The 42,658-nt window shown below is 71.9% G+C and carries 36 protein-coding genes and 1 tRNA gene; 27 read left to right on the top strand and 10 right to left on the bottom strand.

Annotated elements, in window-relative coordinates:
• Positions 1-80 precede the first annotated feature (80 nt).
• From ACFQO7_RS13430 to ACFQO7_RS13410, 5 genes are all read left to right on the top strand, one after another.
• Positions 81-779: a type II secretion system F family protein gene (locus ACFQO7_RS13430; RefSeq protein WP_417281898.1), complete on the top strand. Its 699-nt coding sequence runs from the start codon at positions 81-83 to the stop codon at positions 777-779.
• Positions 780-978: 199 nt separating this feature from the next.
• Positions 979-1,107: a DUF4244 domain-containing protein gene (locus tag ACFQO7_RS13425; protein ID WP_376806736.1), complete on the top strand. Its 129-nt coding sequence runs from the start codon at positions 979-981 to the stop codon at positions 1,105-1,107.
• Positions 1,104-1,394, top strand: a complete 291-nt coding sequence (locus ACFQO7_RS13420; protein WP_376806664.1) for a hypothetical protein — start codon at positions 1,104-1,106, stop codon at positions 1,392-1,394. Before ACFQO7_RS13425 ends, ACFQO7_RS13420 begins: the two co-directional genes overlap by 4 nt.
• A complete protein-coding gene (locus tag ACFQO7_RS13415; protein WP_376806663.1) occupies positions 1,391-1,711 on the top strand; it encodes an Rv3654c family TadE-like protein in 321 nt (106 codons plus the stop codon). The genes ACFQO7_RS13420 and ACFQO7_RS13415 overlap by 4 nt, the downstream gene beginning before the upstream one ends.
• A 200-nt stretch (positions 1,712-1,911) precedes the next feature.
• The gene (locus ACFQO7_RS13410; RefSeq protein WP_376806662.1) at positions 1,912-2,847 is read left to right on the top strand and encodes a DUF559 domain-containing protein; all 936 of its coding nucleotides are present in this window, start codon (positions 1,912-1,914) and stop codon (positions 2,845-2,847) included.
• Positions 2,848-2,947: 100 nt separating this feature from the next.
• On the opposite strand, the gene ACFQO7_RS13405 is transcribed toward ACFQO7_RS13410, so the two are convergent.
• Positions 2,948-5,215: a DEAD/DEAH box helicase gene (locus ACFQO7_RS13405; RefSeq protein WP_376806661.1), complete on the bottom strand. Its 2,268-nt coding sequence runs from the start codon at positions 5,213-5,215 to the stop codon at positions 2,948-2,950.
• Between the two features lie 269 nt (positions 5,216-5,484).
• Between ACFQO7_RS13405 and ACFQO7_RS13400 the strand changes: the two genes are divergently transcribed.
• The 5 genes from ACFQO7_RS13400 (at position 5,485) to ACFQO7_RS13380 (ending at position 10,323) form a co-directional block, all read left to right on the top strand.
• On the top strand, positions 5,485-5,820 hold the full coding sequence (locus ACFQO7_RS13400; protein WP_376806660.1) for an STAS domain-containing protein: 336 nt from the start codon (positions 5,485-5,487) through the stop codon (positions 5,818-5,820).
• Between the two features lie 11 nt (positions 5,821-5,831).
• Complete coding sequence (locus tag ACFQO7_RS13395) at positions 5,832-6,242, top strand: ATP-binding protein (RefSeq protein ID WP_203697672.1); 411 nt, start codon at positions 5,832-5,834, stop codon at positions 6,240-6,242.
• Between the two features lie 215 nt (positions 6,243-6,457).
• The gene (locus tag ACFQO7_RS13390; RefSeq protein WP_376806659.1) at positions 6,458-8,803 is read left to right on the top strand and encodes a sodium-translocating pyrophosphatase; all 2,346 of its coding nucleotides are present in this window, start codon (positions 6,458-6,460) and stop codon (positions 8,801-8,803) included.
• Between the two features lie 183 nt (positions 8,804-8,986).
• Positions 8,987-9,520 carry a hypothetical protein gene (locus ACFQO7_RS13385; protein ID WP_376806658.1) on the top strand — a complete coding sequence of 178 codons (534 nt, stop codon included), beginning with the start codon at positions 8,987-8,989 and terminating at the stop codon, positions 9,518-9,520.
• A complete protein-coding gene (locus ACFQO7_RS13380) occupies positions 9,511-10,323 on the top strand; it encodes a hypothetical protein (protein WP_376806657.1) in 813 nt (270 codons plus the stop codon). Before ACFQO7_RS13385 ends, ACFQO7_RS13380 begins: the two co-directional genes overlap by 10 nt.
• On the opposite strand, the gene ACFQO7_RS13375 is transcribed toward ACFQO7_RS13380, so the two are convergent.
• Complete coding sequence (locus ACFQO7_RS13375; RefSeq protein ID WP_376806656.1) at positions 10,269-10,943, bottom strand: M15 family metallopeptidase; 675 nt, start codon at positions 10,941-10,943, stop codon at positions 10,269-10,271. The two genes, ACFQO7_RS13380 and ACFQO7_RS13375, sit on opposite strands and share 55 nt — an antisense overlap.
• Positions 10,944-11,133: 190 nt before the next feature.
• Entirely contained in the window at positions 11,134-14,160 is a 3,027-nt protein-coding gene (locus ACFQO7_RS13370) for an AfsR/SARP family transcriptional regulator (RefSeq protein ID WP_376806655.1), read from the bottom strand.
• A gap of 246 nt (positions 14,161-14,406) precedes the next feature.
• On the opposite strand from ACFQO7_RS13370, the gene ACFQO7_RS13365 reads away from it, so the two are divergent.
• The 10 genes from ACFQO7_RS13365 (at position 14,407) to ACFQO7_RS13320 (ending at position 28,810) form a co-directional block, all read left to right on the top strand.
• Complete coding sequence (locus ACFQO7_RS13365; protein WP_376806654.1) at positions 14,407-18,165, top strand: S8 family serine peptidase; 3,759 nt, start codon at positions 14,407-14,409, stop codon at positions 18,163-18,165.
• Positions 18,166-18,302: 137 nt separating this feature from the next.
• On the top strand, positions 18,303-19,298 hold the full coding sequence (locus ACFQO7_RS13360; protein WP_376806653.1) for a helix-turn-helix domain-containing protein: 996 nt from the start codon (positions 18,303-18,305) through the stop codon (positions 19,296-19,298).
• Between the two features lies 1 nt (position 19,299).
• Positions 19,300-19,791: a hypothetical protein gene (locus ACFQO7_RS13355; RefSeq protein WP_376806652.1), complete on the top strand. Its 492-nt coding sequence runs from the start codon at positions 19,300-19,302 to the stop codon at positions 19,789-19,791.
• A gap of 276 nt (positions 19,792-20,067) precedes the next feature.
• Positions 20,068-22,914 (top strand): type I DNA topoisomerase, encoded by a 2,847-nt coding sequence (gene topA / locus ACFQO7_RS13350; RefSeq protein ID WP_376806651.1) that lies wholly within the window; start codon positions 20,068-20,070, stop codon positions 22,912-22,914.
• A gap of 106 nt (positions 22,915-23,020) precedes the next feature.
• Positions 23,021-23,650, top strand: coding sequence for a TetR/AcrR family transcriptional regulator (locus ACFQO7_RS13345; RefSeq protein WP_360538024.1), 630 nt, complete (start codon positions 23,021-23,023; stop codon positions 23,648-23,650).
• A gap of 302 nt (positions 23,651-23,952) precedes the next feature.
• The gene (tmk, locus tag ACFQO7_RS13340) at positions 23,953-26,040 is read left to right on the top strand and encodes a dTMP kinase (protein ID WP_376806650.1); all 2,088 of its coding nucleotides are present in this window, start codon (positions 23,953-23,955) and stop codon (positions 26,038-26,040) included.
• Positions 26,041-26,126: 86 nt separating this feature from the next.
• Positions 26,127-27,326: a DNA polymerase III subunit delta' gene (locus tag ACFQO7_RS13335; protein ID WP_376806649.1), complete on the top strand. Its 1,200-nt coding sequence runs from the start codon at positions 26,127-26,129 to the stop codon at positions 27,324-27,326.
• A gap of 202 nt (positions 27,327-27,528) precedes the next feature.
• Positions 27,529-27,858: a YbaB/EbfC family nucleoid-associated protein gene (locus ACFQO7_RS13330; RefSeq protein ID WP_376806648.1), complete on the top strand. Its 330-nt coding sequence runs from the start codon at positions 27,529-27,531 to the stop codon at positions 27,856-27,858.
• The gene (locus ACFQO7_RS13325; RefSeq protein WP_376806647.1) at positions 27,855-28,136 is read left to right on the top strand and encodes a hypothetical protein; all 282 of its coding nucleotides are present in this window, start codon (positions 27,855-27,857) and stop codon (positions 28,134-28,136) included. Before ACFQO7_RS13330 ends, ACFQO7_RS13325 begins: the two co-directional genes overlap by 4 nt.
• A complete protein-coding gene (locus tag ACFQO7_RS13320) occupies positions 28,136-28,810 on the top strand; it encodes a hypothetical protein (RefSeq protein ID WP_376806646.1) in 675 nt (224 codons plus the stop codon). The genes ACFQO7_RS13325 and ACFQO7_RS13320 overlap by 1 nt, the downstream gene beginning before the upstream one ends.
• Positions 28,811-28,818: 8 nt before the next feature.
• Here the strand turns inward: ACFQO7_RS13320 and ACFQO7_RS13315 are convergent, their stop codons facing one another.
• Complete coding sequence (locus ACFQO7_RS13315) at positions 28,819-30,369, bottom strand: hypothetical protein (RefSeq protein ID WP_376806645.1); 1,551 nt, start codon at positions 30,367-30,369, stop codon at positions 28,819-28,821.
• Positions 30,370-30,592: 223 nt separating this feature from the next.
• Between ACFQO7_RS13315 and ACFQO7_RS13310 the strand changes: the two genes are divergently transcribed.
• Positions 30,593-31,447, top strand: coding sequence for a PSP1 domain-containing protein (locus ACFQO7_RS13310; protein ID WP_376806644.1), 855 nt, complete (start codon positions 30,593-30,595; stop codon positions 31,445-31,447).
• Positions 31,448-31,533: 86 nt separating this feature from the next.
• Positions 31,534-31,887: a hypothetical protein gene (locus ACFQO7_RS13305; protein WP_376806643.1), complete on the top strand. Its 354-nt coding sequence runs from the start codon at positions 31,534-31,536 to the stop codon at positions 31,885-31,887.
• Positions 31,888-31,957: 70 nt separating this feature from the next.
• Here ACFQO7_RS13305 and ACFQO7_RS13300 read toward each other — a convergent pair whose 3' ends face one another.
• Together ACFQO7_RS13300 and ACFQO7_RS13295 are read right to left on the bottom strand one after the other, a co-directional pair.
• Positions 31,958-32,770 carry a CPBP family intramembrane glutamic endopeptidase gene (locus ACFQO7_RS13300; protein WP_376806642.1) on the bottom strand — a complete coding sequence of 271 codons (813 nt, stop codon included), beginning with the start codon at positions 32,768-32,770 and terminating at the stop codon, positions 31,958-31,960.
• 133 nt (positions 32,771-32,903) lie between these two features.
• A complete protein-coding gene (locus ACFQO7_RS13295; protein ID WP_376806641.1) occupies positions 32,904-34,670 on the bottom strand; it encodes a metallophosphoesterase in 1,767 nt (588 codons plus the stop codon).
• Between the two features lie 133 nt (positions 34,671-34,803).
• Between ACFQO7_RS13295 and ACFQO7_RS13290 the strand changes: the two genes are divergently transcribed.
• A complete protein-coding gene (locus ACFQO7_RS13290) occupies positions 34,804-35,097 on the top strand; it encodes a DUF2218 domain-containing protein (RefSeq protein ID WP_376806640.1) in 294 nt (97 codons plus the stop codon).
• A gap of 66 nt (positions 35,098-35,163) precedes the next feature.
• Positions 35,164-35,236 (top strand) — tRNA-Thr (locus ACFQO7_RS13285).
• Positions 35,237-35,324: 88 nt separating this feature from the next.
• Here the strand turns inward: ACFQO7_RS13285 and ACFQO7_RS13280 are convergent.
• The 4 genes from ACFQO7_RS13280 to ACFQO7_RS13265 form a co-directional block, all read right to left on the bottom strand.
• Positions 35,325-36,572: a serine hydrolase domain-containing protein gene (locus tag ACFQO7_RS13280; protein WP_376806639.1), complete on the bottom strand. Its 1,248-nt coding sequence runs from the start codon at positions 36,570-36,572 to the stop codon at positions 35,325-35,327.
• 175 nt (positions 36,573-36,747) lie between these two features.
• Positions 36,748-37,710, bottom strand: a complete 963-nt coding sequence (locus ACFQO7_RS13275; protein ID WP_376806638.1) for a class I SAM-dependent methyltransferase — start codon at positions 37,708-37,710, stop codon at positions 36,748-36,750.
• Between the two features lie 104 nt (positions 37,711-37,814).
• A complete protein-coding gene (locus ACFQO7_RS13270) occupies positions 37,815-39,122 on the bottom strand; it encodes an MFS transporter (RefSeq protein WP_376806637.1) in 1,308 nt (435 codons plus the stop codon).
• Between the two features lie 51 nt (positions 39,123-39,173).
• Positions 39,174-39,671 carry an NUDIX domain-containing protein gene (locus ACFQO7_RS13265; RefSeq protein WP_376806636.1) on the bottom strand — a complete coding sequence of 166 codons (498 nt, stop codon included), beginning with the start codon at positions 39,669-39,671 and terminating at the stop codon, positions 39,174-39,176.
• Between the two features lie 64 nt (positions 39,672-39,735).
• On the opposite strand from ACFQO7_RS13265, the gene ku reads away from it, so the two are divergent.
• From ku to ligD, 3 genes are read left to right on the top strand one after another with little or no spacing between them, the layout of a single operon-like run.
• Positions 39,736-40,761: a non-homologous end joining protein Ku gene (ku, locus tag ACFQO7_RS13260; RefSeq protein ID WP_376806635.1), complete on the top strand. Its 1,026-nt coding sequence runs from the start codon at positions 39,736-39,738 to the stop codon at positions 40,759-40,761.
• Entirely contained in the window at positions 40,758-41,615 is an 858-nt protein-coding gene (locus ACFQO7_RS13255) for an ATP dependent DNA ligase (protein ID WP_417281897.1), read from the top strand. Before ku ends, ACFQO7_RS13255 begins: the two co-directional genes overlap by 4 nt.
• Positions 41,612-42,442, top strand: coding sequence for a non-homologous end-joining DNA ligase (ligD, locus tag ACFQO7_RS13250; RefSeq protein WP_376806634.1), 831 nt, complete (start codon positions 41,612-41,614; stop codon positions 42,440-42,442). Before ACFQO7_RS13255 ends, ligD begins: the two co-directional genes overlap by 4 nt.
• Positions 42,443-42,658: the final 216 nt, after the last annotated feature.

Here is a 42,658-nt window from a genome sequence, read left to right as displayed (position 1 = left end):
TGCTGCACACGCCGACCGGCGTCGCCTGCGCCTGCGGAGCCGCCGTGCTGCAGGCGGCCGGGCTCGCCTGGACCCGCCGGTTGCTGCGGCCCGGGGCACGTTCGGCCGTGGACCGGGCCGTCGGACGGTTCACGGCCCGCAGGCGGCTGAGCCGCCTGCCACTGCGGCGGCCCGTGGAGCAGCCGAGCGGGCGTACCCCCTGGTTGTTGGGGACGGCGGCGGGCGGTGCGGTGATCGCGCTGCTGCCGTCCCTCGCCGGTGGCGTGCTGGGTGTCGTCGTCGCGGGCGGGACCGTGGCCGTGCTGCGGCGGATGGAACCCGCGACCGTGCGTGCCGAGCGGGAGCGGGCGCTGGCCGACCTGCCGTGGGCCGTGGACCTGATCGGCGCCGCGCTGCGCGCCGGAGCCCCGCTCGACCACGCCGTGCTGAGCGTCGGCGCGGCACTGGACGGGCCGCTCGGCATCCGGCTGCAGCGGATCGGCCGGTCCCTGCGCCTGGGTGCGACCGCGGCCGAAGCCTGGTCGCACCTGGCTGACCTGCCACCGGCCGGCCGCCTCGTCGCGGCGGTGGAACGCAGCTCCGCCAACGGATCAGCGCTGGCCGGCGCACTGCACCGGTGCGCCGACGACCTGCGCGCCGACACCGCCGTACGCCGCCAGGCCGGGGCGCAGCGCGCCGGTGTCCTGATCGTCCTCCCGCTCGGGCTGTGCTTCCTGCCCGCCTTCGTACTCGCCGGCCTGGTGCCGGTGGTCCTCGCCGTGCTCGGCGAGGTGCTCTGACCCGCCACGAAAGGAGATCGTCATGCCCCGACAGAGGCCACTGCGAACGGAGGTCCCGCCCGTGGACACCACGGTCCTGACGCCGATCCGCCCGCCCGTGCCCGCGCCCGCCCGGCTGCGCGACGTCGACGCCGACGCTGCCGCGATCCTTGCCGAGTCGGTGGGCTCGGCGGCAGCCCGGCCGGTGCCCGACGCCGGTATGAACACCGCTGAGTACGCCGTCGGCACACTGGCCGCCGTCGCTTTCGCCGGACTGCTGCTCAAGGTGCTGACCAGCGACGGCGTGCAGGCGGCGCTGTCCGGCGTGATCCAACGGGCCCTCGGGTGAGCCGAACGGACCGGGGTAGCGCCACCGCCGAGCTGGCGGTGGCGCTACCCGCCGTGGTGCTCCTGCTGGTCACCGGCATCGGCGCGGTCGCCGCGGTGACCGTGAAGCTCGGCTGCGTGGCCGCCGCCCGTGACGCGGCGCTCGCCGCCGCACGCGGGGACGGCGTGTCCGGCGGGGCGAGCGTCGACGTCGCCGGGGACACGGTCACGGCAACGGTGCGGCGCTCCCTCCGGGTGACCGTGCTGACCTGCACCGCGACCGCCGCCCGCGAACCGGGTGCGCCGTGAGCTCGCTGTATGCGCTCGGCGTGGGCCTGGTCTTCGTGGCCGCGGGCACCGTGGTCGCGGTGGACGGCGCGCACCTGGTCGCCCGGGAGCAGGCGCGCACGGCCGCGGACCTGGGCGCCCTGGCGGGCGCGGCGGCGGCGATCGAAGGCGCCGCGGCGGCATGCGAGCGGGCCGGGCGGATCGCGGCCGCCAACGCGGCGACGGTCACGGCCTGCCACCTGGACGGCCTCGACCTGACCCTCTCCGTGCAGGTCGTCACCGGGGCGGGCGCGGCCGAGGCCACCGCCGTGGCGGGCCCGGTCCGCGAGGTGACCTGACCAGGTGCGCCCCGGCGGCACCGGTGGGCCGGGCCCGATCCGCGAGTCAAGGGTGACCTGACGGCGGGCCTGATCCGCGAGTCAACGGTGACCCGGGCGCGGACCTGGCACGGCCGCCGCTGGCCGGTTGCGGGGTCCGCGACGGAACTGCGGGTGGAGATCACTGTTTGAGGACAGAACGTGAGGTGTGACCGCAGATCATGACCGGAAGCGGCGATCATGCTCGACTCGACGCGCTGGCCGCGCGCCAGGCCGGGCTATTCACCAGGGGTGACGCGAAGGCGTGCGGGTTCTCCGACGACCAGGTTCGGCGGCGGCTGCGGCGGCGGGACTGGCAGGCGGTGCTCGGTCAGGTGATGACTCGGGCCGGGCGGACGGGCACGCCGTTGCTGCGGGACCGGGCCGCGCTGCTGGCCGTGCCTGATGCAGTGCTGGCCGGACCGTCTGCGGCCCGGCGCTATGGCCTGGACGTGCCTGGTCTGCGGACCAGCCTCATCGTTGCGCCGGAACGGCGGGTGCGGCTGCCGGGCGTTTTGGTCCGTCGGGAACTGCTGGACCCGGCGGACCTGGTGCTGATCGAGGGAGTTCTGCTGACCTCCCCGGAGCGCACCGTTGTCGACTGTGTCCGCGAGTTGAGCCCGGACCAGGCCGACCTGGTGATCGACCGGGCGTTGCAACGTCGGCTGATCACCTTCGACGGTTTCGTCGCCAGGGTGCAGGCGATGGTGGGGCAGCATGGGATACGCCGTCTGGTCAGCGCGGTGTCGCGGCACGCGCATGGGGCGCGTTCGGTGGCGGAACGGCTGCTGGTGCAGGGACTGCGGCGGGCGCGTATCGAGGGCTGGCGGGCCGACGTGCCGGTTCATGACGCCGAAGGGCTGATCGGCGTGGTCGACTTCGGATTCCTGGAGATCCGGCTGGCTGTGGAGGTCGACGGCCGCGCGTGGCACAGCGCCGGGGACCGGTTCCAGCACGACCGGGAACGACAGAACCGGCTGGTCCGCGCCGGGTGGACGGTCCTGCGGTTCACCTGGCGCGACCTGACCGAGGACATGGGCGGCGTCATCCGCCAGATCACCGCCGTCCGCCGCCGACTCGCCCGCACCACCTCACCGCCGCGGACCGGACCACGGTGAGAGATCGCTGTTTCCGGGCAGAACCTGGCGTTCAACCGCAGATCTTGTCCGGAAACAGTGATCTTCCCCGAGAGCGGCGCAGCGACCCGGACGGCAACGATTACGCCGAGGTGGGCGCGGGGAGGTGGGTGAGGATGGTGTCGAGGACGGTGACGGCGCCGGGCTTGTCGAGCGGGTTGTTGCCGTTGCCGCACTTGGGGGACTGGACGCAGCTCGGGCAGCCGCGTTCGCAGGCGCACTCGGCGACCGCGGTCCGGGTCGCGCCGAGCCATTCGGCCGCCATGCCGTACGCCCGTTCGGCGAAACCCGCCCCGCCGGGGTGGCCGTCGTACACGAAGATGGTCGGCGCGTCGGTGTCGGCGTGCCGGGCCGTCGACAGGCCGCCGATGTCCCACCGGTCGCAGCTCGCGACCAGCGGCAGCAGGCCGATCGCGGCGTGCTCGGCGGCGTGCAGCGAGCCGGGCAGGTCCTCCAGCCCGGCGACCGCCGACTCCGCGATGGTGGCCCAGACCGCGACGGTGCGCAGGGTACGGGTGGGCAGGTCGAGGGGCCAGGTGCCGAGCACCTCGCCGCTGTCCATCCGCCGCCGCTGGAACGACACGACCTGGCTGGTCACCTCGACCTCGCCGAGGAACAGCCGGACCGGCCCGGCGTCCACGTGCGAGCGGACCTCCAGCACGGTGAGGTCGATGGTGTCGCGGGCGTGTGTGGAGTACGGCGGGTTGTCGGCTTCGACCAGGGCCACCCCGTCGGCGAGGTCGAGTTCCCGTACCACGTAGGTGCGGCCCTGATGGGTGTAGACGGCACCGGCGTGCAGGTGGTGGTGGGCGGCACCGGCGTCGGCGGTGCCGATGAGGCGGCCGGTGGCGGCCTCGATGACGGCGATCGGCGGCCCGCCGGTGCCGCGCAGGTCGATCTCGGGGCGCTGCGGGTGGGTCCAGTACCAGCCGGTGGGGCGGCGGCGCAGTGCGCCCGCGGCGACGAGTTCGTCGAGCAGGGCGGCGTCCGCGCCGAACAGCGGCAGGTCGGCCTCGGTGAGGGGCTGCTCGGCGGCGGCCGTGCACAGGTGCGGGGCGAGCACGTACGGGTTGGCGGGGTCGAACACGGTCGCCTCGACGCTCTTGCCGAACAGTGCCTGCGGGTGGTGCACCAGGTAGGTGTCCAGCGGGTCGTCCCGGGCGACGAGCACGCACAGCCCGTCGCGCCCGGCCCGGCCCGCGCGGCCCGCGCGTTGCCAGACGGCGGCGCGGGTGCCGGGGTAGCCGGCCAGCAGCACCGCGTCCAGGCCGGTGACGTCGATGCCCAGTTCGAGGGCGTTGGTGGTGGCCAGGCCGGTGAGAGTGCCGTCGGTGAGCTGCTGCTCCAGGGTGCGCCGCTCCTCGCGCAGGTAGCCGCCCCGGTAGGCGGCGACCTGGCGGCCGAGTCCGGGCTGCGCCTCCTCCAGCGCGGCGCGCGCGTTGACGGCGACGACCTCGGCGCCGCGGCGGGACGGCACGAAGGCGAGGGTGCGTACGCCCTGGACGACCGCGTCGGCGAGCAGGTCGGCGGTCTCCCGCAGCGCGGAGCGGCGCACCGGGGCGGCGTCGCCGTTGCTGTCCGCACCCGGTAGCTCCGGGGGCTCCCACAGGGCGAAGGTCATCGACCCGCGCGGCGCGGCGTCCTCGGTGACCGCCCGCACCGGCCGCCCGATCAGCTTGCTCGCACTACCCGCCGGATCGCCGGACGTGGCCGAGGCCAATAGGAACACGGGACCACCGCTGGTCCTTTCGGTGAGGCGGCGGAGGCGGCGGAGGATGTGGGCGACGTGGGCGCCGAAGACGCCGCGGTAGCTGTGGGACTCGTCGACGATGACGTAGTGGAGGTTGCGCAGCACGCCGGACCAGCGCTGGTGGCCGGGGAGCAGGCTGTGGTGCAGCAGGTCGGGGTTGGTGAGGATGACGTTGGCGTGCTGGCGGATCCAGTCGCGCTCCTCGCGCGGGGTGTCGCCGTCGCAGACCGCGGCCCGCAGGCCGGGCAGGTTCAGGCCGGTCAGCGCGCGGTGCTGGTCGGCGGCGAGGGCCTTGGTCGGCGCGAGATAGAGGACGCGGGCCCGGGGCCGGGTGAGCACGGCGGACAGGGCGGGCAGCTGGTAGGCCAGCGACTTGCCGGAGCCGGTGCCGGTCGAGATGACGACATCGGCGCCGCCCCAGGCCAGCTCGGCGGCCTCGACCTGGTGCTCCCAGGGCGCGGTGATGCCGCCGTCACGTAGGGCGTCGAGCAGTGGCGCGGGGACCCAGGACGGCCACGCGGCGGCGCGCCCGGCCCGCGCGGGCAGCAGCTCGACGTGCGTGACCTGGTCACGTTTGAGCCAGTACGGCAGCAGGTCCACTCCAGCACTCTGCCACCGCGGGGCGGGCGTCGGCCAGCGGCCGTCGTCACGCTGTCATGCGGAGCCCGCTCCGCGGCCTTAATCGGTTGTCCGGCCTGCGCTGCGCTACGGCCGTACACCGAGCGGCCGCTCCGGCGGGCTCCTGGTCCCGAGTGCGCGTTAAGGGCAAAGGGCGCGTAGCCCGGAAACCCGACCAGTGGTTAGATGCATGAGGATCGGATGCACGGAGTGATTCCGGGCAGTGACCGGACGTCGTAGAGGAGGTGCCGATGGAGCTGTCGCTGGCCACGCGTGTCGTCGCCGGGCATACCGTGCTCGAGGTCGGCGGCGAGGTGGACGTCTACACCGCTCCGAAACTCCGCGAACGCATCGCCGAGCTGCTCGACAGCGGGGTGACCGCGGTGGTGGTCGACCTCGCCCGGGTCGACTTCATGGATTCGACCGGCCTCGGTGTGCTGGTCGGTCAGCTGCGCAAGGCGCGGACGATGGGAGCCACCTTCGGCGTGGTGTGCTCGCGGGAGTCACTTCTCAAGATCTTCCGGATCACCGCGCTGGACCAGGTGCTGCCGCTGTACCCGTCCGTCGACGCGGCCACCGCGAGTTGACCCGCGCGGACATGGCGACCGTCCGGCTCGAATTCACCCCTGAACCCGCGCACGTGCGTACGGCGCGGCTCGTCGGCGTGGCCGTCGCCCGGCGCGCTGGGGTGCCCGACGACCAGCTCGACGAGGTGCGCCTGGCGATCGGCGAGGCGTGCGCACGGGCGGTGGCCCGGCACCAGCGGGTCGGCCTGCGCGACGTGGTCGCGGTCGCTTTCAGCGACGGAGACCGTTATCTCGTGCAGGTGTGGGATCACGCCGGCGACGAGGAGCAGATCACCGACGAGGAGCAGCTCACCGTCGACGTGAGCGCCAGCCTGCTGCAGGCGATCGTGAAGGATCTGCAGGTCCGTCCGCTGGAGAGCGGGCCCGGCACCGAGGTGCAGATGGCGTGGCCGGTCCGGCGCGCCTCGCGTCTTGGGCGCTGATTCACTCATCTGCGGGCATAGAGTCGCTGAGCGTACCGCACAACCCGGGACGGGCGCAGCAACGAAGATCACCGCGACACAGCAGGTGGCGGGTGTGACCCGGACCACGTGTCCGGTTTACAGTTCACGGGTTGTTTCCAGGCCGTAACCGACGTCACTCGTGACCCTCGGCGCGGCTGCCTCACAAGTAGATCGTGATCTTTGGGAGGACAAAGATGTCCGGGTCCATCCTCGCTGCCCCCGGCAGCGAGCTGACCCTTACCGGCGCAAACGTTTCGTACGTGGTCGTCGCGGCTGTGATCGCACTGGTGGCGCTGGGTTTCGCCGCCATGCTGGTCAGGTCCGTGCTGGCAACCGGTAAGGGCACCGAAAAGATGCAGGAGATCGCCGGCGCCGTCCAGGAGGGCGCGTCGGCATACCTGTTCCGCCAGTTCAAGACGCTCGGCATCTTCGTGGTGCTCGCGGTCATCCTGCTCTTCCTGCTGCCGGTCCACGGCGACGGTGACAACGACACCGCGCTGAAGATCGGCCGTTCCGCGTTCTTCGTGGTGGGCGCGCTGTTCAGCGCCTTCATCGGCGGCGCCGGCATGGCGCTGGCGACCCGCGCCAACCTGCGGGTGGCCGCGGCGGCCCGCGAGGCCGACGGCGGCCGCGAGGCCGCCATGGCGATCGCCTTCCGCACCGGTGGTGTGGTGGGCTTCCTGACCGTCGGCCTCGGCCTGTTCGGCGCGGCGCTGGTGGTGTGGATCTACGGGATCGACGCCGCGACCGTGCTCGAGGGCTTCGGCTTCGGCGCGGCGCTGCTCGCGATGTTCATGCGGGTCGGCGGCGGCATCTTCACCAAGGCCGCCGACGTCGGCGCGGACCTGGTCGGCAAGGTCGAGCAGGGCATCCCCGAGGACGACCCGCGCAACGCGGCGACCATCGCCGACAACGTGGGCGACAACGTCGGCGACTGCGCCGGCATGGCGGCCGACCTGTTCGAGTCGTACGCGGTGACCCTGGTCGCGGCGCTGATCCTGGGCCGGGCCGCGTTCGGCGTGGAGGGCCTCGTCTTCCCGCTGATCGTGTCCACCATCGGTGTGCTGATCGCGATCGTCGGCGTGTTCCTGACCCGCCTGCGCAAGTCCGACAAGAACGGCCTGCAGGCGATCAACCGCGCCTTCTACATCTCGGCCGCGCTGTCCGCGGTCGCGGTGGCCGGCGCCTCGCTGTACTACCTGCCGAAGACCTTCGGTGAGCTCGGCAAGCCGGAGATCAGCGGCAACCCGCAGACCGTCGCCATCGGCGCGGTCGTCATCGGTATCGTGCTGGCCGCCGCCATCCAGGCGCTGACCGGCTACTTCACCGAGACCGGCCGTCGCCCGGTGCAGGACATCGGCAAGTCCTCGGAGACCGGCCCGGCCACCGTGGTGCTCGCGGGCATCAGCGTCGGCCTGGAGTCGGCCGTCTACTCGGCGCTGCTCATCGGCGGCGCGGTGTACGGCGCGTTCCTGCTGGGCGGCGGCACGCTGGTCGTGTCGCTGTTCGCCATCGCGCTGGCCGGCTGCGGCCTGCTGACCACCGTCGGCGTGATCGTGGCCATGGACACCTTCGGCCCGATCTCCGACAACGCGCAGGGCATCGCGGAGATGTCCGGCGACATCGACGAGCAGGGCGCCCGCACCCTGACCGAGCTCGACGCGGTCGGCAACACCACCAAGGCGATCACCAAGGGCATCGCGATCGCGACGGCCGTGCTGGCCGCGACCGCGCTGTTCGGGTCGTACACCGACACCCTGGGCGTCTCCCTGGCCGAGGCCGGTGAGACCGCGGAGGGCTTCGTCAACGAGATGCTCAACGTGGCGAACCCGGCCAACCTGGTCGGACTGCTGATCGGTGTGTCGGTCGTCTTCCTGTTCTCGGGTCTGGCCATCAACGCGGTGTCGCGTTCGGCCGGCGCGGTGGTGCACGAGGTGCGCCGCCAGTTCCGCGAGCTGCCGGGCATCATGGACGGCACGCAGCGGCCCGAGTACGGCAAGGTCGTCGACATCTGCACCCGCGACGCCCAGCGTGAGCTGATGACCCCGGGCCTGCTCGCGGTCCTCGCCCCGATCGCCGTCGGCTTCGGCCTCGGCGCGGGCGCGCTGGCGGCGTACCTGGCCGGCGCCATCGGCGCGGGCACCCTGATGGCGGTGTTCCTCGCCAACTCCGGTGGCGCGTGGGACAACGCGAAGAAGATGGTCGAGGACGGCGCGCACGGCGGCAAGGGCTCGTCGTCGCACGAGGCGACCATCATCGGCGACACGGTCGGCGACCCGTTCAAGGACACCGCCGGCCCGGCCATCAACCCGCTGCTCAAGGTCATGAACCTGGTGTCGCTGCTGATCGCCCCCGCCGTGGTGGCGCTCTGGTACGGCTCCACCGAGAATGCGACCGCGCGCAACCTGATCGCCCTCGGCGCGACCGCGGTGATCGTGGTGGCCGTGGTCATCAGCAAGCGGAAGCCGATCACCGTCGGCGGCGACGACCAGGGAAAAGCTGACGCTGCGCCGACGCAGCGCGAGAAGGTCAACGCCTGACGCACCGCAACACCGCGGCGCCCTCCCCACCGGGGAGGGCGCCGCTCCTATTTGCCCCGCCCCGCCACCTTCTCCGCGGGGGATCTTGCGCGAACGCCCCGGCGGTGCCCCGTTTGCCCGTGTCGCGGGGTACATCCGCGCAAGATCGCCGCGGGCGTCGGGGTCGGCGCTAGGCTGCACATCATGCGTAGGCCCCGCGCTGGATTCCTGCCGCTGCTGGTTGTGGTGGCGGCGGTTACGGGTGGGTGTGTGGCGGACGGGCCGCCGCCGAGGGTGTGGGCGGCATCGGTTTGTTCTGCGCTCAATCCGTGGCGCGAGGAGATCGCGACGCTGACCACCCGGGCACAGCAGCAGACGCCCACCTCGACGACGCCCCAGCAGGCCAAGGAGAACCTGGTCCGCATGCTGGAGGGGGCACGTGACGCCAGTGAGAAGGCGCGCGGCCGCATCGCGGACGCGGGAGTGCCCGAGGTCGAGGGCGGCGACGCGATCGCCGACGGGGTGAGCGGGTCGCTGGCGCAGGTGCGCGACGCCTACGGCCGGGCCGGCGAGGCGCTGCGCGCCCTGTCCACGGACGACGCATCCGCTTTCTACCAGGGCGTCAGCGCGGTGATGACGAAACTGCAGCAGGAGTACGACGACAGCGCCCTGGACACCAGCGAGCTGCGCTCCACCGAGCTGCAACAGGCGTTCGGCGAGGTGCCGGAGTGTCTCTGAACCGCCAGCTCGCCATGTTCTCCGCCGAGTCGGCCCGCCCGTCGGCGTACGACCTCGCGGGGCTGCTCGTCGGGCCGGGCCAGGTGACCCGGATGGGCGGCACGGCCCGGGTGTCGGTGGTCGTCGACGCGGCCTGGCGGGTGCACGCGCTGGCGGCCGAGTTCACCGCGCGAGGGCTGGAGACCAGCTGGGAGCCGGCCGCGATCGAGGGCCACTTCGGGGTGCGCACCGCGTACACCGGGATGCTCGCGCCGCTGGCGGAGGCGTGGTTGCGCGGGTCGGGCAAGCGCCCGCCGGCCGGGTTCGCCCTCGACGGGGCGCGGCTGCGGCTGTGGTTCGCGGCGGCGGGTTCGGTCGACCCGGAGGGCGACGGCGCGGTCCTGCGGCTCGGGGCCAGCGACGAGCACTGCGCGGCGCCGGCGCTGCGCGCGTTCACCGCGCTGGCCTGCATGGCCGAGCTGGGCCGGGGGCCGGTGCTGCGGATCAGCGGGCGGCGACGGGTGGCCCGGCTCCGTGAGCTGGTCGGCGAGCGTCCGACGACGGCCCCGCTGGGCGCGTGGCCCGGCGACCAGCCGGTCGCCGACGAGCCCGGTGATCAGGTGCTCCCTGCGGAGCAGGCAGAACCGCGTCCGGTGCGGGTCGCGCGGGCTCCGCGGCTACGCCCCGTGGCGCCAGGGCAGCTGGACACCGGTCAGATCGAGCCGCCCGCTGCGGAGCAGCCGCCGGACCCGACCTTGGCGCAGCCGGATCAGGCCGGGACGACCGGTCCGGTGCGGACCGGCAGCGACTTGACCGGGCCGTAGCGGGCCACCGGCGCGCCGGTGACGTGCGCCCAGTAGCGGTCGCCGTAGGACCAGTGCCACCATTCGGTCGGGTAGTTCACCATGCCGACCGAGGTCAGCGCGTCGCACAGGTAGCGCCGGTTGCGGGCGGCCTCGGCGGAGACGTTCTCGGAGTCGGTGTGGCAGGCCTCGCTGTCGGTGTCGTTGACCTGCGTGCCCATCCACAGCTCCACGCCGTCGGCGGTGCACAGCGTCAGGTCGACCGCGGCGCCGGCGACGTGCGGGGCGACCTCCGGCGGGGAGATGTACCGGCTGGCCCGGCGGTGATACCAGGCCTCGTCGTGGCCGGGCTGGATGACCCGCAGCCGCTGCTTGTGGGAGTCGAAGTACTCCTGCTGCAGGGTCAGCGGGCGGTAGCACTCGACGATCAGCAACCGCATCCCGGCAGGCAGCAGCGTCTGCGCGGTGACCAGCCGGTCCACCACGCTCAGGCGGACGTGGGCGAAGGCCCCCTCGCCGTCGGCGAGCCGTGGGTCGAGCCGCAGCGCGCCGACGGTACGCAGGTCGATCAGGCACTCGTCGCACTCGGCCACCGGCGTCTCCACGACCGCCGTGTCCGACAGCAGCACCATCTCCGCCATGACAACCCTCCCCGCCCCCGGCCCGCCCCGGTATGCGCCCGAGGGGTCCCCCCACCTGCCCGGTCGCGAAGTGAACGCCGGGACGGGTGGCTCGCCCCGTGCCGAGCCACCCGTATCTCCGACAGGAGAAAGACTCGCAGGCCGCGCTGGAACTTTTCTGTAATAGACGGGCGTCAGGCCGGTGGCCGCCTCAGTGGTCGCCGTCGAGCTCCCGGATCTCGCGCGCCCCGTGATCGTGGAAGGTGCGGCGGGCCCGTGCGCGGGCGGTCTGCGCGGCGGCCGTGTCGCCGCGGGCCGCCAGCAGCCGGGACCGGTCCAGTTCCAGGCGGGCCTGCCAGACCGGCACGTCCATGGCCTGCCAGATGTCGTGGGCCGCGTCGAAGCAGGCCTCGGCCAGGTCGAGCCGGTGTTCGGCGAGGTGGAGCTGGCCGAGCACGCGCAGCGTCGCGCCCTGGCCCCAGCGGTCGCCCATGGTGTGGCTGACCGACAGCGCCCACTCCAGCCGGGGCAGCGCCTCACCGTGGTGGCCCTGGCGCATCCGCGCCTTGGCCAGCGCGCGCACCGCGTACGCCTCCATCAGCTCGTCACCGAGGTCGTGGAAGATCGCGGCGGACTCGGCGCAGCGCCGCTCCGCCTGCGCCCACTCGTCCCGGGCCCGGTGGTAGAGCCCGAGCGTGCGCAGGGTGTGCCCCTCGCCGAGGCGGCTGCCGGCCCGCCGGTACGCGGCCAGCGACTCGGTGAGGTCGGCCAGCGCCCGGTCGTAGTCGCCCAGCTCCAGCCGCACCGAACCGGCGATGCGCCGGGAGTAGCCGATGCCGATGTCGTCGTGGGCGTCGTGCAGCAGCGTCGCGGCCTGGTCGAGGAAGTGCACGCCCTCGGCGAAGCGGCCCGGTTCGCGGCACGCGATGCCCAGCCCGGCCAGCGCGGCCGCCTGCCCGGGGAGGTCGTTCAGCTCGCGGAACAGGCTCAGCGCGGCCCGGAACTGCCGCCGCGCCTCGGTGTAGTGGTCCTGGTCGTAGCGCAGCTGGCCCAGCTCGGTGAGGATCACCGCCTCGTCGTGCGGCTTGCCCGCGCGCCGGGCCGCGGTCAGGGCCGCCTCGATCACCCGGGTGCGGGCCGCGAACCGGTTCGCGCCCATGAAGGCCGACGCGTTGCGGGCCGAGGCGAACTCGCAGACCAGGTCGTACAGGCCGAGCGCGAGCGCCCGCTCCACCCCCGAGGCCAGCGCGGATTGCTCCGCCTCGAACCAGTCCCAGGGGTCGGCGATGACCAGCGCGGTCAGCTCCTCCGACACGTCGTGCGGGCTGAACGGCCGCCGCCACCGGATCTCGGCGGGCGGCGAGTCGACCGCGGTGCGGTGGATCAGCGCCAGCCAGCCGCGCAGCGCCCGCGCCACCGCGTCGGCCAGGTCCTGCGCGGGCTCCTCCAGCGCGGCGCACTCGCGGGCGTACAGCCGGATCAGGTCGTGCAGGCGGTAGCGCAGCCCGCCCATGCGGTCCACCCCGACGAACTCGACCAGCTGCGCGTCGACCAGCTGCTCGACCAGCTCCTCGGCCTCGGCCAGGGAGGTCTCGACCAGCCAGGACACCACCCAGGGCGAGAAGTCGGGCACGCCGAACCAGCCCAGCCGGCGCAGCGTGGCGCGGCAGTCGGGGTCCAGCGCCCGGTAGCTGAGCTCGATGCTGCTGCGTACGCCGACGTCGCCGGCGGACAGGTGGTTGAGCCGGCGGCTCTCGTCGGCGAGCCGGTCGGCCAGCGGCTTGAGCGGCAGCGCCCGCCGCCCGGCCAGCCGGGCGCTGACGATGCGCAGCGCCAGCGGCAGGTTGCCGCAGTACTCGACGATCCGGCGGGCGGCGTCGAGGTCCTCGTCGACCCGCTCGTCCCCGGCGAGCCGCCGCAGCAGCAGCAGCGCCTCGTCGGGCTCCAGCACGCGCAGGTCGGTCAGCGTGGTGCCGGACAGCCCGGCCAGGCGGTCCCGGCTGGTGATGACGACGGCGTTGCCCGGGTGGCCCGGCAGCAGCGGCCGCACCTGCTGCTCCGCGGCGGCGTCGTCGAGCACCAGCAGCATGCGGCGCTGTGCCAGCAGCGTGCGGTACAGGTCGGCCCGCTCGCCGAGGCCCTCCGGCAGTTGGGCCTGCTCGACGCCGAGCGCACGCAGGAACCGGGACAGCACCTCGCCCGGCTCGGCCGGGACGTCGCTCATGCCGCGCAGCTCCGCGTAGAGCTGGCCGTCCGGGAAGTGCTCGACCAGCCGGTGGGCCACCGCGGTGGCCAGGGTCGACTTGCCGGTGCCGCCCGGACCGGCGATGACCTGCACGGCCGGGGCGCCGCCGGTCGGCAGCAGGGCATGCGCCAGCGCCTCCAGTTCGGCGGCCCGGCCGGTGAAGTCGGCCGGCACCGGCGGCAACTGCGCGGGCACGGGGTGCACCGTGCCCGGTCCGGCCAGCTCCGGTGACTGGGCCGCGACCGCGAGCTGCTCGGTGCCGCCCCGCAGGATCGCGTGGTGCAGCGCGGTGAGTTCCGGGCCGGGCTCCACACCCAGCTCGGCGATGAGCACGTCGCGGCCCTCGCGGTAGCAGGCCAGCGCCTCGGCCTGGCGGCCCAGCCGGTACAGCACGGTCATCAGCTGGCCACGCAGCCGCTCGTTGGTCGGCCGGTGCCCGATCAGCACGGTCAGCTCGGCGACCAGGTCGCCCCACAGCCCGGCGGCGATCTCGGCGGCGATGCGCTCCTCGACGGCCGCGGCCCGCAGCTCGTCCAGCCGGGACGCCTGCACGGTCAGCTCCGTGGCGTCCAGGCCGGACAGCGCGGGGCCCTGCCAGAGCGCGTCGGCGCGGCGCAGCAGCGCGGCGGCTCCGGCGTGGTCGCCGGCGGCCGCCGCGGCACGTCCCTGCGCCAGCAATCCGGTGAAGACCTCGACGTCGAGCGTGTCCGGCTCGATCCGGATCACGTAGCCCGGGGCGGCGGTGTTGATGAGGTCGCCGGCACCGTGCTTGGCGAAGGTGCGGCGCAGCGTGGAGACGTAGGTCTGGATCAGCGCGCGGGCGGTGTCGGGCGGATCGTCGGCCCACAGGATGTCGACCAGTCGGCTGGCCGACACCACCCGGCCGTGCTCCAGGAGCAGCGCGGCGAGCAGGGCTTTCGGTTTCGCGCCGCCGAGCGGCACCGCCTCGTCGCCGGCGTCCGCCGAGACGGGTCCGAGCAGCCGGAACTCCACCTCGCACTCCTCCGCCGCGTTACTAGATCGATCCAGCGTACGGCCGGACGGTGGCAGAGGACCACAGCCCGACACGACATCGCAGGTCAGAGGCTAGCGCATCGGCGAGATGGCCAATTTGTCCAGGTGCTTCCGGCGGGGTGCCGGGGCAGCGGCCCCACCTGCGGGTTGGCGGAGTTTCGCCATGGCGTAACCCCGCCAACGCCATCTATTCACTAGGAAACAACGGGCCGGTAGACCGTTGTCATGTTCTCCCCCTCACAGCCTTCCCGCCTCCGGCGCAGGCGCTGGCAGCTGATCTCGGCGGCCACCGCGGCACCGCTGCTGGCGGCGGGTCTCGCCGTCCTGCAGGCGCCCGCGGTCGCCGCGCCGAGCAAACCCACCACCCCAGCCAAGCCGACGGCGACCCACAAGGTCACGCTGGTCACCGGCGACGTCGTCACGGTCACCACGATGGCCGACGGCAAGCAGATCGCCGATGTGGACCGGCCCGCCAACGCGCTCGGCGGCGTGCGTCTGCAGCAGATCAAGGGTGACCTGTACGTCATCCCCGACGAGGCGGTGGCGCTGCTCGGCGCGAACAAGCTCGACCGGCGGCTGTTCAACGTCACCGACCTGATCGAGATGGGCTACGACGACGCGAAGTCGTCGGGCGTGCCGCTGATCGCCACGTACACCGCGGCGCAGACCCGCGCGGCCGGCGAGCCGAAGGCTCCCCGTGGCAGCAAATTGACCCGCAAGCTCAACGGCATCCGGGGCGCGGCGCTCACCGCGGACAAGAAGCAGGCCCGCTCCTTCTGGAAGACCGTCGTGCCACAGGGCAGCACGACGGCTGGAAAGGGCAACGCGGTCCTCGGCGAGGGTGTGGCCAAGCTGTGGCTCGACGGCCGGGTCGAGGTCAACCTGAAGGAGAGCGTGCCGCTGATCGGCGCGCCCGAGGCCTGGGCCGCCGGCTACACCGGCAAGGGCGTCAAGGTGGCGGTGCTGGACACCGGCATCGACGTCAACCACCCGGACCTCAAGGACCAGATCGACGGCACCGCCAGCTTCGTGCCCGGTGAGGCGATCACCGACGTCAACGGACACGGCACGCACGTGGCCGGCACCATCGTCGGCACCGGCGCGGCCTCCGGCGGCGAGCTGAAGGGTGTCGCGCCCGACGCCGACCTGATCGTCGGCAAGGTGCTCGGCGGCACCGAGGGCTACGGCCTCGACTCGTGGATCATCGCCGGTATGGAGTGGGCCGCTCAGCAGGGCGCCGACGTCGTCAACATGAGCCTCGGCGACACCTACCCGACCGACGGCAGCGACCCGATGTCGCTCACGGTCGACGCGCTGTCCGCGCAGTACGGCACGCTGTTCGTGATCGCCGCCGGCAACGCGGGTCCAGAGACCATCTCCACCCCGGGCGCGGCCGCCTCGGCGCTGACCGTCGCCGCGACCGACAAGCAGGACAACCTCGCGTACTTCTCCAGCACCGGCCCGCTGGCCTACTCCGGCGGCATGAAGCCGGACATCGCCGCGCCCGGCGTGGACATCACCGCGGCCCGCTCGCAGGAGATGACCGACGGCGGCGAGGGCCTCTACCGCACCATCAGCGGCACCTCGATGGCGACCCCGCACGTGGTCGGCGCGGCCGCGATCCTGGCCCAGCAGCACCCCGACTGGACCGGCGCGGCGCTCAAGGAACACCTGATGAGCAGCGCGAAGGGCCTGGCCGAGTGGTACTCGCCGTACGAGGTCGGCACCGGCCGACTCGACGTGGCCGCCGCGGTGAAGACCGGCGTCCGGGGCACCGGCTCGCTGTTCTTCGGCAACTACACCTGGCCGCACGAGGCGAGCGACGTCGCGGTGACCAAGGACCTGACCTTCACCAACACCGGCTCTACTGCCGTCACGCTGAACCTGGCGCTGACCAACACGGGCGGCCCGTTCACCCTGGGCGCGACCTCGGTGACGATCCCGGCCGGCGCGAAGGCGACCGTCCCGGTCACCGGCGACCCGCAGGCCGCCGCCGCGGGCCAGCGCCACGTCGGCTACGTGATCGGCACCGACGCGACCACCGGCCAGCCGGTGACCCGCACCTCGGTCGCGCTGATCAAGGAAGACGAGCGCTACGACCTCACCATCAAGCTGATCGGCCGGGACGGCAAGCCGACCGCCGGCTACGTCGGCATCAACATGGCCGGTGACCAGTGGCCGTACTCGGCGTACATCGAGGGTTCGGTCACCCTGCGCATGCCGAAGGGCGTCTACACCATCGCGTCGTATCTCGACGTCGCCGGTGAGCGGTCGGACCGCAGCGGTCTGGCAGTGCTGGTCGACCCGGAGACGGTGCTCGGCGACGGGCCCGCCGAGGTGGTGCTGGACGCGAGCAAGGCGCGCCTGCTGCAGACCGAGGCGCCGCAGCGCACCGAGGACCGCCAGCGCAAGGTGGACTACAACATCCACTTCACCGGCCTGGACTCGTGGTTCGACGTGCGCGGCGCATACCAGGTCCCGCCGATGTACGACGACCTCTACGTGGCGCCGACCGAGCCGATGACCAAGGGCGAGTTCATCTTCACCTCGCGCTGGCGCAAGGGCGAGCCGATGTTCCGCCTGACGGCGTTCGGCGGCCTGTTCGACATCCCGGCCACCACGCAGGCCGGTTCGCTGCTCGGCACCGCCACCGACCACCTGAAGGCCGTGTACGCGGGCAAGGGCTCCGCGGCCGACTTCACGAAGGTCAACGCCAAGGGCAAGATCGCCGTGGTGGAGCGCAGCGACGAGGTCACCGCGGACGAGCGCGTCGCCAACGCGATCGCCGACGGGGCCAAGGCCGTCGTTTTCGTCAGCGACCGCCCCGGCACCTCGATGGAGTACGCCGGCGAGTCCACCGTTCCGGTCGCCTCCGTGCACCGGGACGCGGGCCAGCTGCTGATCAAGATGGCGAAGCTGGGCTGGATCACCTTCACCGCCAAGCGTGTGGAGTACACCCCGTTCGTCTACGACCTGACCCGCGACTACCCCGGCCAGGTGCCGAACAAGCCGCTGGTCTACAAGCCGAGCCAGCGGGACCTCGCCAAGATCGACGCGCGCTGGTACAACGCCGCGACGCCGGGCGACGCCTCCGGCTACCGGTACGACCTGACGCTCAGCCCGTCGCTCGGCTTCCACGAGCGCGAGTGGCACCCGGGCACCCGCACCGAGTGGGTCACCCCCGGACAGGTCTGGGTCGAGTCGCACGCGCAGCAGATCGCCACGGAGCTGCCGTGGGAGATGGTGTCCGGCGTCAACACGTACGCCAAGGGCAGCACCACCCGCACCGACTGGTTCGCCCCGGCGGCCCGGCCCGGTTTCAGCGACTCGTTCGGCGTGTACAACTCCCGTGCGCAGAACTACCTGACCTGGAACGTGCAGCCGTGGAGCTCGGCCAGCGACACCATGCGGCTGGGCGGCTACCTGCCGTGGGGCGCGACGCCGACCCACCTGCAGATGTTCCAGGGCGACACGCTGATCCACGACAACGCGTTCAGCGCGGACATGCAGTGGAAGGAGGTGCCGGCGGAGAACCTGCCGTACCGGGCCGTGCTCGACGCGGAGCGGTCCGCCGAGCAGTTCCGGCTGTCCACCCGTACGCACAGCGAGTGGACCTTCATGTCGGGCTTCGTCGACTCGGACTACTTCCAGCCGTTCTCGGTGCTGAACCTGGACTACCTGCTGGACAGCGACCTGCACGGTGACGTGAAGGCCGGCGCCTGGCAGCAGATCCGCCTGCACCCGGTGTCGATGGACCTGGGCACCGTGCCCGGCAAGATCAAGACGGTGACCCTGGACGTCTCCTACGACGACGGCAAGACCTGGCAGAAGGTCAACGTGGTCAAGGGCAAGGACGGCTACTGGACGGGCTCGTTCAAGGCGAACGGCAAGGCCGGCGGCTTCCTGTCGATCCGCGGCTACGCGGCGACCGACGCCGGTTTCAGCGTCAAGCACGAGATCATCCGGGCCTACGGCCTGCGATGAGTCCCAGTGTCGGGCCCCGGGGAGGCGACTCCCCGGGGCCCTTCCCGTCACCAGGGTCGCCAGCAGGGTCTATTCAAGATCTGCCGGTATGGCGCATACTCTCCCCGCCGCCGCTGACGGAAAGGGGCAGGTCGCCGATGCTGGGTGTGCTCGGGCTCGACCCTGAGGAGGAGTTCGTCTACCGGGCCCTGCTCGGCCGACCCAGCGCCACCGCGATGCTGCTGGCCGACCTGCTGGACCGGCCCGAGCCCGTGGTCGACCAGGCGTTGTCCCGCCTGGTGGAGAACGGCCTGGCCCTGCGCTCAGGTGGAGAGGCGTTCGTCGCCGCGCCGCCCGCGATGGCGCTGGGCGCGCTGATCACCGAGCGCCGTGACGGGCTGCGCATCGCCGAGCAGGCGCTGGTCACCCTGGCCGAGGAACACCGGGCGGCGGTCGCCGGGCGCAGCATCAGCGAACTGATCGAGGTGGTCTCCGGCGTGGACGCCATCCGGCACCGCTTCCAGCAGGTGCAACAGGCGGCCCGCACGGAGATCCGCAACTTCGTCACCGCGCCGTACCTCGCCGTGCCGCCGGGTTCCAACGCGCAGGAGGATGCGGCCGCGGCGCGCGGGGTGCGCTTCCGAGTCGTGCTGGAACGCTCGGTGCTGGCCCAGCCCAACATCATCGACGAGGTCGTCGACTCGCTGGAGCGCGGCGTGGAGCTGCGGGTGGCCGACCAGCTGCCGATGAAGCTCATCCTCGCCGACAGCGAACTCGCCCTGGTGCCGGTCACCGCTCCGAGCGCGGCACAGCCCGGCAGCGAGCCCGGGGCGGTCTTGCTGCACCGCAGCGGTCTGCTGGCCGCGCTGGAAGCCCTGTTCGAGACGGTATGGCAGCGCGCCTACCCGCTGGAGCTGTCGAGCCTGGGGTCGGACGGGTTACCGTACGTCGAGCTGGACACCGACGGGCCCACCGAGCTGGACCGCCGGATCCTGTCGCTGCTGCTGTCGGGCCTGACGGACCAGGCGGTCGCGACGCAGCTCGACCTGTCGCTGCGCACCCTGCAGCGCCGGCTGCGCCACCTGATGGACCTGGCCGGCGTGGACACCCGCATGCAGCTGGGTTGGCACGCCGCCCGACACGAATGGGCCTGAGTTGAAGCGACCGCTGCTGATCCTGCTCACCACCGCCCTGCTGGCGACGTCGGCGGCCGGCTGTGGCGATGACGACGACGCGATGGCGCTGCGGCCGGGCGAGGCACTGACCGAGGACGCGAACCGGCTGGTCCGGCAGCTGATGGAGATCGACTTCAAGGACCGCACCGCGCCGGACGGCGCCCCGGTGGCGTGCAGCGTGCGCTCGTTCGGCGCGGCCCCCGAGGGCGCGAGCAATGTCGGGCAGCTCACCACCATCTGGGCGAAGACGGTGTGCGGCGCGCCCGGCCCGGACGGGATGCTCGGTTTGTCCATGGTGCCTGTCAAGATCACGTTGGGCGGGCAGCCGGAGCTGTTCATGCCGCAGGACGGCGCGCAGAATGCGGCTGACCTGGAGAAACTCTTCCCCGATCTCGGGGTCGACCTGGCCGGGGAATGGTCGGAGTTCCCGGAGATGCGGGCCGAGCTGGAGGCGCGCGCGGCCGGACGGTGAGCCAGCGCACCCCGATCAGATGGTTGCCACCCGGGAATCCCCCTTGTCCGTATTGTGGCGGGGAGTATGGTGTCTGCGGTCACAGGAATGTGCCCGTACGTCGATGGGGTGCGCAACCCCTGGCGCACACTGAGCGTTACCTTGGACATCCGCGGACCGTGTCGCTCCCGCGACGCCCACCGTTACCGACCGCTGCGTAACCTCAGACCGAGCCACCTCAGACCGGCCGCCACCACCCGGCGGCGCCAGCCACCCGGACCACTGCGGAGAAGAAACGTGCCGACAGCTTCCAGGAACCGTCTAGTCATCGTCGAGTCTCCGGCGAAGGCGAAGACGATCTCGGGGTACCTCGGCCCGGGTTACGTCGTCGAGGCGAGCCTCGGGCACATCCGCGACCTGCCTGCCGGCGCCAAGCAGATGCCGGAGAAGTACAAGAAGGAGCCGTGGGCCTACCTCGGCGTCGACGTCGACAACGGCTTCGCCCCGGTATATATCGTCAACCCGGACCGCGCGAAGCACGTCACGCGCCTCAAGGCCCTGATGAAGGACGCCGACGAAGTCCTGCTGGCCACAGATGAGGACCGCGAGGGCGAGGCCATCGCCTGGCACCTGGTCGAGACGCTGAAGCCCAAGGTGCCGGTCAAGCGCATGGTGTTCCACGAGATCACCAAGCCGGCCATCCAGGCCGCCGTGGCCAACCCGCGCGACATCGACCGCGACCTGGTCGACGCGCAGGAGACCCGGCGCATCCTGGACCGGCTCTACGGCTACGACGTGTCCGCGGTGCTCTGGAAGAAGGTCCAGCGCGGCCTGTCCGCCGGCCGGGTGCAGTCGGTGGCGACCCGCATCGTGGTCGAGCGCGAGAAGCAGCGCATGGCGTTCCGCGCCGCCGACTACTGGGACATCACCGCCACCCTCGCCGTCGAGAAGGCGAGCGAGACCGGCCCGCGCACGTTCACCGCGACCCTGATCGCGCTGGACGGCGACCGCATCGCCACCGGCAAGGACTTCGAGCCGACCACCGGCAGGCTGCGCCCGGGCTCGGGCGTCGTGCAGCTCGACGGCGACGGCGCGCGCGGCCTGGCCGCCCGGCTCGACGACCGGCCGTTCACCGTCACCAAGGTTGAGGAGAAGCCGTACCGGCGCAAGCCGTACGCGCCGTTCATCACCTCGACGCTGCAGCAGGAGGCGGCCCGCAAGCTGCGCTTCTCCTCGGCGGCCACGATGCGCACCGCGCAGCGGCTGTACGAGAACGGCTACATCACCTATATGCGTACCGACTCGGTGAACCTCTCCGAGTCCGCGATCGCCGCCGCCCGCACCCAGATCGCCGAGCTGTACGGCTCCGGCGCGGTGCCGCCGCAGCCCCGCCGCTACTCCGGCAAGGTGAAGAACGCCCAGGAGGCGCACGAGGCGATCCGCCCCGCCGGTGACACCTTCCGCACCCCGGGCGCGGTCCGCAACGAGCTCTCCACCGAGGAGTACCGGCTCTACGAGCTGATCTGGCAGCGCACCATCGCCTCGCAGATGTCCGACGCGGTCGGCATGACGGTCAGCGTGCGCATCCGTGCCACGACCGCGCAGAACGAGGAGGCCGACTTCGCGGCCAGCGGCCGGACCATCACCGACCCCGGCTTCCTGCGGGCCTACGTCGAGTCGTCCGACGACGAGTCCGCCGAGGCCGACGACGCCGAGCGCAAGCTGCCGGTGCTGGTCAAGGACCAGAAGCTGACCGAGGAGGGCCTGGAGGCCGTCGGCCACACCACCCAGCCGCCCGCCCGCTACACCGAGGCCTCGCTGGTCAAGGCGCTCGAAGAGCTGGGCATCGGCCGCCCGTCCACGTACTCGTCGATCATGCAGACGATCCAGGACCGCGGTTACGTGATCAAGCGGGGCCAGGCGCTGATCCCGACGTTCGTCGCGTTCGCCGTGATCGGGCTGCTGGAGCAGCACTACCCGCGGCTGGTCGACTACGGCTTCACCGCCGCGATGGAGGACCAGCTCGACCAGATCGCCGGCGGCGACGCCACCGCGCTGGAGTTCCTGACCTCCTTCTACTTCGGCTCGCCGAGCGCCGAGGTGGGCAGCGTCGCGCAGGCCGGCGGCCTGAAGAAGCTGGTCACCGAGCACCTCGGCGCGATCGACGCGCGCAGCATCAACTCGATCAAGCTGTTCACCGACGACCAGGGCCGCGACGTGGTGGTCCGGGTCGGCAAGTTCGGCCCGTACCTGCAGCGCAGCGCACCGGGCGGCAACGGCAAGGGCCCGGTCGCCGACGACGCCGACCCCGACGCCGAGACCGCGTCCGAGGGCGACCGCGTCTCGATCCCGGACGGCGTCGCACCCGACGAGCTGACCCCGGAGAAGGTCGACGAGCTGTTCCTCGGCGGCGGCGGCGAGCGCAAGCTCGGCGAGCACCCGCAGACCGGCGAGCCGGTGGTGCTCAAGTCCGGCCGGTACGGCCCCTACGTGTCCAGCGGCGAGACCAACTCGTCGCTGCTCAAGACGCAGAAGCCGGACGAGCTGTCGCTGGCCGACGCGCTACGGCTGCTGTCGCTGCCGCGGCTGGTCGGCAAGGACGCCGAGGGCCAGGACATCTTCGCCAAGAACGGGCGGTACGGCCCGTACATCGAGCGCGAGGGCGACTCCCGGTCCCTGGAGAACGAGGAGCAGCTCTTCACGGTCACCCTGGAGCAGGCGCTGGCGCTGCTGGCCGCCCCGAAGCAGCGGGGCCGCCGTGCGGCGCAGCCCCCGCTGCGGGAGATGGGCGTCGACCCGCTCACCGACAAGCCGCTGGTCATCAAGGACGGCCGGTTCGGGCCGTACGTGACCGACGGGGAGTCCAACGCGTCGCTGCGGCGCGGGCAGACCCCGGAGAGCCTGACCATCGAGCAGGCCAGCGAGATGCTCTCGGAGAAGCGGGCCAAGGGTCCGGCTCCGAAGAAAACTCCGGCGAAGAAGGCGCCCGCGAAGAAGGCGACCGCGGCCAAGGCGACGACGGCCACAAAGGCTGGAGCTGCGAAGAAGGCCACCACGGCCAAGGCCGCGACCGCGAAGAAGGCCGCCACGGGGGCCGCCAAGAGCGTGCCAAAGAAGGCTGCCGCGAAGAAGACAGCAAGCTGACCGCTTACCGACCCTGCCCAGGGTCGTTGACCCTGGGTAGGGTGTCGATGCGAGCGTGGCGACCGGTTCGGTTCCCGGAACGTACGCCGCGGTGAGGAGCGGATCAGTGTCCACACCAGCTGTCAGTGCCGGGCCGTTGCGCCGGGTGCCGGTACAGGGGCGCAGTGTCGCGCGGGTGCAGCGCATGCTCGACGCGTGCGCTGAGTTGATCGACGAAGTCGGCTACGACGGGTTGAGCACGACGCTGCTCGCCGAGCGGGCCGGCGTCGCGATCGGGTCGGTCTACCAGTTCTTCCCGGACAAGCGGGCCATCGTGCAGGCGCTGACCCTGCGCAACGTCGAGGCATACCTGGAGCGGCTGGCCGAGCGGATCCCCGCCGGCGAGCTCGCGCACTGGTGGGACGGCGTCGACGGGGCCATCGAGGAGTACATCGAGCTGCACCGCAGCGTGCCCGGCTTCCGTACGCTGCACTTCGGCGACGTGGTGGACGTGCACCTGATCGACGCGGAGCGCGACAACAACGCGGTCATCGCCGATCACCTCGCGGACCTGCTCATCCGCTTCCACAACGCGCCGGACTCGCGGGAGCTGCGCTTCGCGCTGACCGTCTCGGTCGAGGCCGCCGACGCGCTGATCAAGCTCGCGTTCCGCCGTCACCCGGACGGCGACGCCGCCGTGCTGGCAGAATCGAAGCGGCTGGTACGGGGCTACCTGCAGACCTTCGCTCTCGCATAAGCAGGCGTCGGGCCGTACCACTCCCTCGTTTTTGTGGCAAGTCTTCAGGGTCGAACCAGGGTCGGCCCTCGCCGGGGCAGGACTAGAGTGAAGCCGCAGGACGCCCGGGCGCTATTGCCATGGCCAAGGCACAGCGAGCACGCTGAGGCCAGGACGGGCAGTGACGCGGGGAGGGTACGGCCATCAGCACGCCATCGCAGGGAGCGGACGCCGCGCCGTTCCTGGCCGCTCAGGCGGACCTGACCGGCGGCGCGGAACTGCGCGCGATCCTGCGCATCCGGCCGTTCCGCCGCCTGTGGCTGGTGCTCAGCGTCGCCTCGCTCGGCGACTGGCTGGGCCTGCTGGCCACGGCCACGTTCGCCTCGGCACAGGTGTCCGGCAACGCCGCGAAGGGCCTGGCCTTCGGCTCGGTCATCGCGGTGCGCCTGCTGCCCGCGCTGGTGCTCGGCCCGCTGGCCGGCGTGATGGCCGACCGGTGGGACCGGCGCTACACGATGGTCATCTGTGACCTGCTGCGATTCGTGTTGTTCGCCACGATCCCAACCGTCGCTCTCTACTCCACCGACGCCAAGATCACGGTCGGCTGGGCGGCCGCCGCGACGTTCCTCATCGAGGCGATCACGCTGATCTGGATCCCGGCCAAGGACGCCGCGGTCCCGAACCTGATCCCGCGCGCCCGGCTGGAGGCCGCGAACCAGCTCACCCTGATCACGACGTACGGCATCACGCCGGTGCTCGCCGCCGCCGTGCTGGCCGGGTTGAACCAGTTCTACCAGTGGATGGAGCGTTCCGGCCTGACCGTCGCGGCCTGGGCCCGCCCCTCCAGCCTCGCGCTGTACTTCCTCGCCTTCTCCCGCCTGGCCAGCGCGCTGGTCGTGCTCTACGGCATCCGGGAGATATCCGGCCACAACGGCGGCGGCAAGCAGGAGACCAGCATGCTGCGCCAGTTCACCGACGGCTGGCGCTTCATCGGCAAGACGCCGATGGTCCGCGGCCTGGTGCTGGGCATCCTGGGCGCGTTCGCGGCCGGCGGCGTGGTCATCGGCACCGGCCAGTTCTTCGCGCTGTCCCTCGGCGGCGGCGACGCCACCTTCGCCATCCTGTTCGCGGCCATCTTCATCGGGCTGGGGCTGGGCATCGCCCTGGGCCCGCGCCTGATCGGCGGCCTGTCGCGGCGGCGCTGGTTCTGTCTGAGCATCATGCTGGCGGGCGCGTCCGTCGCGCTGCTCTCGCTGGCCCCGCACCTGTCGCTGGCCGTCGTCGGTGCGCTGCTGGTCGGCTCCGGCGCGGGCATGGCCTTCCTGTCCGGCACCACGCTGCTCGGCGGCGAGGTCGACGACGAGGTGCGCGGCCGCGTCTTCGCCGTGGTGCAGACCGGCACCCGCGTGGTGCTGATGCTGGCCATCTCGCTGTCCGGCGTGCTGGTCGGCCTGGGCGGCTCGCACGACGTGGGCGGCACCGGCGTCCCGATCTCCTCGACCCGGGTGCTGCTGGCCATCGCCGGGGTGCTGGGCATCCTGGCCGGGTTCTGGGCGCTGCGCCAGATGGACGACAAGCCCGGCGTGCCGCTGCTGGCCGACCTGGTCAGCTCGATGCGCGGCCGCCCGCTCGGCATCGCCGAGCCGTCGGCGAAGGCCGGTGTGTTCATCGTCTTCGAGGGCGGCGAGGGCGCGGGCAAGTCGACCCAGATCGCCCAGCTGGCCCAGCACCTGCTGGCCGACGGCCGGTCCGTGGTGGTGACCCGCGAGCCCGGGGCGACCGAGATCGGCGCGCGCATCCGCAAGATGGTCCTCGACACCCACACCAGCGCGTCCGGGCCGGTCGGCGCGAGTGCGCTGGCCCCGCGGGCCGAGGCGCTGCTCTACGCCGCCGACCGGGCCCACCACGTGACGGCCGTGGTGCGCCCCGCGCTGCGCCGCGGCGAGATCGTCATCTCCGACCGGTACGTGGACAGCTCTCTGGCATACCAGGGGGCCGGGCGCACCCTGCCGGTCGACGAGATCTCCTGGCTGTCCGCCTGGGCCACCGGCGGTCTCAAGCCCGACCTGGTGGTGCTGCTCGACATCGACCCGCAGACCGGGCTGGCCCGCGTCGGCCGGCGCGGCGAGGCCGACCGCCTGGAGCAGGAGTCGATCGACTTCCACGAGCGGGTCCGGCACGGGTTCCTCGACCTGGCCGCCGCCGATCCGGCCCGCTACCTGGTGCTCGACGGCACCCGGGACGAGCAGGAGCTGGCCGCGGAGATCGGGATCCGGGTCGCGAAGCTGCTGCCGCCGCTGCCCGCCTCCGTCGACGGGGCCGGGGGCGGCACCGCCGGCCGGGTTCCCGCGCCGGGTGAGCCGCCCGTCGCCGACGGGACGCCCGCCGAGTTACGGGCCACTCGGGCTTGAGCCGAGGGCGGCGGATGGACCGTGTCAGCGTGTCCCCGTAAGGTCGGTGGAGTGGCGGGAGCAGGCATGAGCGGGCAGGTGGCAGCGTGACGGACGTCTTCGACCAGCTCGTCGGCCAGCCCGAGGCCGTCGCGACGCTGCGGGCCGCCGCCCGTGCCGGGGACGCGGTGCTGCGTGGCGAGGCCGTCGGCGCAGGCGCGATGACCCACGCCTGGCTGTTCACCGGCCCGCCCGGTTCCGGCCGCTCGGTCGCCGCCCGCTCCTTCGCCGCCGCGCTCCAGTGCACCGACCAGGCCGCCGGACCCGGCTGCGGCCACTGCGCCGGATGCCACACCACACTCGGCGGCACCCACCCGGACGTGCGCTTCGTGGTGCCCGACGGGCTGAGCATCCCGGTCGCGCTGATGCGTGAGCTGGTGCTGCGCTCGGCCACCACCCCGGCCAACGGCCGCTGGCAGGTGCTGCTCATCGAGGACGCCGACCGGCTCACCGAGGCGGCCGGCAACGCGCTGCTCAAGGCCGTCGAGGAGCCGCCGGACCGGACGATCTTCCTGCTCTGCGCGCCCTCGGACCACCCCGACGACATCTCCGTCACCATCCGGTCGCGCTGCCGGTTGGTGCCGCTGCGCCAGCCGGCCGCCGAAGCCGTGAGCACGCTGCTGGTGGAGCGCGACGGCGTCGACCCGCGCACCGCCGCCTGGGTCGCCGCGGCCGCGCAGGGCCATGTCGGGCGGGCACGCAGGCTCGCCGCCGACAGCCAGGCCCGCGACCGGCGGGCCGCGGTGCTGGCCGTGCCGCGCCAGCTGACCGGTGTGGGCGCCTGCTTCGACGCCGCGAGTTCGCTGATCGAGGCCGCCGAGGCGGAGGCCGCCGCCGCGGTCGCCGAGACCGACGCCGCCGAGCGGGCCGCGCTGGAGATGGCGCTCGGCGCGGGCGGCACCGGCAAGGGCGCCGCCGGCGCGGCACGCGGCATCGCCGGGCAGCTGAAGGACCTGGAGAAGCGGCAGAAGTCACGGGCGACCCGGGCCCAGCGCGACGCCCTCGACCGCGCCCTGCTGGACCTGGCGGGCTTCTACCGCGACGTGCTCAACGCCCGCTGGGGCGGCCCGGTCTCACCCGTGCACGCGGACACCGCCGCGCTCGCCGAGGCCGCCGCCCAGCGCTGGACTGCCGAGAGCACCCTGCGCCGCCTCGAGTCGGTGCTCGCCTGCCGCACCGCCATCGACACCAACGTCAAACCCCGCATCGCCGTCGAAGCCATGATGCTCGAACTCTGGCGCGGCTGACCCCCACCCCGTCTCGTGCCGCAACTCTTAACGAGTTGCGGCTTCAGGCTGCGCGGGTGAGGCCGACTCTATAAGAGTTGCGGCAGGTGGGGGGACGGGTGGGGTGGGTTGTCCACAGGGGTTGTCCACAGGGGTGTCGGTGGTGGGGGATTTGCCGGTAGCGTTCTGGCGGAATCGATGCCGTCCATTGAGGAGCCGCCGCATGCCCCGGGAGATCGACGACGCCTGGATCGAGGAGGCGATCGCGTCATACCGGCGGATCGAGGAGCGGCAGGCAAGCCTCGCCCGCGCCCTGGCCGAGCTGGAGGTGACCGTGCACGACCCCGACGACCTGGTCGAGGTCGTGGTCGGTGGGGACGGCGCGGTCCGCAAGGTGGTGGTGACCGGCTCGCTCGACGGGCTGACCGCTCCGCAGCTGTCGCGCGCGATCCAGCAGGCGATCACCGCGGCGCACGACGCCGCGGCGTGGGCCCGGCGCAAGGTGTACGAGGAGACGTTCGGCGACTTCATTGCGCTCGGAGGTGCCCGGTGACGAACGAGCTGGCGGATCGGATCGGCGGGCTCGCCGCCGAGGTGGCCGGGCTCGTCCCGGCGCTGGACCGCGCGGCGCCCGCACCGGCGGCGGTCGACGCGCCGGGCCGCCTGTCGCGCCTGGCCGGCCGGGTCGTCGACTGGCAGCGTGCGGCGTGGTCCGGGCACGTGGACACCGCCCGCCGCCTCGACCGGGAACTCACCGAGCTGGCACACGGCGTGCGTGCCGCCGGCAGCACCTACCGGATGACCGAGCAGGACCGGGGCGGGCTGGTGTGATGGACGCGCTGCGGCACCTGCAAGCGAACACGGCCGGCCTGCTGGCCCAGGTCGACGAGAGCCTCGCCCGCTGGGGCGCGCCCGAGCAGCACCCGGTGTGGCCGCTGCTGCGGCGCACGGGCGCGCTGCCCGGTGATGCCGTGGCCGGGTTGGCGGGCTGGTCGCCGGAGTCGTGGCGGCAGCAGGCGGCGGCGCTGCGGGGTCATGCCGAAGCGGTGGCGGTCGTCGGCGACGACCTCGACCGGCTGCCGTCCTGGGAGGGCCGGGCCGGTGACGCGTTCGCGGCGGCCCGGCAGCGGATCGGCGGTGACGCCGCGTCCTGGGCCGCCAGGCTGCGGGCCGACGCGGCGTTTCACGAGGAACTGGCCGACGTGTTGACGGCGGGCCGGGCGGCGGTCGCCCGCGAGCTGGCCCGGGTCGCCGGCAGCGCGGAAGCGGTCGCTCTGGTCACAGACGTCGACCTGCCGGCCGCGGGTGGGGAGAGCGCCTCCGGGCCGGTGCCCACCGTCCGGGCCCAGGCTGCCGCGACGATCGCGGCAGCCCTGCTGGCCGCGGTCGACACGCTGCTGACGGAGCTGGACGAGCTGTCGGCGCGCGGCCCGGTGGTCGTGGAGACGAGAGTGGTGGCGGCGGACATCCCGTCCACCGCCACCACGTTGCGCGTCGAGCTGTAGATACGGCGTCAGCCCAGCAGATCCTCCGGCCCGCCGGAGGTGCGGCGGCGGGTCAGCAGGAGCAGGAACCGGCCCGCCACGAACAGCAGGGTGCCGGTGCCCGCGATCAGGGCGATGCTCGTGCCCGTACGCGGCAGGCTGCAGCCGGGACCGCCGCAGCCGTCGTCGTCGTCATCGGTGCCGGAAGCCGGCGAAGGAGTCGCGCCCCCACCGCCGTTGCCCGGTCCGCTCGTGCTCGGCGAGGTCGACGGCCGTGCCGAGGGCCCGGTGGTCGGCGTGGTCCGGGCCGGGGCGGTCGCGGACGCCTTCAGCAGGCCGACACCCAGGTCGAGCACGGTGGCCGGCTTGCTGTTCGGGCGGCTCAGCGCCAGCACCTGGATGCGGATGCTCGCGGCCTGCGCGGTCGCGCCGCGGTCGGTGACCCGCTTCTCCAGCTCGCCGATCGAGATCTTCACGACGGCGATCTCGCACAGCCCGGCGAGGTTGCCGCCGCTGCCGCTCAGCAGGCTGCCCAGGTCGGGCAGGGCGCCCAGCTCCGGCAGCGCGGGCAGGCCGGTGCCGCCGCCGCCCGAGCCGCCGAGGCCCTTGAGGGTCTGCGTCAGGCTGCCCAGCGGGAGCCCGTCGAGCAGGCCGCCGAGCGGGTTCGCGTCGAGCAGCGGCAGGCCCTCGGCCTTGGCCCGGCGCTGCACGCTGCCCAGATCCAGCGCGCCGAGCAGCCCGCCCGCGGACGGAGCCGGGACCGCGAACTCGATCTCGCGGTGTACGCCGGAGAGGGTCTTGGTGCCGATGCCGGGACCCGTGATCTTCAGGACCGGGGCGTCGTAGTCGACCACCGAGGTGGCCGCGCGGCCGGTGGCCAGCACGGTGAGCTTCGGCGGCTCCAGCACCTCGACGTCGATCGCGCCGCCGAGCAGCTCCAGGTCGGCCAGGCCGATCTCGGCCTGTGCGCCCGACGCGATGGTGCGCTCGTCCATCTTCACGGTCGCGGTGCGGGCCTCACCGGAGGCGTTGTGCGTGGCCTTCACCAGGGCGCCCCGGGCGCCGGGCAGGATCGCGGCGTCGACCAGGGCGGCGTCCGCCTCGCCCGCGGGACCCTCGGTCTTGCCGCAGGCCATGCCCTCGGCCCAGCGCGCGTGCGCGGTGAGGTCGCCGGTGCCGGCCTTGACCAGCCCGAGGTCCACCGACAGCGCCCGGTTCTTCACCCCGGTCGCGTTCGTCGGCGGGGCCTGCTGGTACACCCGCCCGTCCAGCGGCCCGGTGGGCAGCTGCAGGCCGAGCAGCTTCGCGTCGGCGTAGCGGGCCGCTGCGGAGCTGGTGACCCGGCTGGTGGCGGACATGCCGGCGTTGGCGGAGGCGATCGTCAGATCGGCCACCGCGGGCAGCTTGAGGCCGAGCGGGCCGAGGTTCAGCACGCCCACCTTCAACAGGTCGGCACCGGCGCGCGCGGCGTACCCGGCGGGCCGGTCGCACACCCCCGCGGCGGCGGGCGTGGACAGGATCGTCAGTGAGCTGAGCGAGACAAGGGCGACCGTGCTGGCTGCGGCGAGATGGCGGCGCATGCTTCCTCCGGGGCGGACGGGTGCGCGGGGGTGCGCACCTACGTCGTGGCCCAACGAAGGCTTCTGGGCAGGGTTACGGGGGAATCCGAAGACCTATCCACATGAGCTAACGACGAATCAACCGAAAAGGTACGCAACTAGAACTGTTTCTCCAGCGGTCTTCCGTCGATCCCGGAGCGTCGCGGATCTCCGCAGATGCCCGGAACCGGGCTATCGTGTCCCGATGGGCATGCTCTGCGCGGTCACCTTCAACCGGTACGGGAAGCTGTACTACCTCGACCCCGGTGAGTTCCGGCCACGGGTCGGCGACAAGGTGCTGGTCGCCACCGACGACGGCCCCGAGGTCGCCGACTGCGTCTGGGCCGCCGAGTGGAGCGAGGAGGACACCTCCGGCTTCCCGAAGGTCATCGGCATAGCCGGGCCCGACGACGTGAGCCGCGACGAGCTGATCCGCCAGCGCAAGGCCGAGGCCCGCGTCGCCGCGAACCGGCTCATCCGCGAGCACCAGCTGCCCATGAAGGTCATCGCCGTGGACCACGTGCCCGGCGGCCCGGCCGACGGCGACGACCCCGGCCCCAGCCCGCGCACCACCGTGTACTTCACCGCCCCGCACCGGGTCGACTTCCGCTCGCTGGTCCGTGACCTCGGCGCGACCCTGCGCTGCCGGGTGGAGCTGCGCCAGCTGTCGGCCCGCGACTCGGCGAAGGTGCAGGGCGGCATCGGCTCGTGCGGCCGCGACCTGTGCTGCTCGACGTTCCTGACCGAGTTCGAGCCGGTCAGCATCCGCATGGCCAAGGAGCAGGACCTGCCGCTCAACCCGATGCGCATCTCGGGGGCGTGCGGGCGACTCATGTGTTGTCTCAAATATGAACACCCCATGTACCAGGACTTCCACGGCAACGCCCCGGCCATCGGCGAGCAGGTGAGCACGCCCGAGGGCGAGGGGCGCGTGGTCGGGCACTCGGTGCCGCGCGACGCGGTCGTCATCCGCCTCGCGGCGGACGGCTCCCGCACCGTCTGCCCGAAGGCGTCGGTGTGCGGGAGCCGCAAGGCGTACGAGGACCGCTACGCCGTCTGAGCCTGGTGCTCGGAGATCGCACGAGAGACCGGCTCCGGTCTTATTTCGCGAAAGCTGATGAACGTGCAAGCCGAGATGCTGGGGGCATGATGACCGGTGGGGAGATCTTCCGCGAGGCGTGGATCGCTGGAGTGCGCAAGCACTTCCCCGGCGAGCCCAAGCCGTCCTACGTCACGCCGTGGGAGGACACCCCGGCCTGGGAGCGGGCCAGTGCCGGTGCCGTCTACGAGCAGGTGGCGCTCCTGATCCGCCAGGGCGGCACCGAAAAGCTCTCGCGGGAGCAGAAGGGCCGTTTCGTGGCCCTGTGCTGGATCGCCCAGATCTACCGGCACATCCCGGACCCCAAGCCCGCCTACGTCGCCGACTGGGAGCAACTGCCCGAGTGGCAGCAGGAGACGGACGCCGACATCTTCGAGCACGTCGCCTCTTCCGTGGGCTGAAGACGCACGCGGCACGGCTCCCGCACCCTCTGCCCGAAGGCGTCGGTGTGCGGGAGCCGTGAGGCGGCCGTCAGGGCGTGACGCCCAGGATGATCGCGATGGTGCCGATCGTGGCCATGAGCAGGCAGGTGCCGGGGTGCATGCCGATGGAGATCCGGATGTCGTGTTTGCGCCAGACGAGCCAGACCGCCGGGAACAGGAAGACGATCTTCGACAGGACGGTCCACGGCGCCCAGAAGTGGTAGACCGAGAACAGGACCGTGTTGAGCACGGGCGCACCCCAGTGCAGGTGGGCGATGCGGGGCAGCAGGAAGCCGCGGAAGTAGTACTCCTCGATCAGCGGCAGCGTGAAGCCGGTCAGCGGCAGGCAGACAAGCATCGTGACGACCAGCTGCGCGTGGGAGTACCCGTCGATGTAGGTGGTGGCGCTGCCGCCCGCGCCTTCGAACGGGATCCAGGTGAAGAAGTTGTCGAAGACGAAGTTGTCCAGCGGCACCAGCGAGAGCGACACCACCGTCATCCACACGATGAGCCCGGCGACGAGAGCGATGATCTTTCCGCGTGAGATCGGTTTGTCTCGATAATGCGCCACGGTGCGCAGCGTGTAGCGGCCGGTGCGTTTGCGGCCCAGCCACAGTAGGCCGAACATCAGCGGCCCCAGCACGATCACCAGGGCTATCGCCCAGGCCAGGAAGACCGGGTAGTTGATCGCTTTGACGAACGGCTCGGCGAGGAACAGGTAGGCGGCGACGACCAGGGCGCCTGGCACCAGGTGCAGCGCGGTCGACAGCGCGAGGGAGTGGCGGTCGGCGAGCAGCAGCTCGACCAGACGGTTCGAACGGGGGGCCGTCGGAGCGGCGGGGCGGGTCAGCGTGTTCTCCATGCCGCAAAGGTTCGCGCCGCCTCCTGCCACGGGCCTGTTGCGGCCCTGACACGGCGTGCGGGGGCCTGACAGCGGAACGGCTCCCGCACCGTCTGCCCGAAGGTGTCGATGCGGGAGCCGTGAGCGGGGACCGCTATGCCGCGTTGCTCGGGTCCTGGGCGTCGGAGGGCAGTACGGCCGGTGGGGCGGCGTGCTGCTTGGCCGGGCCGAGCGTGATGACCTCGTCGACCAGGCGCGGCTTGAGCGCCGTGGCGGGGCGGAACCAGGAGCCCGTCGGCTGCGGCTTCCACTTCTTCGAGATCTTGTCGATGCCGACCACGTAGATGCTCAGCGAGCCGTCGGGGGCGAAACGCATGCGCAGGAAGCTCTTGAAGTCCTCGATGCCCTGTCCCGCGTACAGTTCGTTGACGTTGACCTTGAACGAGGCCGCTATCAGCAGGTACAGCGACACCAGCAGCGCCGCCGCGACGCCGGCCGGGGTCAGGTAGATCACCACCGCCAGGGCCGCCTCCACCGCGGGCTTGTAACCGTCGAACGGCAGCAGCCGCCACAGGAACAGGCCCAGCACGCCCAGCGCGATGTGCGCACAGCCGTGCAAGGCGCCCAACACCACCGGGGTTATCTTCGCCGCGGCCTCGGTCAGGCCGACCGAGAAGAACACGCACGAGAACATCACCAGCGCCGTCATCATGAAGATCGGCACGGTGAGGATGCGGCCCGCCGCGTTGTTCAACGCCAGCATCAGCATCGTGTGCATGATGCCGAGCATCGTGGCGAAGCCCGGGTTGCGCCACGGCAGCCGGGCGAACACCCCGCTGCCCAGCCAGCGCGAACGCAGCTTCGTCGGGTACGTCTTCTGCAACTTGTACGGCAGTCCGGTGCTCTGCCGGCGTACCTGCGAGTGCTTGGGCGGCACGGTGATCGCCTCGGGGAGGTGGTTGGTGGCCGCCATGTAGGCCCCGCCGCCGCCGCAGGTGATGAGCTGCTGGCCGCTGTCGGTCTGCGCGTACCGCGCGTAGTGGTGCAGGTCGCCGCTGACCATCAGCGCGACGCTCGCGCCGGTCGGGTCGATCACCGTACGCAGGAAGTAGTCGATGGTGTCGTAGTAGAGCGGGTGCTCCTCGGACTGTACCCAGGCCGGCTGCGGGGTGACCAGGATGATCCGGTCGCCTTCCTCGATGTTGGCGGCGACTCCGCGGAAGTACTCCAGCTGCGGGTCGTCCATGTAGGCCGCGCCCTGGGCGTCCAGTGCCAGCAGCCACCAGCGGTGCGGCAGCTGCAGCGCGAAGTACGAGCGGGTCTGCTTGGTGCGCCAGCCGCCGATACGCGAACCCTCGCGCCGGGCGAACAGGCGCAGGAATGCGGTGAGGCCGTCGTACCAGTCGTGGTTGCCCGGCAGGGCGAACAGCGTCGGCCCGTTCTCGGCCGGGACCTGCGGCAGCGCCGCGCGGAACGGCCCTTCGAACCGGTCCTCGTACGCCTTGCCGCTGGCGGTCGGGTAGACGGAGTCGCCGCCGAGCACCAGGACCCGGCCGCGGGGCAGCCGCTCGCCGCTCGCCTCGATCTCTTCCTGAGCCATGAGATAGGCCACCGAGTAGGTGGCGTTGAACCCGTCGCCGAGGTCGGCGACGTAGTCCATCCACAACTCGTCGTCGTTCACGTGCTCGTCGTGGACCTTGGTGGGGAAGGCGTTCTGCAGCTCGCGTTTGTCCAGATAGGCGCCGAACTGTGCGGCGAACGCGACGCGTACGCCCGTGGCGGCGAGCTGCAGCGGGCTCAGCCAGGCCACCGGAGGTTGGGGGGTGAACCCGAGCTCGGCCGGTTCGAGTTTGCTCGGACGGTGCGTCCGGCCCGACACCGGCGTCGGGTCTGAGGGACTGCGCGGAGGGATCACGGTCACAGCAGCGCAGCCTAGTCCGCAGTGGAACGGGTCGCAGCGGCCCGATCGGGCAATCCGCACCGGCTGCCGCCAACCGGACACCCGCCGTGGCCGTCGAGTGGGCGACCAGCAAGAGTTAGGTTAACCTAAGTCCATGATGATCGTTGAGGGGAATGCCCCCACCACGCGCGCGCCGCGCTACCTCAAGCAGGTGCTGGGCCACTTCAGCCACAAGATCGAGGTGGAGCTGGCCGAGGACCACGGCACCGCCCGCTTCGAGGCCGGCCGGGCCGAGCTGACCGCCACCGCCGACGCCCTCGTGGTCCGCATCGAGGCCGAGGACGCCGAGCGGGCCGCCACCGTGCAGCGGGTGATCGTGAGCCACGCGGAGCGCTTCGGGGAGAAGGACGGGCTCAAGTTCGGGCAGTTCACGCCCGTCGCCGGGTGAAGATGTGACCCGCCGCCCTACCCGTTGGCCGTAGGCCCGACTGATCGCGTATAGTGATGCGACGTTGCCGCCTTAGCTCAGTCGGTAGAGCGTGTTACTCGTAATAACAAGGTCAACGGTTCGATTCCGTTAGGCGGCTCGGTGACGAAAGCCCCAGGTCAGTACATCTGACCTGGGGCTTTCTGCTGTCGGCTGGCTACCAGATGCCGCGCTCGCGCCGGCCGTCTTCAGCGGCTGGGCGATGGGGAGGCGGCGGCAGCCGGGATGCCGTACAGCGCCTGCATGATCGCCATGGCCATCTGGTTGGCCGGCTGCTTGCCGTCGGGGCCCGCGAACAGCGAGGTCAGCACGATGACGGTGTCCTTGCGTACGGGATCGTGCGCCATGAAGGAGTTGTAGCCGGGGATCTGGCCGTCGTGGCCGTACAGCGGACCGAAGCGGACGATCGCCAGCCCGTAGCCGACCTCGATCGGGCCCGGCGCGCCGATGGGCAGGATGCTGGCCATCCGCGTCTGCTGTGTCTTCGCGTCGAGCAGGCCGCCGCCGACCATGGCGGTGACGTACCTGGTCAGGTCGGCGGCGGTGGAGATCGCGCCGCCCGCCGCCCACGCCCACGACGGGTTGCTGACCGTGACGTCCTTGGGGAGCAGGGTGCCGTTCGCGGCGGCGGCCTGCTCGGCGGCGGGCAGCGCGGGGTCGGTGAGCGTGCTGACGTTCGTGCCGAACATGTAGCCCTGCGGGTGGGGAGCGGGCAGGCCGTTGTCGTTGTCCGGGGGCAGCGACGTCTGGCCGAGGCTGAGCGGGCCGAAGAGGCGCTGCTGGAACTCCTCCCGCAGGGTGCGCCCGGTGAGCTGTTCGATGATGAGCCCGGCCAGGATCAGGTTGGTGTTCGAGTAGTGGAACGCGGTGCCGGGAGCGAAGTACGGCGGCTTGGCGAACGCGATGGCGAGCAGTTCCTCCGGCTTCCACACCCGGGTCGGGTCGTTGTCGAGCTGGGCGTTGAACTGCTCGTCCTCGGAGTAGTTGTAGAGCCCGCTGCGCATGTCCAGCAGCTGGGTGATCGTGATGTTGTCGCCGTTGGGGACCTCCGGGCGATACTTCGACACCGGGTCGGCGAGGGCGATCTTGCCTTCCTGGACCAGTTGCAGGAGCACCGTGCCGGTCATGGTCTTGGTGTTCGAGCCGATCCGGAAGTGGTCGTCCACGGTCACGGGGCCGCCGCCCTCGACGGTGCGGGTGCCGTACGCCTTGGTCCAGTCGCCCTTCGCCGGAGACGTGATCATGACGACCGCGCCGGGGACGCGCATGTCTTTCATGATGGCCTGAAGCCGGGCGTCGAGCGCCGTCGCGTAGGCGGGGGCGGCCGGGGCGGGTGACCGCCAGGTCGCGGGTCGCTCGACGACGTTGCCGCAGCCCGCGACGGCCGCGGCCGCGACCAGCGACAGGCCCATTCCGATGACGCCTGACCGTCGCATCCCAGGTACCCCCGTGCCCGCCCAGTTCACACTGAATGCCCCTTACCTGCCCATCGAGTACATCAGATGACAGTTCGGTAGGTGAGCTTTCCTCGGGATGGCGGCCCTCGGCGATGGGAAGGGCACCTTCTACATCGCAAAGCGATAAGAAGGTGCCCTTCCTTTGCTTCTCAGCTCACAGTGGCGGGACGAAGTCCCAGAACGCCCGGTGGCGGTGGTAGGTGTGATCGCAGCGGATGCAGGTGGCGGTCTCCAGCGTCCAGTTCAGCCGGGTCATGCAGACCGGGCAGACCACGCGCCGGGCCAGGCCCGCCAGCTCCGGCGGCAGGTCCGCGGTGTGCCCGCCCGGCCGGTCGTACGCGGGCTGCGCCGGGTCGTGCCGCCGGGCGACGACGAACTGACTCGGCCCCCACCAGCCCTTGCCCCAGGTCTGCGCGACCACCTCCATCCCGTGCACGAACGGGCGGGCCAGCCGGTTCGCGCGCGGGGCGACCTTCTCCCACTGCCGGAAGTTGTTCACGCTCGCGCCGAGCGAGGTGCGCCAGCCGAGGTCGCCGAGCCGCTCGCGGACCGCGCCGAGCCGGAAGTTCCAGAACTGCTCCTCGACGCCCATGGCCACCGGGTCCGGGCTGCGCACCTCGCGCAGTTGCCCGCAGCGCAGCCCGCGGGCCAGGCCCAGCACGTGGTGCTTGATCGGCACGTCGACCAGCCAGCGGCTGCCCACGGTGCGGCTCATCTCGGTCAGGCCGCGGTCGACGTCGGACAGGTGGTGCAGCACCCGGACCACCATGCCCGCGTCGAAGGCGAAGTCCCGGAACGGGATGCGGTAGAGGTCGGCGCGGACCAGGTGCAGCCGGCCGGCGGCGACCTCGGCGGCGTGCCGCTCGCCCGCGTTGCGCAGGTTGGTCGCCGAGTAGTCCATGATCACCGCGTGTGCGGCCCGGGGCAGGTAGTGCCCCGCGTTGCGGCCGAACGCGCCGCCGAAGTCGGCGAACCAGGCGGGCCGGCCCAGCTTGGGCACCAGCCGCCGGAGCACCCGCTGCTCGGCCCACAGCTCGTAGTCCCGGCCCGACCAGTACTCGCGGTAGTCGTAGCCGTTGGCGTCGTAGTCGATGACGTCGATGGGTGTGGTCTGCATGCGAACGCCCCGTCCCGCTTAGCGAATTGCCCCAATCAGGAGGCTAATCGACAAGCCGTGAGAAAATGCCCGAATAGGCAGAAACCTTCCGCGGGCTGAATCGTTCACGCCGGAGTCGGGGCCTCGGCCGGCCGGAGCGCGGCGAGTTCGGCGGCGCGGGCGGCCTCCTCGGCCTGTTTGCGGGCCAGGCCCTCGCGGCCGTCGTACCGCAGGAAGGCGGGCAGGGCGGCGGCCAGCGCGCCGGTGCCGGCGACGCACAGCACCCCGCCCCAGACGACCGCGCCGCTGTAGCCCCACCAGCGGGCGCTGAGCCCGGCGCGGGTCTGCCCCAGCATCGGGCCGGTCAGGTAGGACAGCATCTCGATACCGGCCAGCCGGCCGCGCAGGTGGTCGGGGATGGTCTGGTTCCAGATCACCCCCCGGAACAGCCCGGAGATCATGTCCGAGGCGCCCGCGACTACCAGGCCGAGCAGTGCCAGCCACAGCGAGCCGGCCAGGCCGAACAGCACGATGCCGAGGCCCCACGCGCCCGCGGCCACGAGCACCGCCAGGCCGTGCCGGTGCACCCGGGCCGTCCAGCCAGAGGTGACCGTGACCAGCAGGGAGCCGGTGGCCAGCGCGGCGTAGAAGAGGCCGAGCACCGACGCGCCGCCGTACTTGTCGGCCACCCACGGGTAGAGGGCGACCGGGAAGGCGAAGAACATCGCGTTGATGTCGACCAGGTAGGTGCCGATCAGCTCGGGGCGGCTGCGGGCATACCGGATGCCCTCGACGACGGAGCGCAGCGACGGGCGTTCGGCGGCCTCCGGCGGGGCGACCGCACGCACCAGCCCGAAGCAGACCAGCGAGACGACGAAGGTGGCCAGGTCAAACCCGAACACCCAGGCCACATCAAGGTTGGCGATCATGAGACCGGCCAGCGTCGGGCCGGCGATCTGGGCGACCTGCCAGCGCAGCGAGTTGAGCGCGCCGACCGACGCCATCTCCTCGGCGGGAGCCAGCCGCGGCATCATCGCGTCCATCGCCGGGCGGTGGATGCCGTCGACCGCGGCGGCCAGGCCGGCGATGACGAACAGCACCCAGACCTGGGGGCTGCCGACCAGCGCGTTGAGCAGCAGCAGGCCGGTCAGGACGGCGAGGCCCGCCTCGGCCCAGAAGACGAGCTTGCGGCGGTCCACGTAGTCGGCCAGCGCGCCGCCCACGAACGCCATGAACAGCAGCGGGACCAGCTCCACCACGCCGAGCAGGCCGACGATCAGCGGGTCGCCGGTCATCTGCTTGATCTGGAACGGGATGGTCACGTACGTGATCATCGAACCGAAGCTGCTGACCCCGGCCGCCGTGTACACCAGCCGGAAGTCGCGCCGGCGCAGCGGCGTCAGGTCCAGCGCGAAGCGCCTCTTGCTCGTCACGTGCGCCGATACTGCCTGCTGAGCCGCGTCACCGGCAAGCGGGTATCCGGCTCAGTCGGAGTAGATCTGGCCGGTCTCCTCGAACCGGGCCAGGTGGTCCAGCGTCCAGCGCACCGCGCCCGAGGTCGGCTCGGGCAGGTCGTCCGGGGCGAACCAGCCCGCGTCGGCGGCCTCGTCCGGGTCGGGGGTCAGCTCGCCGGAGATCTCGGTCAGCAGGTACGACCCGGAGACGTGCTGGTAGGTGTCGCCGAAGATGTTCGTGAAGGTGTACTGCGGCCCGGACAGGAAGGCGAACAGCGTCGCCTGGCCGGCCTTGAGCCCGGTCTCCTCGAACGTCTCCCGGATCGCGCAGTCGCGCATCGACTCGCCCAACTCCATCGCCCCGGCGGGAAAGGCCCAGTACCCGTTGTCGGTGCGCTTGATCAGCAGGATCCGGCCCTGCTCGTCCCGGATGACACCGCGCGCCCCGAGGAAGAAGAGCGTCGCGTCGCCCATGGCCGCGCGCATCTTCCCGTGGTACGAGTTCACCCAGCCGTCCTCAGCACCCATGAGCGCCAGCCTAGATCCCCCGGACTACCGGCGGTACAGGGCGTGTAGTGGGCATACTTCCCATATGAGGGCGATCTGGAAAGGCGCCGTCTCGTTCGGCCTGGTCTCCATCTCGGTGAAGCTCTACTCCGCGACGGAGGAGAAGGACATCCGCTTCCACCAGGTGCACCGCGCCGACGGCGGACGGATCAAATATCAGCGTGTCTGCGCACTCGACGGCGAGCAGGTCAGCTATGACCAGATCGCCAAGGGGTACGACGTGGGCGGCGGCGAGATCGTGGTGCTCACCGACGACGACTTCAAGAACCTTCCGCTGACCAGTTCGCGGGCCATCGAGGTGCTGGAGTTCGTGCCCAACGAGCAGATCGACCCGATCCTCTACGACAAGGCCTACTACCTGGAACCCGACGGCGCGGCCGGGGTGAAGCCGTACCTGCTGCTGCGCGAGGCCCTGGAGAACGTGGACCGGGTCGCGGTGGTGAAGGTGGCGCTGCGCCAGCGCGAGACCCTGGCGACGGTACGGGTGCACGAGGGCGTGCTGGTGCTGAACACCATGCTGTGGCCGGACGAGGTGCGCGAGGCCGCGTTCGACTTCCTCGACGACGAGGTGAAGCTGCGCCCGCAGGAGGTCAAGATGGCCGCCTCGCTGGTCGACTCGATGTCGGGCGACTTCCATCCGGAGGAGTTCACCGACTCCTACCGGGAGGCGCTGCAGCAGGTCATCGACGTGAAGATCGGCAAGAAGGACACCGTGGTGCAGCCGACCACCGAGGAGCCGATCGCGCCCACGATCGACCTGATGGCGGCGCTGCGCCAGTCCGTGGAACGGGCCCGCGCGGCCCGCGGCGGAGCGACGGAGCAGCCGGAGAAGCGCACCGGCCACGCCACCGTCACACCGATCAAGAAGGCCGCCAAGGCCGAGCCGGAGCACGCCGAACCCGCGCCGAAGAAGGCCGCGGCCCGCAAGGCGGCGCCCGCGAAGGCCGCCGCGTCCGCGAAGGCGGGATCCGGGGACGACGGAGCGAAGAAGTCGACCACGAAGAAGGCGGCGGCCAAGAAGGCGCCGGCGAAGAAGGCCAAGGCAGCTTGATCCGGGTCCCGCCCAGCCGGGCGGCCATCGCGCCGATGCTGGCGACGGCCGGCCCGCTGCCGAGCGGGCCGCTGTGGGCGTACGAGGTGAAGTGGGACGGTTACCGGGCCGTCTACGCGGGCGGGCGGTTCCTCGGCCGGTCCGGACGGCAGCTGGCCGGACCGGCTATGCCGCTGTTCCCCGAGGTGCTGGACGGCGAGCTGGTCGCGTTCGACGCGGCCGGACTGCCCAGCTTCCACGCCATGCAGCAGGGCGCCGCCCCCGTGTACGTCGCCTTCGACGTGATCCGCCCCGACCTGACCTACGACCAGCGCCGCGAGGTGCTGGACGCGCTCGGCCTGCCGGCGGCCACGCCCGCCGCGACCGTGTCGCCCAGCTTCGACGACGGTCCGGCGACCGTGGCCGCCGCCCGCGAACTCGGCCTGGAAGGGGTCATGGCCAAGCGTCGCGCCTCGCGCTACCAGCCCGGAGTCCGCTCACCCGACTGGATCAAGTGGAAGTTCGTGCACAGCGGCGACTTCGTGATCGGCGGCTGGCGGGCCGGAGCCCGGCCGCTCGGCGCGCTGCTCATCGGCACGCCGCTGCCCGACGGCACGCTGCGCTACCGGGGCCGGGTCGGCGGCGGCCTGACCGTGCGCACCGAACGGGCGCTGCTGCCGGTGCTGCGGGAACTGGTCCGGCAGGGCTCGCCGTTCACCGGCCCGACAGAGCCGGCGACCTGGGTGGAGCCGCTGCTGGTGGTCGAGGTCCGCTACAGCGAGATCACCCCCGACGGCCGCCTGCGCTTCCCGATCTTCCTGCGGCTGCGCCCCGACAAGCTGCCCGGCGACTGCCTCGGGGAGGACTGCGGATGAAGGTCAGCGTCGACTCCCGCGAGCTCAGCCTGTCCAACCTGGACAAACCGCTCTATCCCGACGGCACCACCAAAGCCGAGGTGATCGACTACTACCACCGGATCGCCTCCGTGATGCTGCCGCACCTGGCCGACCGCGCGCTGACCCGCATCCGCTTCCCCGACGGCGCGGACCGGCCGGGCTTCTTCGAGAAGAACGCCCCGCCCAAGAAACCCGCCTGGGTGCCCGTCTCCCCGGACGGCCTGATCATCTGCCAGGAACCGGCGACCCTGGTCTGGCTGGCCAACCTCGCCGCCCTGGAACTACACACCCACCAGTGGAAAGTCGGTGCGCCCGGCCCCGACCGGGTGGTCTTCGACCTCGACCCCGGCCCGCCCGCGGGCCTGGACGAGTGCCGCGCCGTCGCCCTGGCCCTGCGCGACCGCCTGGCTGTCGACGGCCGCGAGGCCTACCCGAAGACGTCCGGCCGCAAAGGCATGCAGGTCAGCAGCGCCTTCACGGGGAGCTTCGACGAGGTCATGAGCTACGCCCGGGACATCGCCGCCGAGTTCGCCGCCGCCGCCACGGACATGGTCACCGACCAGATGGCCAAGGAGCTGCGACCGGGCAAGGTCTTCATCGACTGGAGCCAGAACAACCAGGCCAAGACGACGGTATGTGTCTACTCCCTGCGCGCCGGCCCCACGCCCACCGTCTCGGCCCCTCTGACCTGGGACGAGGTCGCCCACGGCGACTTCACGGCGGCCACCTTCGGCCCCGCCGAGGTCCTCGACCGGGTGTCCCGCCTCGGCGACCTCCACGCCGCCCTGGCCGCCGCACCCACCTGACCGGCGGCCCACCGCGCTGCGGTGCGGGCGTTTTCCTATCGGCCTCAGGAGAAGGTGTGACTTGCCGCGGCTACATCTATTTTGATGTGCCCACATCAAAATAGATGTAGCCGCATCGCGGAGACCCTTCTGCTGCCGGGTTTTCCACAGGCGCGCGGTCTATATGCCCGCTTGTCCACAGCCCCTTTCGGCTTGGGGGTTCGGTGGCGAGGATGA

The organism is Catellatospora aurea (assembly GCF_042663325.1).
Lineage (GTDB): Bacteria > Actinomycetota > Actinomycetes > Mycobacteriales > Micromonosporaceae > Catellatospora > Catellatospora aurea.
This window is presented reverse-complemented; position numbering and strand designations above follow the sequence as displayed.

Bases quoted from the DNA above. Each gene is read 5' to 3' on its own strand.
- ACFQO7_RS13395 (WP_203697672.1), top strand. From the start codon at position 5,832: ATGGCGACCGTCCGGCTCGAATTCACCCCTGAACCCGCGCACGTGCGT.
- ACFQO7_RS13280 (WP_376806639.1), bottom strand. From the start codon at position 36,572: ATGCGACGGTCAGGCGTCATCGGAATGGGCCTGTCGCTGGTCGCGGCC.
- ACFQO7_RS13275 (WP_376806638.1), bottom strand. From the start codon at position 37,710: ATGCAGACCACACCCATCGACGTCATCGACTACGACGCCAACGGCTAC.
- ACFQO7_RS13385 (WP_376806658.1), top strand. From the start codon at position 8,987: ATGCGTAGGCCCCGCGCTGGATTCCTGCCGCTGCTGGTTGTGGTGGCG.
- ACFQO7_RS13400 (WP_376806660.1), top strand. From the start codon at position 5,485: ATGGAGCTGTCGCTGGCCACGCGTGTCGTCGCCGGGCATACCGTGCTC.
- ACFQO7_RS13315 (WP_376806645.1), bottom strand. From the start codon at position 30,369: ATGCGCCGCCATCTCGCCGCAGCCAGCACGGTCGCCCTTGTCTCGCTC.
- ACFQO7_RS13300 (WP_376806642.1), bottom strand. From the start codon at position 32,770: ATGGAGAACACGCTGACCCGCCCCGCCGCTCCGACGGCCCCCCGTTCG.
- ACFQO7_RS13360 (WP_376806653.1), top strand. From the start codon at position 18,303: ATGCTGGGTGTGCTCGGGCTCGACCCTGAGGAGGAGTTCGTCTACCGG.
- ligD (WP_376806634.1), top strand. From the start codon at position 41,612: ATGAAGGTCAGCGTCGACTCCCGCGAGCTCAGCCTGTCCAACCTGGAC.
- ACFQO7_RS13310 (WP_376806644.1), top strand. From the start codon at position 30,593: ATGGGCATGCTCTGCGCGGTCACCTTCAACCGGTACGGGAAGCTGTAC.
- ACFQO7_RS13410 (WP_376806662.1), top strand. From the start codon at position 1,912: ATGACCGGAAGCGGCGATCATGCTCGACTCGACGCGCTGGCCGCGCGC.
- ACFQO7_RS13265 (WP_376806636.1), bottom strand. From the start codon at position 39,671: ATGGGTGCTGAGGACGGCTGGGTGAACTCGTACCACGGGAAGATGCGC.
- ACFQO7_RS13320 (WP_376806646.1), top strand. From the start codon at position 28,136: ATGGACGCGCTGCGGCACCTGCAAGCGAACACGGCCGGCCTGCTGGCC.
- ACFQO7_RS13365 (WP_376806654.1), top strand. From the start codon at position 14,407: ATGTTCTCCCCCTCACAGCCTTCCCGCCTCCGGCGCAGGCGCTGGCAG.
- ACFQO7_RS13425 (WP_376806736.1), top strand. From the start codon at position 979: ATGAACACCGCTGAGTACGCCGTCGGCACACTGGCCGCCGTCGCTTTC.
- ACFQO7_RS13390 (WP_376806659.1), top strand. From the start codon at position 6,458: ATGTCCGGGTCCATCCTCGCTGCCCCCGGCAGCGAGCTGACCCTTACC.
- ku (WP_376806635.1), top strand. From the start codon at position 39,736: ATGAGGGCGATCTGGAAAGGCGCCGTCTCGTTCGGCCTGGTCTCCATC.
- ACFQO7_RS13305 (WP_376806643.1), top strand. From the start codon at position 31,534: ATGATGACCGGTGGGGAGATCTTCCGCGAGGCGTGGATCGCTGGAGTG.
- ACFQO7_RS13330 (WP_376806648.1), top strand. From the start codon at position 27,529: ATGCCCCGGGAGATCGACGACGCCTGGATCGAGGAGGCGATCGCGTCA.
- ACFQO7_RS13375 (WP_376806656.1), bottom strand. From the start codon at position 10,943: ATGGCGGAGATGGTGCTGCTGTCGGACACGGCGGTCGTGGAGACGCCG.
- ACFQO7_RS13290 (WP_376806640.1), top strand. From the start codon at position 34,804: ATGATGATCGTTGAGGGGAATGCCCCCACCACGCGCGCGCCGCGCTAC.